Origin of the sequence: Streptomyces sp. NPDC048352 (assembly GCF_040651895.1) — a bacterium.
Taxonomy (GTDB): Bacteria; Actinomycetota; Actinomycetes; order Streptomycetales; family Streptomycetaceae; genus Streptomyces.
This window is the reverse complement of the sequence record NZ_JBEZKZ010000004.1, coordinates 1-55949: the sequence shown is the minus strand read 5'-3', so window position 1 is coordinate 55949 and position 55949 is coordinate 1. Positions and strand designations below refer to the sequence as shown.

Here is a 55949-nt window from a genome sequence, read left to right as displayed (position 1 = left end):
CGCGTCGGTGTACCGGGCGAGCAGCCGGTGCCCGGCGGGCAGCAGCGCCGTGTACCACCAGCCGTCCGGGGCGGCCTCCACGAGGGTGGAGGCGTCCGGCGCCGGTGTGGTCGACGGGGGCAGCGTCAGGCAGAGCGCGACGAGCCGGTCGTGGACCACCCGGCGGGCGCCGGCCGCGATGGCCAGGGCCGCTCGGCGGCCGGTGGCGTCGACCAGCCAGCGGCAGCGCACGGTGCGGCGCTCGCGGGGGCCGCGCAGCTCCACCGTCCAGGTGCCCTCGCCGGAGCGGCCGGCGGGACGGGCCGTGGTGCGTTCGACCACGTCGGTGCCGAGGAGGCGGGCGCGCTCGCGCAGCTCCCGGTCGAAGCGGCCGCGGTCCAGGTGCCAGCCGTGACCGTGCGGGTCGAGGATGCTGTCCTGGGCGGCGAGGTGGTCCGAGCCCCAGGCCGACAGGTTCGCGTAGCAGGGCAGGTGGTGGCGCACGTCGAGGACGTCCTGCGTGCCGAGGTCGCGGAGGAGGACCCGGGCGGCGGCCGGGAGCGCCTCCCCGAGGGGCGGCGGTCCCGTGGCGGCGTCGGCGAGCAGGACGGTCCGGCCGGCGCGGCGCAGGGCCAGGGCGGTGGCGGCGCCGGCCGGGCCGCCGCCGGCGACCACCACGTCGTACGCGGGCGCCGCCGCCCCCCGGTGACCGGTGGGGTCCGCCGTCACGAGGAGCCCTGAGGGCTGCCGGTGCCGTTGGCGGCGTCCTCCCCGAAGGGGTCGAGCTTGTCGACGTAGCCGACGGTGATGCTCTCGGGGGCGATGCCGAGGTCCTCGGCGAGGTCGGTCCGCGCCGTGTCCCGGGTGGTGTCGCTGGCGGTCTGGGGTACGTGAAGGGTGACCAGGTTCCGCTCGTCCGGCACCCCCTCGAGGTTGAAGCCGGGCACGGACTCGACCTGGAAGCGCGGCGGGTACCGGTTGTCGCCGACGGTGTAGCGGCGGGTCTCCACGACGCCGAAGCGGTGCCACTCCGCGGCGGCCTGCTTCAACTGCTCCTTGTAGGTGCCGCGCAGGCCCCGCAGCCAGGAGGCCCGGTTGGCGAACGCCGCCGCGCGCTCGTCCTCCGAGGGTGTGAGGCCGCCCTCCTTGTTGACGATCCGGAAGTCGCGCTCGGTCAGCACGTGGTTGGGCACCCGGGCGGGCCAGAAGGTCGGCAGGTGGGGGTCGTACCGGGCGCCCAGGCCGGCGGTGGACTCGTAGCCCGAGCGGCAGCTGGCGGTGTCCGTCTGCCAGGGGATGGCCATCCACCGGGTCAGGCCGCCCGGGCCCTGGGCGTGCAGGGGGCCGTCGGCGGCCAGCGCCTTCTCGGGAGTGAGCTCCTCGCCGTAGTCGGGCTCCGCCTGCCCCTCGGGGCGGTGCAGGATGCGGAACGGTTCGGCGAACATCGCCGCGTGCCGGATCGGCCAGGTCACCTCGCAGCCGGGGTGGAAGGCGTCGGCGAGGCAGAAGTCGAGGGCGGCGCGGTCCAGGAGCCCGGGCTGCTCTGCCAGGGGCGCCTCCTCCAAGCGGCGCGGGACGCCGGGCCCGGGGGTGTCGACGAAGTCGCCCTTGGACCACCTGAGCAGCATGTCCATCTGGAGGGACGACAAGGTCATGTACTGCCGTGGTGACTTGGGGCGGCTCGCCATGCCGTCGCCGTAGAACCACGGCCAGGTCATCGGCGCCAGCCCGTCCCGCTCGTAGTCGCGCATGGCGGTGTACACCTGGCGGCGCAGCTCGCGGTAGGTGGTGCCGGGCTCGGAGAGGCGGCGCTGCAGTTCGGTGGTGGTGAAGTCCTGCGGGCCGTCGCAGCCGAAGTGGGTGGCGAAGCCCTTGTTGACCCACTGCAGGTGGCTGAAACGCTCCAGAAGGGGCGCGATGTCACGTTTGAAGGAAACCTGGGCGGGCCGGGGCAGTTGGCCCGTGCCGACGAAGACGTCGAGGAGCAGGTCGTAGACGGTGCGTACGGTCTTGATGTCCGGTGCGTAGTTGGGCGGGCCCACCACGACCCAGGCGGGCTTCACCTCGATGGGGCGGCCGCCCAGGGTGACGGTGGCGGTGACCGGGCCGTCCGAGATGTCGTCGTACCAGCCGTCGTTGTTGCCGAACGAGTGCAGTGGCTCGTTGTTCTTCGCGGCGGACCGGCCGGAGCCGCCGAGCACCACGAGCCTGCCGCTCTCGTCGGTGTGCATCCGGCCCAGCGGGACGGCGATGCCCTGGAAGGTGCCGCCGGTGAACTCCACGCTCTGGCCGGTGCCGGCGCGCAGGGTCTTGCGGCCGGGGTCGATGACGAGGCTCCTGCGGTCGATGCCCTTGTTGCGCCTCGGCGTGCTGCGGCCCTGCATGTCGGGGATGTCGAGGGCGAGGCTGAACTCGTACCAGGCGGCCTTCTGGTTCGCGACGTGGACGCCCCACTCGATGGAGGCGTTGTCGTTCGTGAGTTCGCGTACGACCTTGCCGGTGCTGTCGTAGCCGTAGAGGCGGAAGCGGGCGGCCTGGCGCTTGAAGGCGCCGGTTTCGTCCTTGAGGGAGCCGGCCGGCATCGGGTCCGGTTCCGGTGTCTCGGGGCCGTAGTACCAGCCGTCGTCGCGGGTGCTGTTGCCCACCCGGGCCACTCCGATCGCGGGGTGGATCTTCGCGTAGGCGATGTCGTCACTCATGGTGGTTGCGGGTTCCTTCCGAGAGAGCACAGGCCGCAGGGGCGTGCTGCCGCTCCTGCGGGTCGGCGGACGGTCAGGAAGACGGAGTCGGTCTCCCTGTTCGCGAGGAGCCCGGGGAACGGGCTCGTCCGGGCGGTGGTGGGACGGTCGGCCACGAAGCCGGTGCCCGGCGCTCGTGGCGTTGTCCTGATCGGTCCTGGGCGGCGCCCAGGCGATCTCGATCGGTGACGGGGTCGGTGGGCATGCCCTTTCCGGGGCCTGCTCGTTGACCATGTAGTAGCGGTCCCCCGCCCGCCCCGGTACCGCCACGGGCCCTCCTCTGACCCAGTCGGGTGACCCGTTCACCGGGGAAACGATCAAGCCGCACGGCCATCTGGCCAAGCGCACGATCGGGGCGCACGAAAGCGCAACGCACCCGCCCCGCCACTGACAGGCGGACGCCGGCTTGTCACCAGCGCGTCAGTGCCGTGCCGCGATCCTGCTCAGGTGAGACCGGCAGCGACGCACCAGTCCCGGGGGCTCGCGTAACCCCGCACATCCTTGGGAGGCGAACGGGTGGATTACACGGCGTCGTCACATGGCGGATCCGGCAGCCGGGCAGGGCTGCGGGTGCCGCCGGCGCCGGCCCAGACCGCCTGCCGGTTGGCGGCCGCCCCGCAGATCCCGCGGGACTCCTTCGCGCCGTCCGTCACCGACCAGGCAGGAGCCACCGCATGAGCGAGGAACCCACCGGGGCCCGCCCGGCACCAGGGATGCCGGAGGAAGACGGCCTGCTCGCAGAGGCCCGGCGCCTGCTGCCCGACGTCATCGGCCTGCGCAGGGCCCTGCACCGCGAACCGGAACGCGGCCGGCACCTGCCCCGCACCCAGGAACGGGTACTCGAGGCACTCCAGGGCCTTCCCCTGCACGTCACCACGGGCACACGCCTCAGCTCGGTGACAGCCGTCCTCGAGGGCACACGTCCCGGCCGCACGGTGCTGCTGCGCGCCGACATGGACGCGCTGCCCCTGCACGAGAACACCGGTCTGGGCTTCGCCTCCCGCATCCCGGGCGCCATGCATGCGTGCGGTCACGATCTGCACACCGCGATGCTCGTCGGCGCCGCCCACCTCCTCTCGGCGCGACGGGAGGAACTCGCGGGACGGGTGGTGTTCATGTTCCAGCCCGCCGAGGAGAGCGACGGCGGCGCCGCCGACATGATCGAGGAGGGCGTCCTGACCACCCCCGACGGGCAGGGCGTGGACGCAGCCTTCGCCCTGCACGTCACCACCCGCTTCAGAGCCGGCACCCTTCACCTGCGGCCGGGCCCCATGTTCGCGGCGTCCGACCGGATCCACCTCACCGTGCGCGGCCGGGGCGGCCACGCCTCGGCGCCCCATCTGGCACTGGACCCCATCCCGGTGGCCTGCGAGATCGTCCAAGCGCTGCAAGGTTTCGTCACCCGGACGGTGAACGTCTTCGACCCGGCCGTGGTCACCATCGCCCGCATCGAAGCGGGCACCACCACCAACATCATCCCGGCGACCGCCGAACTGCACGGCACCTTCCGGACCTTGACCCCCGACACCCGCCGCCGGGTACGCGCGGGCATCGAACGGGTGGCCCGCCATGTCTGCGCCGCGCACGGCGCCGAGGCCGCCGTCGAGCTGTACGAGGGCTATCCGCCGCTGCACAATGATCCGGTGTTCACCGCCGCCGTGGGTCAGGCCGTTGCCGCACGGCTGAGGCAGGGCATCGTCCACGCCCTCGCCGAGCCGGTGATGGGGGCCGAGGACTTCGCCTACGTCCTCGAACGCGTCCCCGGCGCCATGGCCTTCCTCGGCGCCGGCCCGCCCCCACCGCCGAGCCGGAACCTCCCGGACATGCACTCCGACCGGGTCGTCTTCGACGAGGACGCCATGATCACCGGCATCGCCGCTCACGCAGCCGTCGCCCTCCACCACACCAGCACACCAGGCGGGTGAAGCCACCAGACGCCCGGCGGAACCATGCCGCCGGAGGAGCTTCCCCCCCCCGCACTCGCACGACCACAGGAGGACGCCTTGATCACCGCGCACCACTGGATCGACGCCCTCGGCCTGAAAGCCCACGTGGAAGGCGGCTACTTCCGTCGGACCTTCCAGGCGGACCACCGCCCGCGCACCAAGACCCCAGCCGGTGAACGCTACACGCTGACCTCCATCCACTACCTGCTCACCCACTGGTCGCCCGTCGGGCACTGGCACCTGAACCGGTCCGACATCCTGCACTTCCACCACCACGGCGAACCCATCACCTATCACCTGCTCCACCCCGACGGCCGCTACACCAGCGTCGTTCTCGGACAGGACACCGGCCAAGGACAGGTGCTCACCTTGGCCGTGCTCGGAGGGGTCTGGAAGGCCTCCCACCTCACCTCCGGAGACCACGCCCTGATCAGTGAAGCCGTCGCGCCCGGATTCGACTACGCCGACATGACCCTCGGCCGACCCGACGAGCTCGTGACGCGCTTCCCCGCGCACGCCGACCTCATCCACCGCTACTGCCGGCCGACCCACGGGTAGCTTCGGTTTTCCCGTGCGTCTTCCGGCGGGAACGGCGGCTGGAGCCGGTGTCGTGATGCCTCACCCGGCGAAGCCCCGTTCGCGGGCTGAGGCCGACCGTCCGCGCCGACCGGCGCCGTCAGCCGTACTGCACGTACATAGCGGCTCTGGTCTCGGACGCGCGGCCGGCCGACGTCAGGACGGCAACGCAATTGCACCGACTACGCACGTCCCCGCGCAGTGACCATGTGTCAGACGCGACCCTGGGCGTCTGCTGGCGGGGCTGCGCGCGGCGCCATGCCGGCGGCGTGCCTGTTCCGCCTCGGCGCGGGGAGGGTGGCGGACAGTGCCCGATGTGTGCCACGCTGCGTGGACAACCAGCCTGGTCTGGTAGGAGGCCCCGCGCCGCCCTTGAGGGTCATGTCGTGACCGGGGCGCGGTACGGGTTGTCTTGCTCGACTGCACGCGGCCCCATGCCGCCTGCTCGACGCCCCCTTCAGCGGGGGCCTGATGGGCTCGACCCCGATCAAGGGGTGGACCATGAACGACTTCACCGTGGTAACCCGCCAGCACCGCTACCACACCCACACCCTGATCACCGTTATTGGCGACATGGATGTCCAGACCCGTCCCGAACTCGAGAAGGTCACCCGCGCGGCAGCCGCGATTCCGCTGGACGGCCAGACGCTGGAGCTGGACCTGTCGGGCGTCTCCTTCATGGATTCCAGCGGCCTCAAACTCCTGCTTGTGCTCCGTCGACGCCTTGAGGCAACCGGCGGACACCTCACCGTCACCGGCCTGCAGCACCAACCCACGGCCCTCCTCTTGCTGACGGGCACCCACGCCCTCCTCACCGGCGACCCCCTCATCAGCGGCGCGTGCAGTACATCCGCCTCAGCCCGTGCGCTCGATCAGCCCTGACACCGCTGCGACGGCTCGGCCGCCACTCGCTCAGCCATCCCTCCGAGTGGTACGTCCTCATCGGAACGGGCCCGGACCACGGGCTCGACCTGATCGAGGCGCGGCCGACGTACGGCTGGCACACCGGAACGGCGGGCGGGATTCCGGCAGGGCGTGGGGGAGCGCGGTGTCGATGCCTCCGGGCCGCACCCGGCGTACGACGGGTCTCCACCAGCGGCTTCGACCCCTTCGGGCTCGGTCGCCCGCCACACGATCCACGCGTGAGGCGGTTCACCACCTACCGGGAGCCGGCGACGCGCCACCGCCGCCGGCTCGCACGGCTTACGGCTGCCGGTGCTCCGGCGCCGCGGTCATCCGGTAGCGAGCCAGCTCGCCGCCGTCCTCGGCGTGCGTGGTCTCGAACCTTTCGAAGCCGGCCTTCTCCAGGACGCGGACGGAGGCCGGGTTCGACAGTTCGACGCCGGCGACCACGCTCTTCACACCGGGCGCCGAGAGGGCGAACGCGGCGAGCGCCGTGGCGGCCTCGGTGGCATAGCCGCGGCCTTGGCGGGAGGCGACGACGCCGTACCCCAGCTCGAGCACTCCCTCGGAGGGCGGCCAGAACAGGCCGATCGAACCCACCACGACGCCGGTGCACCGTTCGATGATCAGCCGGTGCCCGTACGCGCCGAGCCAGTCCGGATTGCCGCCGAGGAGCTGCGCGATGACGCAGTCGCCGTCGGCGGGAAAGTCGGCGGCCCAGTCGGCCGGCCGGTGCTCGGCCTCGCCGCCGGCGTGGGCATCTGCCGCGGCAAGGACAGCAGTGACGGCCTCGGCCGTCCACGCGGCCAGTACCAGGCGCTCGGTGGTGAGCTCGGTGAGGTCGTTCGAGAGTGCGAAACGCACGGTTGTCTCCAGATCGTTCGGAACGACCGGACCGCGTCGCGTCAGCGCGCGGACCGGAAAAGGGCATGCCGAGGAAGGCCGGTGACGGCCATATTCATCAACCTCCCTGATCCGGAACCGTGTTCGCGCGCAGCAAGCACGCCATCGCGACCGTAGCAGTAGCCCTCGGACGCGACACCGACCGGGGAAGCTGCGCGACCGGCGACCGTCTGAGCATGCGGCGACGTCGCCGTCAGCGATCTCGGCGATCTCGGCCTGCGGGCCGTGCGGAACAGTCGTGTCCGTCGCCGGGCAGGCTCATGACGTTCAGCACGGGTTCCTCGCCCTGGGGGATCTCGAAGGTGAAGTTCGCCCCTGACGGGATCGCCACGAGCGAGCACTGGTCGCCGAAAGTCAACGGCGGATAGGGCTCCCAGGAGCAACCGGCCTTGTCCAAGGCAGAAACGACGTCGGCGTGCCTGAGCCCTGCCGGGAAGGCACCCGTCCGCCCGACGGCCGATGGGGGGAGTTCGACGACCTCACGCCAGGTCTGGACGCAGACGAGGGAAACCTTCCGGCAGCGGCAGACACTCAGCTCAAGGTCTCCGTAGGCGAAGAGCCGCGGCCACTTTCTGTTCCGGCTCGTTGTTCCGATGTCCCACGGCTCGCCGAGTGCTGCGGTCACATCGTTCCAGTCGGCTCCGCTGAACACCGGGCCCAGCCGACCTGTCTTCGCCATGCTGGTCAGGACATCGAGTATCTCCACGAGGAGGAGCCTGACAGGGGCGCTGACCAGCAGTCCAGCGATTTCCGAGGGCAGGTGGCCGCGGCCGCCCACGCCCCGTCGAGGTGCGGATGCGGAGCACGGCGGCGGACGCTGTGGACTCGGCCCGGCAGGGGGCCGAGTACCTGGCCGCCACCCGTCCTGGGCACCGCAGGGCGGGCGGCGCGTTCGCCTCGGCGCGGGGGGGCCGCGACGTCCTGGACGTCACGCTGGTACGCCCGGACCCGGTGGCGGAGGTGAGCGCGAACCGGCCCATTGACCAGGTTGTTTCCGCTCCGCTTCCAGCGAATCCGCCCTGCCCGATTTCACGGCGCCCTCAGCCCGGTTTCACCCCGGGCTCAGCAGGGCGCGCAGGCGGCCCGGAGGGCGGCCGGTCGTGCGGCGCAGGACCCGGGTGAAGTGGGACTGGTCGCTGAAGCCCAGCTCCTGGGCGAGCCCGGCGAGGTCACGCTCCCCCTCGGCGAGCCGGTCGAGGGCGCGGGCGAGCCGGAGCCGGTCCCGGTAGCCGCTGAGGGGCGTGCCGGTCTCCGTACGGAACACCCGGCTGAGGTGGTGCGGTGAGCAGCCGACCGCCGCGGCGAGTGCGTCCAGGCCCTGGTTGACGTCGGCTCCGAGGGCGGCGCGGGCGTCGTCGGCCAAGCGGCGGCGGGCCTGGGCGGTGCGCGGCCGGCCGCTCGCCACCCGGTCCGGCGCCAAGTGGCCGAGCACCCGGGCGGCGACCGAGGCGGTCCGCTCGGCGAGCTCGAAGGCGTCGGCGCCCGCGCGGGCGCGGGTGAGCAACAGGCGGTGGCACAGCGCGAGTTCTGGCGTGGTGAACACGAGGCCCTCCGGGACTTCCGGGTCACCGCCGAGGAGCGCCGCGACCCCCGGCTCGGACAGGACGATCTCGGTGTAGACGTCGTCACCGCGCGGGTGGGCGAACTGCTGCTCGGCGCCGAGCCGTTCCACGTACACGGTGGCGGGGTCGAGGAGCTGTTCCCGCCCGCGGACCCGTCCTCTGACCAGCCCGCGCCGCACCATGACCAGGCCGAAGACCGTCGCCTCCCGCGCGGGCGTCCAGCCGCGCGGCGGGCAGCCGCACTGCACGTCGGCGAGGAGGACGTCGTCGGTGCGGAGGAGGACGCGGCGCTCCACGGGCATGTCCGGCATCCTCCTGGCTGGTTCTCCGCCTTGGCGGCGGAGGCGCGAAGTGAGCATGAACGTACAAGCGGCGCGATGCCACCGCCCGGCAGTCTCTCGTGCGTGCCGGCCTACGGGAAGGCCGGCCGGGAAGGGGACAGCGGATGAGCGGGCTGAGCAGGCGGGAGCTGGCGAGGGGCGCCGTGGGGGCCGTCGCCCTGACGGCATGGGGCCCCGCCCTGGCGGGCCGGGCGTACGCCGCGGGGGACGGAACTTCGGGCGACGGCACGGCCGGCGGTACGGCGGACGGGGCTGGACAGCGGCGGGTGGTCGCGCGGCAGGCCGGGCCGTTCGAGGTGCTGGCGCTGCTCGACGCGCACGGCCCGTTTCCCGGGCGGACCCGCGACCACTTCACCGGCGCCGCCGAGCGCGACTGGGAGCGGGCGGAACGGCTCGACCCTGCGGCGTTCGGCCCGGACGGCACCTGGGATCTGGACTTCCGCTGCTACGCCGTCCGGCGGCCGGGCGGGCGTGTCACGCTGGTCGACACGGGGATCGGGCCCGTCGGCAGCCCCACCTCGAGATGGGCGCCCGTGCCGGGCCGGCTGCCGAGGGTGCTGACGGAGGCGGGCATCGGCGTCGCGGACGTGGACTCGGTCGTGCTGACGCATCTGCACAGCGACCATTACGGGTGGGTGGTGGGGCCGGACGGGACGCCGCTGTTCCCGGGGGCCCGCCACGTCGTCCAGCACGCCGAGGTGGCGTCCCTCGATCCGGGCGACACGTCCCTGTCGTACGTGGTGGAGCCGCTGCGGGCGGCGGGGCTCCTCCAGGAGGTCGACGGACGCACCCGGCTCGTGGGCGACGGGCGCGGGCGGGGCCGCACGGTCACCCTCGTCCCGACGCCGGGCCACACGGCCGGGCACCAGTCGGTCCTCGTGGAGGGCGGCAGCCGGCGGGTCATGGTCACCGGGGACGTCCTCGTGCACGCCGTGCAGTGGGCGAACCCGGCGGTGGCCTACCGCTTCGAGCACGATCCGGCGGCCGCCCGGGACACCCGGGAGCGGCTGCTGGCCGAGGCGCGTCGCCACCGTTCGCTCCTGGCAACCGCCCACCTCAACCGCCCCTTCATACCGGCCGGTTAGTCCCTCCCGGGCCCGGGAGGGGACGGAGCGGGACCATTCCTGACCGGTCGTCCAGTCGCCCTCCCGCTGCCGCAGGCGCAGCCGCCCGAGTAGATAGAGCACGGTTCTGCCACGCACTCGGCATCGGCAGGGTGCTTTCGGCATACGACCCCGCGCGCGTGCTCCTGGCGCGATCAACGGGGCCGACCGACCGACCCCCCACCGGGCGCCACCCGGGCGCCTCGCCGGGCGGGCGGTCGGAGTGCGGCCCCGGCGCAGCCGCCGATGGCCGGACCGCGTCCCCGGGCCCGGGCCGCCTGCCCCGGGCCGGACCCGACCGGATAGCCGACATCCATTGAATGTTTGGTTTTTGCGATGCGGCGGCAACCCTTCGGGCCCCGGCGGCAACCCCACAGCGATCACTCCCCTCTTCACGGAACGGAACCGCCCATGAGTTCGATCCGCCGCACGGCCCGTCACCGCAGACAGCGAAAGGTCCTGGCCATCGGGGTGCCGTTGACCCTGGCCGTATCCGGAGTGGTGGCCTACGGGTCCGCGTTCGGGCTGGGTGACAAGGCCGCGGCCGCGGAGCCCTCCGCCTGGGCAAGCGCCGCCGCCGACGGGTTCGCCTCGGTCGACGCGCTCGGGCAGAACGGCACGTACGGCGGCCGGGAGGGCAGGACCGTCACCGTCAAGTCGCTCGCCGACCTCGAGAAGTACGCCACGGCCCCCGAGCCCTACGTCATCGTCGTGGCCGGCACGATCGACATGGCGCCCGTCGGCAAGGAGATCAAGGTCGCCTCGCACAAGACGATCATCGGCTCCGGCACCCTGGGGCACATCGTCGGCGGCGGCTTCTTCCTCGGCCAGGGCGTCCACAACGTGATCATCCGGAATCTGACGATCAGGGACTCCTACCAGGGCGTCTGGAACGACAAGGAGCACGACTTCGACGCCATCCAGATGGACGGCGCCCACCACGTGTGGATCGACCACAACGACCTGCGCCACACCGCCGACGGACTGATCGACGTCCGCAAGGACAGCACGTACGTGACGGTGTCCTGGAACAGGCTGAGCAACGCCAACAAGGCCTTCGGCATCGGATGGACCGACAACGTCGTCACCGACATCACGATCCATCACAACTGGATCCGCGAGACGGAGCAGCGCAACCCGTCCACCGACAACGCCGCCCACGCACACCTCTACAACAACTTCATGGAAGACACCCCGGGCACCGCCGTCAAGTCCGCCTACGGCAACTACGCGCGGGGCAGGACGCGGATGCTGCTGGAGAACTCCTACTTCCAGGGCATGACCAACCCGGTGATCAGGGACTCCACCGCCGCCCTCGTCCAGCGCGGCAACGTCTTCTCCGGCACGAGCGGACGCAACGAGAGCGGCGGAGGTGCGGCCTTCGACGCCAAGGCGTACTACCGCTACACCCTGGACGCCGCCGACAAGGTTCCCGCGCTGGTGAAGTCCGGGTCCGGGCCGAAGAGTTCCCTGGGGACGGCGCCCGCCACGGCCGCCGCGCCCGCCGCCGCGGCCGCTACGACGCTCACCGTCGCCCAGGACGGCAGCGGCCGGTACAAGACGGTCCAGGCCGCGGTGGACGCCGTACCCGCCGGCAACGCCTCCCGCGTGGTCATCTCGGTGAAGCCGGGCACGTACCGCGAGACGGTGAACGTGCCGGCGGACAAGCCGCACGTCACCATCCAGGGTTCGGGCCCGAGCCGCAAGGACACGGTGATCGTGTACGGAAACGCGGCCGGCCTGCGCAAGCCCGACGGTTCGGGTACGTACGGCACTCCGGGCAGCGCCACGGTCGCCATCCGGTCCGACGACTCCCAGCTCCGCAACCTCACCGTCTCCAACGACTTCGACGAGGCCGCGAACCAGGCCGTGGACGGCCACCAGGCGGTCGCCCTGCTCACAGCCGCGGACCGGATCGTGCTGGACGGAGTCATCGTCACCGGCGACCAGGACACCCTGGAGCTGGAGACCGCGGCCAAGGACAAGCCCGGCCGCGTCTACGTCACCAACTCCTACATCGTCGGCAACGTCGACTTCATCTTCGGCCGCGCCACCGCGGTGATCGACCAGTCGGTCATCACCCTCAAGAAGCGCTGGAACGGCACCTCGGCCGGGTACATCACCGCCCCGAGCACCCCGGCGGGCCACAAGGGCATCCTCGTCAACCGCTCCACCGTCAACGGTGACGTGGCCGCGTCCTCCTTCCATCTCGGCCGGAACTGGCACCCGGGCGGCGACGTCACCGTCGACCCGCAGGCCACCTTCCGCAACTCCACCCTCAGCGCCGCGATCAAGCGCGCGCCCTGGGCCGACATGGGCGGTTTCTCCTGGAAGGACGACCGCTTCGCCGAGTACATGAACGTCGGCCCGGGTGCCGGACCCAAGAGCACCGACCGGCCGCACCTGAGCGATGCCCAGGCCGCGTCCCAGGAGGTCTCGGACTGGCTGGGCGGCTGGACCCCGTAGCAGGGGGAGGGGAGGGGGCCCGGAAGCGACGCCACCGCGTGGCTCCCGGGCCCCGGGACCCCGTCAGCCCGTCGCGCCCGCCGCCGGGCGGAAGGTGCCGGTGACGGTGTGCCGCTGTCCCGTCGCCGAGGCGGCCGTCGCCGTGTAGGCATCGCCGGCCAGGGGCCGCGCACCCGGGGCGTGGTTGTACTGGACGGCGAAGACGTGCTGCCCCGCGGGGACGGTCCGGCCCGGCTTGAGGGTCCACCGGTAGAGGAGGGCGCCGCCCTCGTCGGTGGTGGTCAGCGCGAAGTCGCCCTCAGGCAGGGTCCGCCAGGCGCCGGTGGACCCCACGCCTCCCGTCTGGGCGACGCGGACCTCCAGCGTCAGCGCCGCCAGGGACGCACCGGTGCGGAGGGTGACGGTGCTCTGGGACCAGTAGGGATTGGGCTGAGGGTCGACGGCACCGTCGGAGCGCAGCGGCCCGTCCTGGGTACCCGGCGATGCGGACGGCGCGGCAGGGGCGGATGGGGCGGGAGGGGGCGCCGGCGCCGGTGCCGTAGGGGTCGTGGCGGCTGCCCGGCCCGTGCCCTCCGTGGGAAAGGCGGGGGCGAGCACGTATCCGCCCACCACGAGCGCCGCCGTGGAGGCAAGGGTGGCGAGGGTGACGCGCGGCCAGGACAGGGGCCGGTCCGCACGCCGGTCGGGCACCGTGCGGGACGTGCCGAGCCGGACCCGCTCCAGCATCCCGTCCCGGTCGGGCGCGTGGTCCGCCGCCGCGTCCCGGAGCCGGCGCTTCAGGTCCTCCATCAGTTCCTCGTTCCGGTCAGTTCCTCGGCGGCCTGCGCACCGAGGAGGCGCTGCAGCTCGGCCATCGCCTTGGAGGTCTGGCTCTTCACCGTACCGACGGACGTCCCGAGCGCGAGGGCGGTGTCCTTCTCCGACAGGTCCAGCGCGTGGCGCAGCACGACGCACGCGCGCTTGCGGAACGGCAGGCGCGCCAGCGCCCGGCGCACGTCCATCACCGCGTCCACATCGGGATGCTGCGCGCGGCCCGGAAGGGCCGACCAGAACAGGTGGACGCGGCGCCGCTCGCGGGTGAGGGCACGGATGCGGGCCCGGGCCATGTTGGTGACCACACCGCGGGCGTACGCCACCGGATGGTCGGCGCGCTGCACCCGGTCCCAGCGGTGCCAGAGCGCGACGAAGGCGTCGGCGGCCAGGTCGTCGGCGGTGTCCGCCTCACCGGTGAGCAGGTAGGCGAGGCGGGCCAGCTCGGCATGGTGCCGCTCAAAGAAGTCGTGGAACTCCGCGTACGCGTCGTCGAAGGCCATTGCGAGTCTCCGTCAGGTCTGACCGTGCTCCCGCCCGAGTCAGTGCCGGTGTTCGTGCCCGCCGGTCGGAGGGACGGTGAGCATACCAACCGGCCGGTCAGCACGGTCCCGGTGGGGCGGAGCGGTCGCTGCGCCGTCTGCGGATCACCGGGGTGCCCGGGCGGGGCGAGCGCGCCCGCCCGGGCACCGGCCTGCTGGATCACTTCAGGACGCCCGCGCCGGCACTGCGGGCAAGGGACGCGGGCAGTCCCGCGGCGGACGGTTCCAGCCCCTTGGAGAGTGCGGGCTTCCAGCTCGCCGTGGACTTGATCTTCTTCTTGTTCGCGGCGTTGTAGGCGGCGACGAGGTCGGTGACCGAGCCGTTGACCATGTTCCCGCTGCCCGCGAACGCGCCCGTACCGTCACCCGACAGGAGCTGCGAGGCCTTGCGGTCGGAGGAGAGCGTCCAGTGGTTGTTCTGCGCCACGATCTGGGCGCCGGCCCGCGCGTTCACGCTGTAGCTGTGGGTGTAGCCGTTGCGCGGGGTGGTGTCGAAGTGGTTGTTGTAGAGGTGGATCTGACCGACCCGGGCGAGCGGTGCGCGCTGCACGATGCCCTGGAAGACGTTGTGGTGGAGCGTGACCCGGAGCTTCGTGTCCTTGTCGCTGCTGCCGATGAGCATGGTCTTGTCGTGGTCGGCGAACCGGTTGTACGAGACGGTGACCAGGTCCGATGCGTTGGTGATGTCGAGGGCCCCGTCGTGGACCTGGTACTCGCGGCCGAAGTAGCGGGGGTTCGAGGCGTCGTAGCGGGGGCCGTCGGTGAACGAGTTGTGGTCGGCCCACACATGGGTCGCACCCCGCAGGGTGACGGCGTCGTACGCGGAGTTCCAGTTGCCCTCGGAGCCGTCCGTGGGGTCCCACTGGGGGAAGCAGTCGCGGGTGTCGGCGAAGGTCAGGTTGCGGATGATGACGTTGTCCGCCTTCTGCACCAGGAGACTGCCCCCGTTGATGCCCGCGTCGGTGCCGGGCACGCCGATGACGGTGGTGTTCGACGGCACGGCGAGACCCACCCGCTCGGCCTGCTTCGCCTGCGCCGCCGCCCGTGCGGACTCCTGCGCGCCGGACGGCACCTTGGACCGCCCCCATACCGCGGGGTCGTAGGCCTTGAGGTAGGCGGCGAGGGTGTACCCGGTCCCCTTCGCATAGTCGGCGCAGGTCAGCGGACGCCCCTGGTCGTCGGTGTTGGCGTCGATCCGGCCCTTCACCCGGATGATCCTCGGGGCGCCGGACGGGCCCGCGCGGAGCGCCTTGACCAGTTCGGCCCGTGTGGTGACGGTGACGTCGTGCTCGGCGTCGGCGGCCTGCCCGCCGGTGGTGCCGGAGCCGCTCGACGCCCAGCCGTCCTGGGAGGCCAGGCGGTCGTGCGCGAGATCGACGGCGCCGGCGTCGGCGCGCGCGGCGAACGGTAGGACGCCGAGTCCCGCTGCGGTGACGAGTCCCGTGGTGACCAGGACGAGACGGCGGCGGGCGGGGAGACGACGGTGGGAGGAAGTCGGCATCGGTAGGCGGTCCTTGTACGGAGAGGGAGCGGAGTTCTGCTCTTGCACCGCTCAGTTGCCGCCGCCCCCACCGGGGTTGCCGGGAATAGCGAGGAAGTCGTGCGATGTACGTCACAAGTCCGTGGCCGCACAAGAAACCGGCGGCCGGGATCCGCAAAAACGATCGGGCCGGGCCGCGCGCTGAGTGGAGGGATGTGGGTCCCGAGGTCTCCGTGACCGACGCGGCGCACCTGGCGGAGGCGTAGGACGCGGGGGGCGTCGGCGTGGACGGCGGCGACCAGGGCCAAGGCGGTCCGTGATCCGGCGGAGTGGCTGCCGCCGTCGCCGGAGGCACTGTGCCGGTACGGCACGGAGTCGACCGCGACGAAACTGCGCTGGCGTCTGGCTGGGCGGGTCGGCGGGTCTACCGGAAGGGCTCGGCGGCGCAGGTGCCGTCGAGCAGGCCCGTGTCGGTGAGCTGCCCTACCCGGGCCGGAGCCCCGTCCTCGCGGGCCGGGGGATCGGCAACGTCACCGATCCGGGCGCCGCCCCCAGCCGGGGCCGCTGCTACGCCAGCGGCTTCCACGCGACCGAGGCCGACGCCATCGCCGGCGTGACCGCTGCCTGACTCATCGGACAGGGCCTAGTACCAACGCTGGTTTTCGCCCCAGTGGCAGTCCCACTGGGTGGCCGGGGCACCGTTGTCGGTGCGCCAGCCGCCGATCTCCAGGCACTTGCCGCTGTTCACGTTGACCAGGGCCACCGTGTAGTCGCTCGTGGCGCGCAGCTGCCACAGCTGGTTGGCGCCGCCGTGGCAGTCCCACTGGTCGATGGCCGCGCCGTTGGCGGTGGACCAGCCCTTGACTTCGAGGCACTTGCCGCTTTGGGCGTTGTAGATGAGCCTGGCGTTTCCGCGAGGGGCCCCGTACCACTGCTGGTTGGCGCCGCCATGGCAGTCCCACTGGTTGACCCCGGCGCCGTTGGCGGTGGACCAGCCGCTCACTTCCAGGCACAGCCTGCTGTTGAGGTTGAGCAGCAGGTCCCACTTGGACAGGTCCACGGCGGCGGCCGGGGAGGCGGGCAGGGCGACGGAGATGAGCACGGCGCCGACGGCTGCGCCCAGGGCACGGCGGACGGACTTGATGATGTTCAGGCGCACGAAGAAATCCCCCCATAGGGCCGGTCACGGCCGCACGAAATCGACGCTGACCATACTTGATCTTGACCCTGTCACCAAGGCGTCTCATGCCTCGGTCGTTGCTGACTACGCCGACTCCGAGCGGGCGACGGCGCTGTTGGCGAGCACCCCCAGCCTGGCCCCGCTCGCGGCCCGCACGGCCGACGCTGCCCGCGGCCCGGATGCCGAAGCGGGGTGCGCGGCAGCCGGTCCCGCCCGGAGAACTCGTGCGCTGCATGGTCGGCCAGATCCTGCGCGCCCTGACCACCCAGGTCGGCAGCCGTTTCCCGGCACCCCGCTCTATCTTCTGGCACTCCTGAAGTGGTGCGGGCAGAGTGGGCGGCATGACAGACAGTTCCGGCCCTGTTCCTGCGGACGTAGATGATCGCCCGGCGGTAGAGCACATCCTCGGCCGTCCCCTGAGCCGGGCATGGCCGACGGGTGCACTGGCACCAGGCAGCCGGGTCACGGTCCTCCGCGACCAGGACTGGGACGGGCCTTGGCAGGTCGAGTTCGCCGGAACGATCGATGCCATGGGCGCACCCGAACCCAACCAACACGCCCAGTCGCTCAGCGGCGAGCTGCGGTACTGGGTGATCTTCGATGCGCCGCAGTACGACTGCGACGGGGCCGGCCCCTATCGCAAGGCCCAGATCTGGGGTCGGTACCTCCGGGCCGATGCAGAGCCCGAAGAGTAAGAGCGGCGCGGAGGGGGCGGTGATCTCCCCGGTGGACTTGACGCTGGGGCCCGAGCATCGGCGTGGGCATGGAGCGATGTACGGCGGCCTGAATCACGGCCGGATCGACGTCGGCCGACTGCGGACCGTACTGGCTGCGCTGTCGCTGTCGCTGCCGCGGTTCGACGGCGGGCGCCTGGTGCCGGCGGTCGGTGTGCCGCCGTGGCTTCGCTCGCACGCGCCACGCTCGGCGGACCCGTCTGTTCTGCCACGCCTACGGCCGCGCGAACTCCTTCGAGGCGATGAGCACCTCTCAGGTACGGCGGTTCCGTGAGTCCGCCTGGGGGCGATAGATCCCGCGCGCAGCTGCAAATGTGAAGCCCCGGCAGGTACGTTCTGGCGGGGCTTCAGCGCGGTTGATCGAGCTTGACAGGTGCTGCCCCTGATGCTCGTTCCCGGCGTCCGACGCATTCAGCCGGCCCGACGACTGCCCCGGCGGCGGCGCGGTCCCTCGGACCTCCCAGGCGCGCTGAAGACGCGGTGCGCTTCTGCTGCATGGCTGGTCAGCAGCTGTGCGGCGCGCGGGGATTCCAAGGCGCCGTCCACCGCCGAGCACCAACGCGGGTGCTGCACAGCTCGGCGGGCCAGGCGCCTTACGTTCTCACTGTCAACGCCGTTGGACAGCTCTGCCCTGTCCAGAAGAGGAACCGATATCTCGCAGACACCTGCGCGCCATGAGGTCGCCGCACCCGCTACCGGCGCTCTCGTCGTCCCGCTCGCCCCCGCGTTCGCCGACGCGGCCACGATGACGTTCTCCCAGCCCTACGTGCGGACGATCGTGGCGTCCGCAGGGTCAGTGCGGCGAGCAGGGTGAGACGGCCCCGGCCGGTACCCATGGCGAGCCCGGCGTGGCCGGACCCGAGGGCGACCCCGGCCAGAACGGGGCGCCGGGCGGGACCGGCCTCAAGGGAGAAACGGCCCCGCCGGTCGGCGAGGCGAACGAGGCGAACGCGGCGAGCCCGGCACGGCCGCCCAGGCCGGACCGCAGGGCCCCAAGGGCGAACGCGGCGAGCCCGGCCCGCGCGGCGAGAAGGGCGACAAGGACGACAAGGGCGGCAAGGGGGAGAAGGGCGACCCGGGCACCTCGTGCGGGAAGTGCGGCCACGGCCACCACCACAAGTCCAAGGCCAAGGTCGTCTCCCACGGCCCGCTGCCCCTTCACAGCGGCCCGCACCGCAACAACAAGACCATCGGGCACATCAAGCCCGGCAGGTCGTCCCCATCACCTGCAAGGTGAAGGGCGAGCTCGTCGGCGACAACCAGCTCTGGTACCGCCTCGCAGACGGGCGCGGCTGTATCGCCGCCCGCTACGCCAAGAACCTGGGCGACGTCCCGTTCTGCGGCTGACCCCCAGAAGCCGCGGCGCGCCCCGGGTCCCGAGCCGGGCGCGGGCCGCTCCATGCCCGGGGTGGCCTTCCCTACCGGTGTCCCGCCCAGGTGCTCAACACCGCCCCGCCCCCCAGCCGTGCGAGTTGCGGTAGCCGGTGGCCAGACGGGCAATCAATCCGGACGAGCCCACAGCGGAGCAGGCTCGGAACCGGCGGCGAGGGAGACGTGAGCGGTCCATGTCCAGGGCTCTTGCGGAGGATCCCAGTTCACCTCGACGTCGGTGTCGTGAAAGTCGCGCGCGAGTTCCGTCACCATCTGGGCCGCCGCGGTTCGCGCGTCCTGTGGGTCGGTGTTGATCGGCACGTACAGACGCCCGCAGAGCATGCCGCCTTCCATGGTGAGGACGCCATGGCGCCAGCCCTCCGACGTCGCCAACAGCACGATCCCCTTCGGGATGCCCCAGTCGGGCCGCTTCTTCTTGCGTCTCACCATGCGGCAATCCAACATCGTCGGGGTCGTGGTGACGGGGTCGGGTGGCAGCCCTCCGCCGTGAAGCAAGGCCGATAGGGCATCCAGGCCGCTCAGGTCCCCCTGAGCAACTTCGCGCCCCGGTCTCCCGCCGGCTCCGCCGCCCGCGCCCGCGCCCGACCGGAGAGCCTCCAGGCCCCGGGCGGCGTGAGGTCGAACCGTCGAACCGTCGAACCGCACGGCAGGCTGGGCGGTGCCCGGGGCCGGGGAACCGGCCTACCTGCGCAGCCGTCGGTAACGGATGTGACTGAAGTGAAGCCCGTGCTGTCTGCCGACCACCGCGAACTGATCTCCGACCTGTCGGGGATCGTCAGCGACTACCCCTCCGTGGATCCCGAACCGACCCTCGCCGCCCTCGCCGACGACGCGGCGCGCGCGTTCGGCCGCAACGCCACCCCGGAGGGCCGCAGAGAGCGGACGGGGTACACGATCCTGCTCCATGCCACCTGCTGGTACGCCTCCGCACGCGTCGTCAGCAAATCCCTGTTCGCGTCGTACACAGGGGCCCTGGAGGGACTCGTCGCGCAGCTGGACCGGACCTCCTGCGCCTGCCCGGCCGCCGCCCACCCCGCCGACCTGGACTCCGAATACGAGGTCGAGGCCGGGGTGAGCATGCTGACCGAGGCCGGCCGGGCCGTATTCACCGAGGACTACGGTCTTGACGAGGACGAACTGGCGGCATTCGACTGCGAGGCGTTCCTCGCGGACCTCGCCGACGAGGCCCTGAGCCGCTTGCGCGACGCGCACCGAGAGCTCTTCGGCCGCATCGACGTCTCCCACCTGGACACGCAGTTCCTCCTGGACGACGGCGGCATCGACGTCGTCGGCATGCAGGGGGCGCTCAGCCGCAGCTGGGAGGACAACACCGGTCCGGTCGCCCTGTGGTGCGCCCGGCGTTGGCTCACCGGGCAGGTGCGGGAGGAGGAGCGCATCGGCGTGTTCCTGTGCCTGTGGATGGGCATAGCCCAGTCGTACGGGGGGCTGCCGCCCTCGTACGCGCGCGATCTGGCCGCCGCGCTCGCCACCATCGAACTGGACGTCTCCTGCGAGCACCCGCGACACCCCTGGTCGACCGCCGACTCCACCGTCCAGTCCCGGTACCGTGCCGTGGTCCACCTGTCCGCGCCGGAAGACCATCCCGACACCCCCGTGCCGGCCGAGTTGTCGGCCCGCGAGCTGTGGGAGTGCCCGGTGCACTACGCCCGGTTGGCGCGGGAGGCGCTGAAGAACCTCGAGGGCTGGCGCACCATGCGCGGCGGCGACGACGAGGACTGGGCGGACTGATCGGCCCCGCGGGAACCCCGGCCGACGGCACGACTGCAGGAGCGGCTCACTGCGGGCAGCGCCCGGCTGCGGCCGGGCGTAGGCGCGGGCCCCGGCCGGGGTTGGTCGTAGCCGTGATCACGCAGTGGAGTCCCGTGGCGGGGCCGCTGTGACGTCCGGCGGAACCGCTGTGACGTCCACCTGCCCCGCCGGGGCCGTACCGGGGACAGCTGCCACGGCCTCCGACTCGTCGCCCCCGGTCTTGCCCCCGGTCTCGGTCTCGGTGCCGCGATGGCCGATGACCGTATTGGCGACGGCGATCAACGGTACGGCCACCACGGCCCCTCCGATGCCGGCGACCAGCCCACCGGCGGCGACACCCAGAACGACCGCCAAGGGGTGGACCCGGACGGCGCGTCCGAGGATGAACGGCTGGAGGACATGTCCCTCGATCTGCTGCACGAGGAGAACGACGAGGAGCGTCATGAACGCCGTGAAGACGCCCTGGGTGACGAGGCCGACGACCACCGCGAGAGCTCCCGAGACGACGGCCCCGACCAGTGGCACGAACGAAGCCAGGAAGATCACCACGCCGATGGGCACGGCGAGCGGCACGCCCAGCAGGTAGATGCCGACGCCGATGAAGAGCGCGTCGATCAGGGCCACGACGATCGTTCCCCGCACGTAGGCCGTGAGCGTCCGCCAGGCCCGGGGTCCGGCTTCGGCGACCCCGGGACGGACATCGGCCGGTGCGAGCCTGAGCGTCCATTGCCAGATGCGCCGGCCGTCGTACAGCAGGAACAGGGTGGAGAACATCGCCAGCAGCATTCCGGTGAGCACCTCGGCCAGCACGGTCACCCCCTGCAGACCGGTCGAGGTGATCTGGCTCGTGTTCGTGCCGATCGTGTCACTGAGGTTCTTGGCGACCTCGTTGATCTGATGCTCGGTCACATGCAGCGGACTCTCCAGGAGCCACCGCTTGAGTTCCTCGATGCCTTCTTGAAGGCGCCCTGACAAGGTGTCGAGGTTGTCCAAGACCTGCCACACGACGAACCAACCGACCAGGCCCAGAACGGCGAAGCCGCACAGAGCCGTGACCGCGGTGGCAAGCCCTTGCGCCAGCCCCAGGCGGCGGAGCCGGGAGACAGTGGGCTGGAGCAGCGCCGTGATCAGCAAGGCGACGACGAAGGCGAGAACGACCAGACGCAGCGAGCTGATGACCCGCATGAGCACCCACACGGCGGCGGCGAAGACGAGGAACCGCCAGCCGGCCTCCGCCGCCACCCGCATTCCCCACGGAACGGCCCTGGCCGGATCAAGGGCCCGCCGGTGCGCTGCTCGCGCCAGCCGGGCCCGCTCGAGCTCCGCCTCCATCTCGGCGTCATGCCGCGCCTGGGCCTGCGCCCGGCGCTCGCCGAACGCGATAGCGCCGGCCTTCATACGACGGACCACCCTGTGGATTCCGGGCATCCGGAACCTCCCTCTCTCTCGCCGCCCTTCTGCCCCCTTTCCCAGCGATCAGCCAGACCAGGCAGCCGCCGGCCGCCGCAGGGCGACAACAGGCGGGTCACCACGGTCATCTTCCGGCCGTGGTCGTGCCAGGGAATCCCTTCGCGCAGCGGTGCCTGCACGGACCGCTTGATCAGGTCGCAGTGTTCCAGGCTGTAGGCCCCTACCCACCCCTGCCGGGTCTCGGTCTACGCGCGCGGCCGCGTCCAGGCCTGCCGGCCAGGCCGCAATCCACCCTGCACCGGCGTCCGACCGCCGGGCTGAACAGCGTGATGTGGGGCCCCTGGGCCGCGACGACCCAAGACGTGATCTCAAAGTGCTGGTCCAGCCGCAGTCGGCGCGGTTAGCGTCGGCCTGCTGCCTGCATCAACACCCGGGGACCCATGCCTGCCCACGCATCCAGACCGACCACCGCCCTGACGGCCACCGTCCTCGGCATCTGCCTGGTCCCGGGAAGTGGCGCGCCGGCGGGACACGCCTCCGGCTCGGCCGCCGCCCCGGCGTCGGCGGGCAGGACGCCGGTGGCGCCTCTGACGGTGGCCCAGCTCAAGGACGCGGCCCTGGTGGACGCCGACGTCCCCCAGGTGAAGACCGGCATGGACATGCAGGGGGCGAGCCAGGAGCCCGGCAAGTTCCCTCCGACCACCCGGCCCGCACCGACCGGCGTCGGGTGATTCCGGCCGAGCTGCACGAGACGGCCGGGCCCGCACCGCACACCCAGGAAGACACATCTGCATGAGAGCCGAACACCTGCGCCGCGTACTGGTACCGGTCGCCCTGCTGGGGCTGGCCGTGACGGCGTGCGGGGACCAGACGAACGCCGCGCAGCGGGAACGCCGCCACCCGTACGCCGCCGTCGACGAGCTGCCGGAGGCCCTGGCGCCGGACGGGACCACGATCGTCGTGGGGGACCCGCGACGGATGCCGGTCCACCTCTACGAGGACATGCGGTGCACCGTCTGCAAGGAGGTCGAGGTGACAGGTGCAGGCGCCTCGCTCCTGGACATGACGCTGGGCAGGGAAGTGCGGACCGAGTACACCCTGTCCTCCGCCCTGGACGGCCCACTGGGCGGCACCGGCTCGAAGAAGGCCGCCAACGCCCTGCGCGCCGCGCTGGAGCAGGGCAAGTTCGCCGAGTACCGGGCCGTTCTCCTCCGCGACCAACCGCAGGAGAACGGCGACGGCTACACCGACGCGCTCCTGCTGGAGACGGCGTCACGAGTGGAGGGCCTGCGCGGGCCGGCGTTCGACTCCGCGGTCAAGGAGATGAAGTACGCGGACTTCGTGGACGCGTCCCAGCATGCGTACGAGGCCGCCGGTTCACCCGTGCTGCCCGCGGCCGACATCAACGGCAAACGATTGCCGGACACCCAGTCGGACGTCCTCCTCACCAAGGACTTTCTCCCGGTCTGGATATCCGGCTACCGCTGACCTCCCCCCACGGCCGGAGGCAGAACCGCCACGGACGGGGTGATCGGTAGAGCTGGTGGGCGGTCAGGGCCGCGGGTGTTCCGAGGGCGTCAAGGTGCGGGCTTCCCGGGGTGTATTCGAGCAGGACGCCGTCTTCGGGCCTGCTGGGTGCCTCAAGGAAGAGGACGAGGGCGTATGGGTAGGTGTCGGTGTGGCCGCCGTGGTGTCGCCCTCCTGGTGGAGGATGTTGAGGACGTGGCGTTCCACCGGGTCCGGTACGGGAGCCACGGCCTGGCCGGTGAGCCGGCCCAACAGTGAGACGAGTTCCCCGTCGGCGTACAGGCGGGGGACCAGTTGCGACTCCTCGGCGACACCCGGCCGCCCAGGGTGGTCATGTGGCGCGGAGAGTCGTCCATGCAGGCCATGGAGAAGTCCCGGCGCAGCGCGACGCTCTCGAGCCGTGCTGCCTCCTGGCGCAGGAGCGCCGGCCCCTCGGCGGTGAGGAGGCCGGCGAGCGGCACATAACCGGTCTGCTCCAGCCGCGCGGGCGCCCGGTCCGGCGCGCGGTCCCGTTCACCGTCCCGTGGACGAGGAGTGCCGGCGTACCGGCCTCTGACGGGCCGGCTGCGGGACCGTGCCGCTGGGCTGGCTGCGTTCGAACGGGTGGCCCTGCTCCCCGTCCGAAGGGGACGGGGAGCAGGGCCACCGGGAATCCTGTGGACCTCCCGCGGAGGGCCGGCTACTTGGGCATGAGGACGCTGTCGATGATGTACACGTTGGCGTTGGCGGTCTTGACGTCGCCGCAGACCACCTTCGCGGTGTCGTTGACCTTGTAGGACTCGCCGGAGCCGCTGGTGGTGACCATGCCCTTCTGCAGGGTCTCGAAGCTGCCGTTCTGCAGCTGCGCGGGGGTGATCTTCTGGCCGACGACGTGGTAGGTGAGGATCTTCGTCAGGGTTGCCTTGTCGGCGAGGACCTTGTCGAGGTCGGCCTTCGGGATCTTCGCGAAGGCGTCGTTGGTCGGGGCGAAGACCGTGATGTCCTTCGCGTTGTTGAGGGTGTCGACGAGGCCGGCCTTCTTGACGGCCGTCACGAGGGTCGACAGGGCGGGGTTGTTGGACGCGGCGGTCGCGACGGGGTCCTTGGCCATGCCGTCGAAGGAGCCGGCGCCCTCCCTGGGCACGCCCGCGCAGGCCGGGCCGAAGGGCTGGTCGCCGGTCATGGAGTCGCCCGCGGGGGTGCTCTCGCCGGTCTTGGCGGCGTCCTCGGAGGCCGCGGCGGGGGCGCCCTCGGTGTCGCTGCCGGAGTCGGAGCACGCGGCCAGGGAGAAGGGCAGCAGGGCTGCGGCGGCGACGGCGATCGCGGTGCGGCGGATCTTCATGCTGTTCATGACGGGTTGCTCCTTGAGGGGCTGTCGGTCTGTTCGTAAGGGTGTTGGCGTGGCTGGTCGTGCTGCCCGAGACGTGGCCTGGCGGCCGTTCGGGAGGTTCGGGAGGTCTAGGGGACGGTGACGAAGACGCTGTGCCGGCCGCTCGCTCCGTCGGGGATGGTGCGGGTGCGCTGTTCGGTCTGCACCGCGCCGGTACCGTCGGTGGCGCGGACGGCGATCGTGTGGCCGCCGGGGGTGGCGCTCCAGCGGTAGGACCACTGGCGCCAGGTGTCGATGCCGGCCTCGGCGGCGAGGTCGGCGTCCTGCCAGGGCCCGTCGTCGACCTGGATCTCGACGCGGGTGATGCCGCGGCGCTGGGCCCAGGCCACTCCGGCGACGGTGACGGGTCCGGCGGTGGGGCGGGCGAAGGGCCGGGGGGTGTCGATGCGGGCCTGCGTCTTGATCGGCGCCAGACGGGCCCACTTCCGCTTCACCCAGTAGGGGTCGTAGGCGTCGAAGGTGGTGAGTTCGATGTCCTCGATCCACTTGCAGGCGGACACGTAGCCGTAGAGGCCGGGGACGAGCATCCGGACCGGGAAGCCGTGCTCGAAGGGCAGGGGCCGGCCGTTCATGCCGACGGCGAGCATCGCGTCGCGGCCGTCCATCACGTCCTCGACCGGGGAACCGAGCGTCATCCCGTCCACCGAGCGGGCCACGAGCTGGTCCGCCTCGCCCCGCTGGGAGGGCGGCCTGACCCCGGCTTCCCTGAGGAGTTCGGCGAGGGGGACGCCGAGCCAGCGGGCGTTGCCGATGTAGGGGCCGCCGACCTCGTTGGAGACACAGGTGAGAGTGATGTCGCGTTCGATCAGGGGGCGGGCCAGGAGCTGGTCGAGGGTGTAGGCGCGCGGCCGGGTGACCCCACGGCCGTGGATGCGCAGCCGCCAGGCGCCGGCGTCCACCTTGGGAACGGTCAGGACGGTGTCGACGCGGTAGAAGTCGGGGTTGGGGGTGGTGAAGGCCGTGATGCCGGGCGCTTTGAGCTGGACGCCGGCCGGGACGGCGGGAGCCGGGGAGGCGGGCTCGGGCAGGACCAGGTCGTCGCGGGAGGCGAGCGCGCCCTGGCCTTGCCGGCCGGTGAAGAACCGGCCCAGTGCGCCGGCCGAGGCCGCCGCTACGGCGGTCACACCGGCGGCCGTCAGAAATCCGCGTCGGCTCCACCCGCCGGTGGCTTCCTCGCTGCCCGCACCGGACGGGCCGGCAGGCCGAGGAGCGGCCCTGGATGCCAGGACGTACAGGGTGAGGGCTCCCGCGACCGCCCCGGCGATCGAGGGCAGTACGTCGCCGATGCCGGTGGAGTCGGGCCGGCTCAGGGACGCTGCGGCGCCGACGAGCCCGAACAGCAACACCCCTGCGGCGCCGGCCCGCCGGTGAGACACGGCGAGGATCCCCAGGGCGGCGGCGACGAGGGCGAGAATCGCCAGGATCCCCAGCTGGAGGACGGTCTTGTCGTCTTCTCCGAAGGTGCGGATCGCGAAGTCCTTCACCGCGGCGGGCGTCCGGTCGATCACCGCGCCGCCGACCACGGTCACGGGCCCGGCCGCGGGCCGCACCAGTCCGGCGACCAGCTCGGCGACACCCAGGGCCGCGAAGGCGGCCAGGAGCCCGGCCGGGGCGCCCTGTGCGGCGCGGACGAGTTTGCTGCGGAAGCTGCTCACACCCGGCATTCGGCGGCGCCCGTCCGGCGGATTGGTATGAAGCCCCGAAAGAGTGAAACCGAATGCCCGTGCGGGTGTCAGGGCGCTGCGCGCGGGGCGGCGGAGCCAGATGGCAGGCGACTGCCATGGCCCGTGCGGTGTCCGGTTGTCCGGTGAGTTCTCTTGCGGTGTCGGGCCGCCGGCAGGAGGGCGTGGCCGGTGCTCGCGCCGATGACCAGGATGAACACGGATGCCCTGGCGCTGGCCGTCGAGCGGCAGCCGGCCCAAGCGGGCCGGCGCGTACCGGACGGCGCACGCTACTGCCAGGCCCAGGACGGAGCTCGCGATGACCAGCAGCGGCATCAGCAGGCTGCGGTAGCCCAGCAGGATCATCAGGACGCCGCCCGGAGCGACGGCGGGCAGCCGCGGGGCCCGCAAGGCTGCCATGCGGGCGGTGACCTGGCGGCCCGCCCGGGCGGACTCCGTCCCGCCCGGCAGCCGCACCTCGTGGGGAGATTCGGCGCCCGCATCCAGCCCGGGACGGAGGCTGCGGCCGCATGTCACCCGGCCGGAGTAATGTGCCGGTTATACCCCTGATGCAATCCATGAGGCGATTCGTCCCGAAACCTTCACGTGAGGCTCCCGGCGGGGCCGCACAGCACACCGAATCCACGATCGACCGGATCGAAGGAGGTGAGCGCGATGACCGCATCCCTGCGCGCGCGGAGGCTGCTGGCCGCGGCGGCGTCGGCCGGGGTGCTGGCCGGCGGGTCCGTGCTGGGCGCCTCCGCCACGGCGAGCGCGACGCCGACACCGTCAGCGGTTGCCTCGGTGGTAGCCGACGACCGGGACCACCGGCACGACCAGTGGGACCGTCATGAGCGGTGCAACTGGGTGAACGGCCACTGGGCCAAGAAGTGGGTCAAGGGCCACTCCGAATGGAAGTGGCACCAGGGCACCTGGCACAAGGGCTACTGGGACCACCACGGGAAGTGGCACGACGGATGGTGGGAGAAGGGCCACTGGAAGCAGCACTGGGTGCCCGGCCACTACGTCGGCCACTGGGTTCCCGGCCACTGGAACTGCCACCACAAGTGGTGACCGCCGGCAGGTCGCCATGGGGTTCCGGAATCACCGCAAGAGGGCCTCGCGCTCATCGTCCGCGAACTGGTCGCCGATGCGGTATGCGGTCTGCACGCGAGGGGACCCCACACCCAGACGGTCGGCACGGCCGGGGACGGCTCCACCGGGATGCTGCGGGTGGCTGTGCCGACAGCCACCCGCAGCCGACCTGCCCGGTACGGCTTGGCCCACAGCGCGTCCCCAGGCCGGGCGTGCGCCCCGTGCCGGGGCAGGTCACCGGTTCGCGCTCCCCGTTGTGACGGCGTCGAACCGGGGCTCTTTCCGCGTGCGGGTCAGGCGTTGATGCAGGTGTTGCCGAAGGACGGGTTCAGCAGCCCGATGATGCTCAGGGTGTTGCCGCAGGCGTTGATCGGGATGTGGATGGGCACCTGGATGAGGTTGCCCGAGCCGACACCCGGCGAGTACGCGGCCACCCCCTGGGCGCCCGCGTCGGCGGAAGCCACCGAGGCGCCTCCCGCGACCAGCGCGCCGGCCGCCAGAGCCACGGCGAGACCTCGTCGTACACGAACCATGTCTTGAACCTCCACTGCGGATGTCCGGCCACGCGGAAGTCCCGCGCGGCCGATGGGAAAGCCTCGCGAATGCCTTCGGGCTCCCTCACACCCCGTCTTCGCCGCCGTCCGACCCCCGGCTTGCCCCCAGCCCCCGACTTCCCTCCAACGGGTCAACCGAAGGTGATGCGGGTGACGAAGCCCCATCCCGTCCGCCGGCCGTCCGCTACGAAGACCAGGCGACACCCGCACACACCGCCAAGGCGGACCGCCCCTCGGAGACGGTCCGGCCCCGCCCGAGCGACGACGCGAGGACCGGCGGTCGTACGCGACCGGGCGCAGCCCGAGGCTCCGGAGGGGAGGCGAGGAACGCCGAGCCGGCCCCTCCACACCGGCTCGACGACCGCGTGGAGCACTAGAAGCGGGGGTGCCGCTTCGACCCGGAGCACGTCTCGTTCCTGAGGGGTGGTCGAGGGAGGGGAAGGCGGCCGCCGCCACACCACCGACCGCTCTCGCCACCCGGCCTGCACCGCGCCCCCCGCCCCGTCGGTGCCCCGCCCCGCCCTCAGACGGTGATCGCGATCTTCCCCCGCGCCCCGCCCTCCGTCAGCAGGGCCAAGGCCTGCGGGACCTGGTCCAGGGGGAACACCGATCCCACACTCGGCAAGACCCGGCCGGCGTCGACGAGGGAGGCGAGTTTGTCCAGGTCGGCCCGGTTCTGGCGGCTCGCGAGCATGGTCAGCCGCTGCCGCGTGAAGGGTGACAGCGCGAGCGCCCGGAACTGCCGGCCCATGCCGGTCCAGGCCCCGCAGTCCTCGCCGCCCGCGATGACCAGAGTGCCGCGCGGGGTCAGGATCCGGCGCAGCCGTGCCACCGGATTGGCGCCCGCGAGGTCCACCACCAGGTCGTAGCGGTGATCGTCGGCGGTGACGTCCTCGCGGGTGTAATCGCGTACGTGGTCCGCGCCCAGCGAGCGCACCAGGTCCGCCTTGGCCGGTCCGCACACCGCGGTGACCTCGGCCCCGAACGCCTTGGCCAACTGCACCGCGTACGTTCCCACGCCGCCCGAGGCCCCGGTGACGAGCACCCGCTGCCCGGCCCGGACCCGTCCCGCGTCGCGCAGCGCCTGGAGCGCGGTCACCCCCGACACCGCGAGCACGGCCGCCTCCTCGAACCCCAGCCGGGCCGGCTTGGGCGCGATCCGGTCGGCGCGGGCCACCGCGTACTCGGCGAAGGACCCGTGCGCCGTGCCGAACACCGGGTCGCCGACGGCGCATCCCGTCACCCCGGGTCCGAGCGCGGCCACGGTGCCCGCCACGTCCAGGCCCGCTGCCGGATCCCGCGGCCGCCGCAGGCCCAGAGCCGCCCGCACCGCGTACGGGTAGCCCGCCGTCAGGTGCCAGGTACCCCGGTCGACCCCAGCCGCCCGCACCCGCAACAGCACCCGGCCGGCCCCCGGCACCGGCCGGGGCACCCGCTCGGTCCTCAGCATCTCGGGGCCTCCGTACCCCCGCTGAAGGACCGCCACCATCGTCGCCGCACCATCCACCGCCGCCCACCGCCTTCCTCGCCGACGAGTGCCGTACTAAGTACGACTTACTTAGTACGGTACAGTGGCCCCTGCGGCCAAGGACGTCAAGGCGGGAGGCGCAGGTGCCCCAGCAGGTTCCCCTCAGCCGGGCCCGGGTTCTGGCGGAAGCGGTCGCTCTCGCCGACGAGGAGGGCGTGGCCGGGCTGACGATCAGGGCTCTCGCCCAGCGGCTCGGCGTGAAGCCGATGTCGCTCTACCACCACGTCCGGCACAAGGAGGCGATCCTCGACGGCATCGTCGACGCCGTCTTCGCCGAGATCGAGCTGCCCGCCGACGGCCCGGACTGGCGCTCGGCCCTGAGCCGGCGCGCGCACAGCGCCCGCGAGGTCCTGGGCCGCCACCCGTGGGCCACCGCGGTGATGGAGTCACGTGCCCACCCCGGTCCGGCGACACTGCGTCACCACGACGCCGTCCTGGGCGTCCTGCGGCGGGCCGGCTTCCCGTACGCGCTCGCCGCGCACGCGTACTCGCTGCTGGACAGCTACGTCTACGGCTTCGCCCTGACCGAGGCGGCGCTGCCATTCGCCCCGCGGGACGTGGAGATCGCCGTCGGTGACTTCCTCGCAGCCTTTCCGGCCGGCGAGTACCCGAACCTCGCCGATTTCGCCCAGCACCACGTCCTCCGGCCCGGGTACGAGTACGGCGCCGAGTTCGGCTACGGCCTGGACCTCATTCTGGACGGCCTCGCGGCCCGCCTCACTGCTGCCACGGAAGCGCAGGCGTAGACGGCGGCCGGCCGAGCGGGTGACCCGCTCGCCGCGCGCTCCTCCACGGCCGGCGCCAGGCGGCGGTTGTCTTGAAGCACAGGACCACGCCGAGCCGGGCAGGCACGCGTTCCTGCGGGGGAGTGGCGGTCCCAAAGGGGCGGCGGGCGCGACTCCACAGCCTCGCCGGAGCGGTTCGAAGCAGCCCTCGTACAGCGCGTGGAGGAGCCCGGCCCGGCCACCGAGGGCGCGGAAGAGGGTGTCCGTGCCGACGCGGCCGACGCCGCGATGTCGGTCGTCGTCAGCTCCTCGCGGCTCTCGGAACGGGCGAAGAGGGCGTCGGCCGCCTCCATTACCGCCTGCCGGCCGGGGGCCGCGTCCCTGCGGGGACAACCCGACGGCGCGTAACGGCGGGGACAACCCCACTTTCCGGCTGACGAAGTGTTTTCTGCCAGGCCGTGTTGCTTCCCGCGCCATGTGCTGCCACGACTGTGCACCACCCGCTCGGTCCGGCCGCTCGCGACCCCCATAGGGTGCACTCGACCGACAGGGCGGGTGGGGCGAGAGCTCCCGAAGAAAGGGTGAGGCCGTGGGCGGCGTGGCATCGAACGGTGGGTCCTGGCAGCTCGGCGACCGGGAGGGCGGCATACTGGCCGCCCGTTGGTGGCAATGGGCCCTCTCCGCCCCCGACGACCGGAGCCCGGTCGCCGACACGACCGGCGAGTACGCCGGCTGGCAGCAGCCCGACGACCTGTGGTTCCTCGCCGGCACCTACGGCGGCCAGGTGGTCCGCCGCTGCGAGGTGCCCGCCGACCGGCCGCTGTTCTTCCCGGTGATCAACATCCAGCACACGAAGCAGCACTCCCGCAAGCCACTGAAGCTCGACGTGGCCCATGCGAAGGCCTTCCTCAACGGCGTCCCCCTCGACCTGCGCGAATTCACCGCGCCGCCCTTCCCCGTGGGGCTGCGCATGCACCTCGCGTGGGGCATCTGGGCCGGCCTGGCACCTCTACTGCCCGGCCAGTACGTCCTGGAGATCAAGGGCAGCACGACGGGCGGCTTCTGGGTCGACACGACGTACCACCTCACGGCCGTCCGCGCGTGACCACCCGGACGCCGGCACTCGGTCGACGGCTCGGCGGGCTGGACGACGGCACCGTACGAGGGTCCGAGAGGATCCCCCGGGGCACACCGAATCGCAAGGACCCCACCTGTCGATTCCTGCGAACCACACGGCTCCGACTTCGGTGCGACTACCGGACCCGATCACCAGGCGTTCGTCGCCATCGGCGATCTGCTGCGGCAGTTCCGGGCCCCTCCGGCGGCACCGCTACCCGATGAGGACGACCCGCACTCAGGCCGGCGGGACGTCGGGGGTGTAGTCCGACTCGTCCTCGTTCACGGTACGGGCCGGACGCTCGAAGAGCCCGACCACCGTGCGCCAGGGGGCTGCGCCGAGGGCCACGGCGCATGCCTGTCCGTCAGAGCGACGACCACGTCCGGCAGGGGCCGGGAGCGCAGCGCCCGGGCGAAGGCGGACCGCAGTTCCGTACCGCCGCAGCCGAACAGTTCGAGGTTCTCGGCGCGGCACAGCGGTACGGCCACCCCCGCCACCGCGTCACAGCAGATCACCGACACCAGGTCGCAGCGCGCTGCCCAGCTCCGTGTTGCTCACCGACCCCGAGGTGTCGATCACCACGCACATTCGGGGCGGCATCCGGCGCAGGCTCGGCAGCACGACGCCGGGGACACCGGCCGAACGCCGCACGGGCGCCGGTAGCTGTCCTCGCCCGCCCCGGCGCGCCCGCCTCCGCCCGGACCGCCGCACCCAGCTGCTGCCGCCACGGCTGAGGGGGTGGAACGCCTCGTCCGCCCACCTGCGCCACCCTTCGGGAGCATTCCCCGGCCGCCCGGTGATCGCCTCGGACACCCGGAACCGCACGGCGTCCCGCTGCTGCCGGCTCAGCGCGTGGACCCCCTCGGCGCCCAACTCCCAGGGCAGCGCATGCCCGTCCGCACCACTGCCGCAGTCCAGCCACGCCAGCCGCAGCGCCAGCCTGCCCCAACGTCAAAGGATCGAGGTCAGTGAAGGTCGTGATCCGTGCTCCGGCACGCTGTCCCGGTGGATGCTCACGTCGGCACTCAAGTACCTCGGCAGCGACTGACTGTTCCGGCCTCGGCGGTCGCGGCTCTGGAGCAGGCCGTCCCCGGCCTCGCCCTCCTTCGCCGTACGGCTTCAGCCGGCATCGCCTGGGCAACGGTCGAGGAGCGCCTGACCACGGAGCTGCCTTCCGACTACAAGCTGCTTGCCGACAGCTACCCGTCCTTGGCTTTCGGGGACTTCCTTTGCGTCGGCTTCCCGAACCCCAGGCAAGAAAAGTCCTGGTCAGAGGACTCCGAGGATCTTGAGATCCTCGCTGAGTGGTGTGCGTACGCAGAGATGGCCGTCCCTTCGAACCAGGGCGACCACTTCCTCTGGAACGTCGCCGGCGACGAGGGCGCGGCCGAGGACGTCGCCGTCGCAGCGGACACGGCGTCCGCCTTGGGCGTCGGGCGGGTAGACGACCACGCGCGCGGCCGCCGGCTGGTCATTCGAACACTCCGAGGATGGTGTCGGGGCGGCAGGCCGGGCAGACCTGTACGCCATCGGCCAGGGCGAGAACTCGACGGTGGCGGGCTTGCAGCGGCTGCGCGTGTTCCCGCAGCTGCCGGCGCGCACCACGCAGCTGGCCGGCCCGTGCCGATCCCGTACGCGATCAGCCACTCGGCGGCGCAGGCCTTCGCGCACCCTCCACCACCGCGTCCTGCTCCTCGGCGGCCATCCAGCCGCGGGTGCGGCCTGAAGCTGGAGGCGTTCGAGGAAGCGCATGAGGCCCAGCCGTGGGCTGTCGACCGGGGGCGGGGCGGACATCGCTGCTTCCCGCAGTGCGCCGCCGCGCTGCCCTGCACGCAAGCCACAGGGGGAGGCGAGGCGCCCACCGCGTAACGGCAGGTGGGAGCGCGGCAGCGCGAACAGCGGCCCGGCGCGCCCGGGGGTTGGGAGCGGGGGCGGACGGATGGCGTGGAGGTGCGGGGACGTGGTGTTGCGGCCGCCGGTCGTGCCGATACTGGCGCAGGCCGCCGAGACGATCCCAGCCCTGCTCCGGACCGGCCCGGGTTTGGCCTACGAGCTGACGTACGACGGCCACCGGCTGCTCGTTTTCATCCCATCCGCACCGGGTGGGCGGGTGCTGCTCCAGACCCGCCGCGACGCATCTGGTCCAGGACGCGTTCCCCGACCTGGTGGCCGCCGCCGTCTTCTCAGCTGCCCGGCGGCCAGGTCCTCGATAGCGAAGTGCTCGCCTGAGACGTGGAGGCCAGCGCCCTGTCCTTCGAGGGCTTGCAGCGCCGGGCCGTCGCCCGCGCTCGCAACGCCGGAGCCCCCACCGCCCGCTGCCCGCCCTCTACGTCGCCTTCGACGTCGGGATCAGCCGGGGATCGGCTGCCCATCGGGCACGGTTCAGCGCATGACGCCCAAGCCGGGACAGTTCTTTGCCGCGGACCGGAGGGCACGCGACTCCGGGAAATATCCGATGGGTGCACAAATAAAACTGCAAGGAATGTGAAGACTTCTTCCTGCATTCGTCCCGGCCTTGTCAAGGGAATTCAGGTTTGTTGACGCTCAAGGATCTCTCGAAATAAGTTCCTCTTGTGCTGGTAATACGGCTGGCGCACTCATCCACGAAGGGAAGACGATGGCTCGAATGTGGGTCAAAAGGCATGGGTAACTACCCTGGCTGTTACAGCCCTTACGGCAATGTCCGTTGCCGTGGCCGGTCCGGCGGCAGCCGTGGAGACGGGTACTACGCCTTCCCGGTCCGACTGCTCCTGGGCTCCCTGGGACTGGGACGACTGTGTGATCGACGTCGTCACGTAACGTCCGCTCCGCCATGCGGTTGCCGGAGAGGCTTGAGGACATCTCCGGCAACTACATCGCCGGTTCTGTGTCATCAGCTATGGGGAACCGGGTCGGCGCCGCTGCCCGCGCGGGCACCGACCGGCTTCGGCCCCGCGTGCCCCGCTCCTCATCGCTGGTATCGCCGGCGGCGCTACCCCAGACTGCGGGAAGGGCAGGCGCTCATTTCCGACGAGACCGTCCTCACCTGTGGCACGGCCGCCCTGAGCGTTGCCCTGATCGGCTGGCTCTGCGGCCACCATGACCGTAATAAAGCAGGCCGACGCCTGGCAGCCAAGGGATGGACAGACCATGTGAGGGCCGACGCTACTCAACGTACCGAACCGCCGAGCGAGCGCGCTTACCCCCAGAAGACCGGGCGCTCCGAGACGCGGTAGCGCTGAGGGCCGCCCAGAGCGCGCCTGGGCTCAGGGCGGCCAGGCCTTGCCCTCCATGACGGGCCGCCCGGTGACCGGACGGCCACGGCCGGGGTTTGCGCCACCGCGGGCGGCGGTGGAGTCGGTGGACGCGCAGGCCGTGCGGGCCGTGCGGGCCGGTCTGCCACGGGACCCGCTGTCCTCGTACGAGGCGGCGCAGCAGCTGGAGGCGGGTCTGGCTGGGTGGAAGGTCCCGGTGGGTGCCGCGGCGGTACGGGTTTCTGGCGGGTGCCGCCGCTGAGGTTCGCGGTCTGTCGATGCCCGCCCGTCCCGGGCGCGGACAGCCGCCTCGGGCGGTGCAAGCCTCCTGCCGCCAACCATTCCCGCGGACCGAACCCACGCCCTAGACTGCGACCGCTCCAAGACCTGGCGATCATCGGGAGGGCACGCGAGATGAACCGAGCACTGATCAGCGCATTCGGGGCCGTGGCGTTAGTCGTGGCCGGGGGGACTGTCGCCACCGCTTCCGACGGAGCTCCCCCGCGCACCACACACGGCCCTTGCCACTACACCCAGACTCCGGACGAGCCGCCGGCGCGCTCTGTCCCGCTGCCGCCTGACCCGCGGCGCACCCCCAGCCGTGGCACGGTCGATATGACGGTTCCGACCAGCCAGGGCCCGCTCCCGCTGCACTTGGACCGGGCCCAGGCGCCGTGCACGGTCCAGAGTTTCCTGCACCTCGCCCGGCACGGGTTCTACGACCGCACGGTGTGCCACCGTCTGACGGCGTATCCGACACTGAAGGTTCTGCAGTGTGGCGACCCGACCGGTACCGGCGAGGGTGGGCCCGGGTACAAGTACAAGGACGAGCTGCCGGTGGACCTGCCTCCGGCACCGACCGATCCGTCCGGCGCGCGCCGTCTCTACGGGCGCGGCCTGCTGGCGATGGCCAATGCCGGCCCGGACACGAACGGTTCTCAGTTCTTCGTCGTGTACGGCGACTCCGCGCTGCGACCGAACTACACGGTGTTCGGCACGGTCGGCGCCGACGGCCTGACGACACTCGACAAGGTCGCCGCCGGAGGCATCCAGCCGACCGCGGAGAACCCGGCACCGGTCGACGGCACACCCGTGTTGCGGACCGAGCTGTTCCGCGTCCGGCCGTCCTGACAGCAAAGACGCACCGCGGAGTGGCCACGCCCTCGATGGGCATGCCGTACGCCTGTGGCCACCCCAGGCGGACTACGCCGCCCGGATGAAGCGTCTGGGTGCGGAAGCGCAGGACTCCGGACCTTCTGCCCGGACTGCGCCGAAGCACCCAAGGCCCAACCAGTGGACTCGCTACGGTTCCACCCATGGACATGCGACCCGCGTACGGGTGAGGTGCGAGCATGCCGCATGAGCAGCTTCCTCCCCACCCTCACCGAACGCCGATCGCCGCGGGTCACCTTCATCTCCGCTGCGGACCGCTGGGTGGCCGGGGCCGGGGCCGAGGCCGAGCTGCGGGCCCAGGGCGGGATCGTTCTGCGGCTGGATCGTGAGGAGCTGCGGTCGCGGACAGCGAGATCGGCGAGTTGCAGGCTCCCGAGCGGGGACGGGATCAGTGAGGAGCGACCCACTGAGCGGCGCGGGCGCCGTCGCAGACGGCTGGCACACCGCGGTGAGGTCGGCCTGTGTGGCCTCGACGCCCGCGTTCGGCCGCCGGAGGCCGTCAGTCGGCCGAGGGCGGGGTGGTGACGCGACGCGGTCACATATTTTGCGGACGATGCGCAACCGATCCGCCATCCTGCATGTCACATCATGCAGGAGCGACCAACTCCAATGAGCCGCAGGGGGAAACAAATGCGATTCACCCGTTCCGTCCTCACCACCTCCGCATGCGCCGCCCTGGCCCTGGGGGCCAGCACCGCCCTGGCGGCGCCCGCCACCGCCGCGCCCAACACCACGCCGCAGAAGGTATGCGGAAGCGCCTACAAGACCGTGAACTCGGCCGCCATCGGTTCGCTGGGCACCGTCTACCTGACCTACAACGCCTCGAACGGCAAGAACTGCGTCGCGACGATCCGCAACAACCCGGGCGCAGCCGTGGACATGGCGCTGTGGATCGAAGTCCCCGAGACCTGGGAGCGGGGCGAGGACTACGGTCGGTACACGTCGTACGCGGGCCCGGCCTACGTGTACGGCAAGGGCCACTGCGTCGACTGGGGCGGAGGCATCAGCAACGTGCACGTGCAGGTGTACAACTCCAACTGCGGCGCGCGCAAGGAGCACCGGGTCACCGAGGTCCGCTGACCCGACCCCTGCTGACCGCGACGCTCCGTGTCGTTGCGCGGTCGTCGCGGGGCAGGACCTACGACGCGACCACCACACCGAAACCGCCGTGGTCCGGCTCGCCCTGGCAGACTTGCCCAGTTCTGCCGGGGCGAGGGCGTCCGGCCTCCGGTGGCCGGCCGCCACGCGAGCCGAGCTTCCGGCGGTCGCGCCCGCTGGCCCTGCTGGTCACCCCGGGGTCAGTGGGGCAATGCACCCCAGTTCACCGAAGCCCTCGCCCGGGTCCGCGTCGCCCGGCCCGGCGGACGCCCCCGCACCAGGCCGGACCACGTCAGCGGCGACAAGGCAGACAGACTCACGCTCCGCGAATGATCCGCCGGACACCCCCCAGGTGGCCGGGGGCCCGGGCGACTGGCGGTCGCCGCCGCGGTCACGTCGCGGAGATGGATCCGCCTCGTCCGCCTCCGTGTCCATCGCCGAGAAGGCATGCTCGTACGCCTCATCAACTACGAGCGTCGCCGGGTCCGCGACCCTCTCTTCGTCAGCCGGCAGAGCGAGCACCGTGGGCAGATCGGCGCGCGTCGCGGGGCGCAGGGTGAAAGCAGTCACGTGGACGGGTCCAGGGGCAGCCGGCATGGCACCGACCACAACCGGACCCTCATCGGGACCTACCACCCCGCCCCTGATCACGACTCCGCACAGGCTGGCCGCCTTGCCCTTGCCGGTCCGGCACGGGGAGCCCGTAGGGGCGGCGCAGGTGGACAACGGGCATTCGTGCAGCCCTCCTTAGGATCGGGGCATGGCGATTGAAGAGCGCATACGGTGGGACGGCGTCACCAGCCGCGACGTGTACCCCGAGGACGTCCTGACCCGGCGGGACCTACTGGCCGACGCAGCCCGTGACGGCGACTGGCCGCAGGTGTTCGAGCAGTTGGCGCAGAATCCCGACTGGGTCAACGCGACCAGGGTGGGCGGCTCCAGCTGGTTCACCCCGCTGCACCAGGCGGCCTGGCACGGAGCAGAGGCCGCTGCAGCCGTGCTCGTCGGCTGCGGAGCCTGGCGTACCCTGCCGACCGCGGCGGGGGAGCGAGCCCTGGACATCGCCCTGGCCCGCGGCCACAAGAAGGTGGCGGGCCTGCTCCAGCCCGTGGTGCACCACCCCGTGCCGTCCGCGACGCTGAACGCGCTGGAAGGCCGGCTGCACGCGCTCATCCGCGCGGACAGTCACGGCCTCGCGGACCAGTACCGCCTGAGGTTGCCGACGCTGGCCGTCCTGACCGAACTCGCCGAGGCGCAGATGTACTTCCCCGTTCCCGGCATGTACGGCGGCTTCCGCTACCGGCTGGACGGCGACAGCCTCGTCACCGAGAGTTCCAGCCGCGTCGCCGGCGGCTCGGGCCGACATCACCGCATCACCGTCCGGTCGACCGAGCTGGTCGCCGAGGGGGTCGACTGACCCGACCGGTCCGTGCCCGCCCGTACCCACACGCCGGCGAGTCGGTGGCCCGACTCGCCAAGCGCGATGGCCCACTCAGACGGCCGGCTGTGGGCACCTCCCTCGACCGTGGACGGGGCGGCGGTCGCGGGTCCGTGGCCGGTTTGTGCTGCTGCCGTGGTTGTACGGACCGGCGGGGCGGCCTCATGCCTTGGTTGCACGGTCCGGCGGACCGGGGCGAAAGGTGGAGGTGGGGGATCAACCCGTCGGGCGACGAGCGGACGCCGGAACGGCACGTAGCGTTCCTGCCTGTCGCCCCCGGCGCCCGGGACGGGAGCGGCACCTTCCTGCAAGGGAGGGACCCGCTCTGTCGTTGGGTGGGTCCCGGTCGATGTGCGTTGAAGGGGAGAATCATGATCAACACCAGGAAGTCCGCTGTGCTGCTGTCCGGTGGTGCTCTGGCCGCCGCCGTCCTGATGGGTACGGCCGGTGTCGCCTCGGCGGCCCCGGCGGGAGCCGGGGCGCCCGTGGCGGCGGCCGCGACGGACTCCGGCTGGTACTGCGGCTGGGAGGAGGGCACGCCGTACACCGACCGGGGCGACCGCGGTGACAAGGTGCGCGAGGTGCAGTGCCTCCTGAGGGACGTCTGGCACTTCGACATCGGCAAGTACGGGGTCGACGGCGACTTCGGCAAGGCCACCGAGGACGCGGTAAAGGCGTTCCAGCGCAGCCGGGGGCTCGCCGCCGACGGCAAGGTCGGCCCCAACACCTGGCGCAAGCTCCGGGGTCAGTGACAACGGCCTGTCGGTTGGTGAGCTGATACGACGGGGGATCACCGATCGGTGCCGGCCCGCCCTGGCGGGCCGGCACCACCGACGGCGGTGCCGGCCGGGCGTACGTCGCGCAGCGCGGCGGACGTCCCGGCCACGGCGCTACGGGGTGTCCGCACAGTAGCGCCGGCTGCCCGAAGGGCGGGCCCTGCGGTGCCAGGCGTCGCAGGGCAGGCGGGACTTGCGGACACCCCTAGGACGAGGACCGTTCCGTCTGCTCCCGGCCGGGGGACAGCAGGCCGCTCTCGTAGGCGACGACCACGGCCTGTGCGCGGCTCTGCAGGCCGAGTTTGGACATGACGCGGTTGAGGTGGGTCTTGACGGTGGCGATGCTCACCACCAGCCGCTGGGCGATCTGCTCGTTGGTGAGGCCCTGCCCCACGAGGTGCAGCACCTCCGTTTCGCGTTCCGTGAGGTCCCCGAGACTGGCGGGCTGTGCCCGCGGAGCCTCTGGCCGGTGGGCGAAGGTTTCGACGAGCCGACGGGTGACGGTGGGGGCGAACAGCATCTCGCCTTCGGCGATCAGGGCGACAGCTGCCAGGAGCCGCTCGGGCGGGGTGTCCTTGAGGAGGAATCCGCTGGCGCCGGCCCGCAGGGCCGCGTACACGTACTCGTCGAGATCGAACACCGTGAGCATGACGATCTTCGGCTTGGGGTGGGGTGCCTGGTCGAGGATGTACTCAAGGGCGGCGATGCCGCTCATGCCCGGCAGCCGGATGTCCATCAGGATCACGTCCGGCCGCAGGGAAGCGGCGAGTTCGATCGCCTCTTCACCGGTTGCCGCCTGCCCCACGGCCTCTAAGCCTGGTGTCGCCGCGGCGAGCGCTGCCAGCCCGGCCCGGATGAGGACCTGGTCGTCCACGATGAGCAGCCGTGTCATCGCTGCCGTCTCCCCCCGTGTGTGCGGGGGATGGTCACGTGCCCCCGGTTGTGTCCAGCGGGGCCAGCGGGATGGTGAAGGAGACCTCGAACCCTCCCTCGGCTGTCGGCCCCGCCCGCAGTGACCCGCCGTAGAGTCTCGCCCGTTCCCGCATGCCGGGCAACCCGAGCCCACTCGACGGCAGACCGGCGGCGGGCGCGCTGCCACCCCGGCTGGTCACCTCGCAGCTCAGCAGGTCGGCGTGGAAGACGAGGTTCAGGCGGACCCGGGCGCCATGGCCGGCGTGCTTCACGCTGTTGGTCAGCGCCTCCTGGATGATGCGGTACGCGCACAGCTCCACCCCTGACGGCAGCGGGCGCTGGTGTCCCGAAACCGTCCAGGTGACGTCCAGGCCGGAGGCGCGGGCCCGCTCCACCAGCTCGTCCAGTGCGTCCAGACCCGGCGCCGCCCGGTACAGCGCGTCCTTGTCGGCGGTCTCGGTACCGGTGCGCAGTACGCCGAGCAGGCCGCGCATCTCCTCCATCGCCTGCCGACTGCTGGAGCCGATGGACGCCAGAGCCTGCCGGGCCGCTGCGGGGTCGGAGGTGAACACGAACTCGGCCAGGCCCGCCTGGACAGCGAGCGCGGAGAGGTGGTGGGCCACGACGTCGTGGAGTTCGCGGGCGATGCGCAGTCTCTCCTCTGCGATGGCGTGCCGAGCACGAAGTTCCTGCTCGCGCCGCAATTGCGCCGTGAGCTCGGCGAGTTGGATGTTGCGCTGCGCCAGGCGGCGGCTGCCGGAGGCCCACAACCAGACGACTGCGACCCCGATGGCGGCCTGCGCCAGGGACAGTTCCACCGACAGACGGGCTCTCAGCCCGGCCGCCGCCCATACGCCGGCGGTCACCGCCGCCGCCCACGCCGACCGCCGGGCCGCACTGCGCACGATCACCGTGTAGCAGGCCAGCAACGGGGCCCACAGGTTCGTCGACGGCTGGAAACCGGCCGCCGTGTACGCGGCCAGTGCGCCGCACGAGACGCCGAACGCCACCCACGGTGCCCGCCCGCGCAGCGCCAGGGGGAGGTTCACGGCCAGGCTGAGGGCGATGGCGAGAGGGCCGAAGGGCGGCCAGCCCTCGCTCTGGTATTGGGCGGCGTGGGCCTGCCGTCCGTAGACGACCGTCACGGTCGCCATGACACACGCGAGCAGGGTGTCGGTCACCAGCGGGTCGACGTGTATCCGGCGTCTGCCTGACTGCATCCCCGCAGCGTAGAGGCGCTCGCCCGGGACGTCGTCCACCCCAGGGTTGACCGCGCGGACGGCGCGGGGCGGGCGCCGCGGACCTCGCTGGAGGCGGCGGCCCCGACTCGCGTGACGAGATTTTGGGTCCTGGTCGACGGCGTCGACGACCGGGGTGACGGCGGCAGGCTGGTTGGCTGTCTGCAGGTGACCTACATCCCGGGGCTGGGCAAGGACCGGGCCGACCGAGCCCTGATCGAGGCGGTGCGACCTCGCCCGCAGCCCCGGTGCCGGGCTCGCGCCGCACACGCCGGCGTTTCGGGGCAGGCGGGCCTGCCTCCGAGGACCGGACTGTCGACCCCAGGGGGTGGCGGCGGTGCCGCCGGGCCCGATGAGCGCGGTGCCCCGCGCGGTGCAGGCGGCGCCGAGGACGCGACCGCCGCGATGACCGACCCGGTGCCGAACCGGCATCACCGCCGCGCGGGACATCACCTCTGACGCCGTCCGCACCCGGCCTGCGGGACCGGCCGTGATCCGCCGGGTATCGCTAGAGCCAGCCGCGCTTCGTGGCGTTCACGCCGGCCTGGAATCTGCTGGCGGCGTCCAGTCTCTCCATCAGGCTCGACATCATGCGGCTGACGGTGCGGGCCGAGATGCCGAGGTTGCGGGCCGCGGCCTCGTCGGTGTCGCCTGCGGCGACCATGGCCAGCAGGGCCTGTTCGATCGGGGTGCAGCCGTTGTCGTTGGCGGGGGGCTGTTCGCCGAAGGAGGTGCCCGCCGACCAGCACAGCTCGAACAGGGCGCACAGGGCGGTGATGACGCCGGCGCTGCGTACCTCGATGGCGCCTTTGCGGGGGTCCTGCGGGTCCAGGGGCAGGATCGCGGCCCGCCGGTCGACGATGATCATCTGGATGGGCACGGTGGGGACGGTGCGCATCTGGCCGCCGTGCTCGATGAGCCAGCGGGCGTAGGCGAGGGTGTCGGGGTCGTTGCGGAAGCTGTCGCGGCATACGGCCCGGATGCTCACGCCGCGTTGCAGGGCCGCCTCGTTGAGGGGGGTGGCGGCGTTGCGGGCGTCGGGGCGGTGGGCTCCGCCGGGGTTGAGGGACAGGCATTCGGTCTCGGTGGTCCGCTGGAGTTCCTCCAGCCGGATGCGGACGGCGTCGAGGCCTTCGAGTCGTGTGGCGCTGTCGGACGTGCGCGTGTCGAGGTGTTCGGCGGTGATCGCCGCGATCTCGGCGCGGGCGGTCTCCACTTGGGCCAGGCGGGTGGCGATGTCGGCTTCGGCGGAGGCCAGCAGGGTGGTGAGCCCGACTTCCGGGCTGACGGGGCGCAGTCTTCCTCCGCGCTGGTCGGAGGGCTTGAGGAGGGCGAGGGCGGCCAGTTCGTCGAAGGCGGCGCGGATCACCTTCTCCTGGAGTCCGGTGTCCGCCATCAGGTCGGTGATGCCGTGGTCGGGGTGGAGCAGGGTGGCCCTGTAGACGGTCTCGGCGTGGGGTGAGAGTCCGAGTAATTGCAGCATGCGGTCTGCCTTCGGTCAGTTCCTGGTCTGGGTGGGGGCGGAATCGGTCATGAGTGCAACCTCCCTCATGACCGGGCGGTGTTCAAGGCCGCGGGGGGTGGAGGTGGCGTCTCCCCGCCTGGCGTATTGGCGCCCGTCTGCGGCTAGTGACACCGCCACGGTTGTGGGACAGGCTTATGCCATCGAACGCAACACCCCACAGAACGGGGTGAACGCGACAAGCAAGGCAGAGAAGCTGATTCTGAAGGGTGGAGCCTCCATGTCCCGGGTCGCCGCAGTCCTGCTCGCATCCGCCGCTCTCGTCGTGGCCGTCGGAACCTCCGCAGCCGTCTCCCAGGAGGCCCCGGCCGCCGGGCGGACCTCCGCCAGTGACGGGTTCGGCTGGGGCAAGGGGCGGCAGGTCGTGGCCGACGACGGGTTCGGCTGGGGCGGTCCGCGCGGCAGCGCCGGCCTGCCGGTCATCTGACACGGACCCCTACCGGAGGCCGACGGTGCCGGTTCACACGAGGGCTCCATGTACATGATCACCATGCGGCTGGTCGCTTCCCACGGGACGTGTGCGGCGCCCGGTGACCTCAGGGAGCTCCTCACCGCCCACTTCGATCCCGCGGACCGGATCGAGCACCTGTGGACCCGCGCCGACGGAGACCGGATCGACCTGGTCCTGTTCGTCCTGGCCGCGTGCGAAGCCGACGCCCTGCTCACCGCCCGCGCCGCGTGCCTGCGGGCCGTCGCCCGCACGCCGCGGCTGGTGGCCTGGCGGCTGTCGGACACCGCGGACGCCGGTGACGCCGGTGGCGGCCGCGAGTACCGCTGACGGCACCGGACACCCGCCCGTCCGACGACCCGTCAGTGCGAGGGCCCGTCCGTGAGCGGCCCGCCCGCCGCTCTCCTCACACCCCCGGCCCGCGCGTCGGCCACCACCACGAAGGCAAGAGAGAGGAATCCACCATGCTCGAAACCGCTGACGCAGGGCCGCGTACGGCGCTCGACCGCACCACCGAACGCCGCCACATCGGTACCTTCCAGGTGCCCGACGACGTCACCTCGATGGAGTTCTGCCTGCCGGGAGCGCGGCTGGAGACCACGAACGTGACCGAGAGCGACGGCACGAACGGTGTCGTGCGGGTGACCCGCATCTCCAACGGGCCGGGCATCACCGACTACGTCACCCACGAGAAGGACTTCGCCTACTCCGCCTACGGCATCCACGTCGGCCAGGACGACCGGCTCACCTTCTTCGGCGAGGGCCAGCGCATCACCGTGCACCTGATCGACTGCCGTGAGGACTCGCCCCAACTCGGCGACGAGATCACCATCGAGATGGCCGTCTCGCCCTACCGGGTCCTGATCATCCCCAAGGGCGTCGCCCACACCCTCGACGGCCTGGGCGGAGTGGTGACCCGCGACGAGCCGGTCTGGTACGCAGACCAGAACCCCGACTGGGAACCGGACAACGACCTGGTCTCCTTCCTGCGCTCCTCGCAACAGGCTCCCGTGGTGCGCACCAACCGCCACGAACTGCCGGTCGCCGCGCACCTGCTGCTCTCCCGGATGTCGCAGCAGACCAACGCCCAGGACCACGGCGCCTACGCCGCCCGGTACCGCGTCTCCATCGGCGGCAGCACCACCTACGCGACGCTCAGGCCGGCGTGGCGGGCCGCGGAGACCGGCGCGGACGCCCACCCGTGGTCCTCCCGCAACAACTTCGTGCTGACGGGCCCGGAGTCCTTCACCGTCGTGCCCTCCACCGACAGCTGCACCTCCGACGTCCTCGAAGTGGACCTCGACGGCAGCCGCGCGGAAGAACCCGACGGGGCCGACAGCGGCACCGGCCGGTTCGTCCGCCACGCATACTCCCGCCGCCGCCTGACGTGGCTGGCGGGCAGCACGGACGCGCAGATCGAGGTGGTGACCGCGGACGGCGAGCACTGCGTGATCCGCCTCGGGGACCCCACGATCGGGGTCCGCGTCCCCCCTGGTACCTGGTACCGGCTCACCGGAAGCGGCCGTGTCTGGCTCCGCTCCGAGATGGAACTCCTGGACCTCGAACCCTGGGCCCTGGACCACCCTCTCGGCCGCGACGTCACCACCTCCGCCCTCTCCGGGGCCGTCACCAGCAGGCCCGAGCAGGACGGCGACCGCTACCTGCCCGGACCGGCTCTCCACGCGCTGGCGCGCATGGAGGCCAAGGCAATATCGCTCACCCGCTGAAATCCGACCGCAGGACCCACCGAAGGGAACTCATCATGTCGATCACCAGTGCCGAGACCGCCGCCTGGAAGACCGAGCTCGCCGCCATGTCCGGCGACGTCACCGACCCCGCCGCCCGCGCCGCGCTGGAGAGCCTGAGCTCCGCGCTGGAGCCGTACTTCGAGACCCCGGAGTACTTCCGCAGCATCCTCGGCAAGATCGCCTCGCGGATGATCGACGCCGACACCGAGGAGCAGATCACCTCGCGTTCCTTCGGTGACCTGGCGGAGTTCAAGGCGGCCCTGCCCGAGGGCGTCGTGGTCACCACCGTCTGATCGGCCGGCAGTCGTTGGGGGCGGGTGCACCGGTCCGGTGCACCCGCCCCAGGCACGTGCGACTGCTTCCCAACCCCGCTCCGCAGAGAGGAACGCCGTCCATGTCCGCCCTCCCCAAGCCGCACCTGATCATGACCAAGACCCGTACGACGGGTGAGGAATCCGGTCTCCCGGGAGCGCGGCACATCCGGTCCTCCCGCAACGACCGGCCGTACCACTACATGGTGCACAGCCCGCACTTCGCGTACGAGGAGTACGCGGTGCACCTCGGGCAGTACGACCGGCTGTCCTTCTACGGGCCGGCGGGCACCGGGCCCGTCACCGTCCACATGTACGACTGCCGGGAGGACTCGCCGGAGTACGACCGCAAACTGGTGATCGACGTCCCGGCGGACGGGTCGTGCGTGCTGGCCGTCCCGCCCGGCTACGCGCACTGGTTCGAACGGCTGGAGAACGTGACCACCCGCAACGACTACTCCCTGCACGCCCCGCAGGACCCCGCCTCGCAGTGGTCCCCGTTCGACGACAACACCACGTACTCCGTCGCCGACATGGACCGTGCCCGGCCGCGGGCCGTCGCCAACACCGTCGAGCTGCCGACGGCCGCCCAGTTCCTGATCTCCAAGGTGGTCTCCCGCAGCTGGCTCGGCGGCGCGACCGAGCAGGGCGTCGTGGCCTCCGCGGAGATCGGCGGCGAGTTGCACCGCTACTTCATCGACCGGGACCTCGCCGGGCAGCAGCCCGCCCTGCCCGTGTCCGAACTCGCCACCGTCACCGCCGGGGTCGGCTCCTACCAGTCCATCCGCGACGACTCGTACGGCATCGGCTCCAACGTCGAGAACGGGCTCGCCGACACCATGGTCCACGACCTTTCGGACTCCTGGCCGGGGTATTTCAGCGCACATCCGCACCTGACGCTGAAGCTGTCCCCGCTGCTGTACGACAATCCCGACATGGAACTGCAACTCATCGACCGCCGCACGGACTCACCCACCTTCGGGGCCTGCCAGGTCCTCCCGTTCCCGCGGGACCCGCGGGTCGTCCTGACGATCGAGCCGGGTGTGCTCATGCGGGCCCGGGGCAGCGGGACCCTCCACTACCGGGTGGAGTACGAGGTCCACGACTCGCGCGGCGCGGACCTGCCCGAGCTGTTCGTGCCCGTGCCCGCCGACGGGTTACCGCCGGCCTTCGACGCACCCGGTTCCGCTCTCGCGGGCGATGTCGTACGAGAGCTGGCATACCGGTGAGCGCGACCGAGGAGAAGCCGAGGACGGGCCGCGCCGTGCTGAACTCCGCGCCGCGGTGGCTGACGCTGCTCCTGGTGGTCTTCGCTGCGCTGGTGCTGTCGCGTTCCCTGAGCGAGGGCATCTACGACATCGCGTTCGCCAACCTGGCCCTGGACCTGTCCGGGCTGGTCAGCACGGTCGGCCTGGTGTACTGCGTGGGATACGGGGTGGAGGTCGTCGCCTCGGTCGCGGCCGGACCGCTGCTGGACCGGGGCAACCCGAGGGCCGTCCTGGTTGCGGCGTACCTCGTCAAGATCGGTGTGTTCGTCCTCATCGGCATCGGCTCCTCGTTCCTGTTGTCGCACCTGTGGGCGATCGTCGTCGCGGCGGCCACGGTGGACCTCGTCCACCACATCGGGGAGATGGCGCTGTTCGTGCTCCTGCCGCGGATCCTCGACGCCCAGACCCTCGTACGGGTCCAGGGCATCGGCGGGACCATCCGCTCGGCCTGCGAGCTGCTCTCGCCCGTCGTCGCGGGCCTGGTCATCGCACTGATGCCCGGGTCCCGGGCCCTTCTGGTCGCCGCGGGGCTGCAGGTGATCGCCCTCGCCGTGTTCGCCGCGTTCGTCGCCGTCGTGGCCCGCCGGCCACGGTCCGCGGACCCGGCGTCCGCCCCGGACCAGGGCCCGGGCGAGGAGGCCTCCCGGGCCGCGGCGCCGGAGGAACCGGAGGAGCCGGCCGTCCTGCCGTCGCGTCGCGTGGTGGCCAGGACGCTGGCCACCAGCCCGGCCTGGCGCCGCTTCCTGACCTTCCACGCCCTGACCGTGCTCGCCCTCTCCACCGTCATCCTCTCCCTGCTGTCCCTGATGAGGGAGACCTTCGAGATGTCGCCGGCCCGCGCCGGCTCCTTCCTGGCCTTCTCCACCATCGGGGCCGTCATCGGCGGCCTGGTCGTCGCCAAAGCCGGCCCGGACGGCATCTACTCCAGCCTGCGCTGGGCCACCGCTCTCGCGGGGGCCGGCACGCTGGCGGCGGCGCTGCTCGGCGGGACGCAGTGGATCCTCGCGGCCGCGCTGATCCTCTTCGGCCTGGGCTTCACCGTGTACCTCAGGTCCGCGGGCCTCCTGGTCCAGCTCCGGGCCCCCGCCGCGCTGCTCGGCACCTGGCACGGGCTCCTCGACGCCGTCATCCGCATCGTCAGCGCCGGGGCCATCCTCGCCACCGGGTTCCTCTTCGACCGCTTCGGGGGGAGGCCGGTCTACCTCTTCTTCGGTGCGCTCCTGCTGCTGACGGCGGCCCTGTGGTCGACCTTCGGCGCCCAGGACCGCCAGTCCCTCGGCAACACTGCCCTGCACCCCGCACCGGCCGCCACGGCCCCCTGACAACCGCCGGGCCCGGCCCCGGGACGGGGCGCGGGCCCGGCGGTCCTCACGCGTCCGGTGCCGGGGCGTTCCCGCGCGCGGCGGCCAGGGCGAGGTCTCCCGGCTGATCGCGCCCGCTACCGCGGCATCGCTCTGTCGTGCGAGTGCCCCGTGGAAGGGCGGCTGGCCCCGCCGCGAGGATGCTGGGACGCGGACCCTGGTGTACTGGGCCACCAAGGGCGCAGTACGGAGTCGGCGGTCAGGGTGCCGAGGGTCAGCAGGGCGATGCCGGAGCTGGCGCTGAGGGACGCCATGCACGCAGGGTGTTGCCGACGGCGCATCGGGACGCGGCCCCCTTCGACACGGCCGCCGCCCTGTCCGCCACCGAACTCCTGCACGCCGACCACCCCCTGGGCGACCGGCGACCGTCGGGCCGGTCGATGTGTGATCCAGATGGTGCGTTCGGTACGTGAGAGCTACGACGGGAACCAGACCGCGGGCCGGCTGCGGTGCCGACCGGGCCTGGGGGCGCCGGTGCGGTGCCGGCCGCGGGTGACCGCGGCGGCGGTGGGTCACCTCGCCCGCGCCGGCCTGCCGGTCCGCTGCGGCGGGGACGCCGAGTTTCCCGACGTCCACCCGCACCAGGTGGCCGCCCTCGGCCGCCGCCGGGACTGCCGGCCCCCGCCGCCGACACCGCCCGGCAGCAGCTGGACCCCGCGGCCGCCCACGCCGTACGCGCCTACGCCGCCCGCACCCGGGCCACCGCCGACCAGTTCGCAGGCGTCCTGGAGGACATCGCGGCGAACGGGCTGCCGCCAGTCGAGGAGTGCACCCCGTGGGAGAAGCTGCGCGAACAACACCTCGCCCGCCTCGCCCGCCAGCGCCCGGCCGTCGTCTGATGGCCCCGCAGCGCGGCCCGCGGCGTGCCCGGATCGCCTTCTCCGACTCCGCCGCCAAGCAGCTGAAGAAACATCACCAGCGAGGCGGAGATCCACGCCCTGGACCGCGCCCTGGTCGTCGTCTCCGTCGACCCCGACGTCGGCGAACCCATCCCCGGCGACGCCGCCGGTCCCCAGCTGCGCCATTACACCGACGACATCGAACGCGTCCGGCTCCTGTATTGGGTCACGGTGCTGCGCACCGTGGTCGTCGTCGCCTACATCGAGGTCTGACCCGAACTCGGGAGCGCCGGTGCCGACGCTCGTTCAGCACCTCTCCGGCCGCTGTGATCTCGGAGGGCTGTGCGGGGCGGCTGCTCAGCCGGTCAAACGGTGGGGGGCAGGGGGGGGCCGTCGACGTCCCATCGGCGTGGAGAGGGTCGTTCGTTGAGGCGGCATGCGCATCGGTCAGGGCGGTTGCCACGGCGTCCACGAGCCGGTCGGCAGCGTCGACGCGGCGCACCAGCACGACGCGGCTCGGCGGGTGGCCGTCGACCGGGACGAACGCGATGCCCGGACGCGCGTGCCTGCGCGCGGCCCCGGCCGGCAGCAGCCCGGTCACCCCGTCCCACACCACCGCGTGCAGGCATTCCTCAGCGGACGTAACTATCGGGCCCGGCGTGTCCTCATCGCCCGCGAGCCAGTATGCGCGCCACCGCGTGTCTGTTCCGGCCGGCAGTCGAAAGCGCGGCCGCCCCGCGAGCTCCCGCACGTGCAGTCGCGGCCGTGCGGCGAGCGGATCATCCGCGGGCAGCGCCGCCACCAAAGACTCTGTCCCCAGCGGCCGCACGGTCAGCCCCGCGGTGTCGAAAGGAAGCCGGGTCAGCGCCAGGTCGACCCGACGCTCCCGTAGCCCTCCCGTCGGATCGGTCATCGGCGCCTCGTATAGCCGGACACGCAGCCGGGGGCGGGTGCCGCGCAGCAAGGAGAGGGCGGCGGGACCGGCGTCCAGACCCGCGCCGGCCACGGTGCCCAGGACGACCTCGCGTACGGACTCCGCGGCGCGCACCAGTTCGCGGGCCCGCTCGGCCCGCGCCAGCAGATCACGCGCCTCCGGCAGAAGAACCTCTCCTGCCGCAGTCAGGCGCGCCCCCGTCGGGATCCGCTCGAACAGCCGGGACGCCAGGTCCGCCTCCAGGTCGCGAATCTTGCGGCTGAGGGGCAGCTGGGCGAGATGGAGCCGCGCGGCGGCCCGCCCGAAGTGGCCCTCCTCCGCAACCGCAACGAAGCAGCGCAACGCCTTCAAGTCCATGATCGGCCACGATACCGATAATGGAACCGCCCCTGCGGAACCGGTCTTGGACGCGGTGCGGGATCCGAGGTGAAGTGGAGCCGTCCCTGCGCATGACTTCTGTCGGTCGGCCCAGGACGATCTCGTTCCTCACCCATCGCCGGGCTCCCCGGCGTCCTCCCCTTCCGCAAGGGGCACCCATGTACGCGCACCCCGACGACCTTCACCGCGCCCACTCCGTCGGCGCCGCCGCCGCGCCTGAGTTCGCGGCCTGGCTCGCCCTGCAGAGCGCGGTCGACCGCGAGGACGGTGCCGTGCCGCGCCGCTACCGCGAGCTCATCTCCGTCGCGGTGGCCCTCGTAACCCAATGTGCCTATTGCCTCGACGTCCACACAGCGGCCGCCCGTCGGCACGGCGTCACCGCCGAGGAACTCGCCGCGACCGCCTTCGTCACCGCCTCGGTCCGTGCCGGCGGCACCCTCGCCCACGCCCTCCTCGCCGACCGCCTCTACGAACAGCACGGTCACCATGCCTCCTCTCCCACCCCGACCAGCGCGGTGACCCCGACCTGCTGACGGCTGCGCCGGGCTACAAGGCCGCGGGCGTCCGATCGGATGAAGCGGAGAGGGGTTGCCCCAACCGCCGTGTAGGCGGCCGCTAGAACAGTGCACGGCAGGGGGCACGGAACCTGGTGGCGCTCCGCATGCCCGCGCGCGTCACCCTCACCTGCCTCTCGCGTTTGCAGGCCGTTTGATGTTCTTGGGTTTTCATGTCCTGACCGTGGGCGTTCTGAGGCGGCTATCACGCTGCCGCAGGCCGTCCCGGCCAGCACTCTTCCCGCTGCCATCGCGACGTTCACCGTGAGCGCGAAGCAGGACTGCCGACCTGGACCCAACCGCCTGGACCGCTTCCATCCTGTTCCGAGAGCGAAGGGATCCTCCTGATCCGGGACAAGAAGAAGGTCGTCGGCCGGGCGGTCCTGGACATGACGGAGCAGTACGACCTGTCCGCGAAGAAGGCCGCATTCACTCAGCAGGTCACCTTCACGGTGAAGACCGCCGAGAACATGGCCAAGGGCGCCAGGCTCACCCTGTCCGCGTCGTGCAGCGGCACCTGCAAGGCGAGGGTGAAACTCCCCGCCCTGACGGTGGAAACCGGCAGGCAGACGACAGGCACAATCACCTACCGGGACTCCACGACCAAGCGGAAGACCACCACCGCCACAGACACCGTGACCGCAACCTCGCCCGTGGCCGCCCCGGGCAAGGCGACGTGGAAGTCTCCGACGCTGCGCTGCGACAAGGAGATCGGCGTCAACGCGGGCTGCGTGTTCCCTGCCGCGACCCCGACCCTCACCACGATGAGCCAGCTCCCGGCCATCGCCGCCAACATCCGCCGCGTCATGGACGCCGGACCCCACCACTACGGCTACCGCACCCGCGGCAACCTCCTGACCCGCACCACCGACCCCAAACTCGAGCGGGCCAACCGCAGCACCGCCAGCCCCTCCTCCCGCAAACGCCCCCCGGGCCAGTCCTGCGACGAGTACCCCTTCGCCCGCACCAACCAGGGCGCCTCAAAATCCCAGCGCCGCGGCTGGGGACGGGCCTGGGTCCCGACCTCCGAACAGAACAGCCAGGGCGGCTACCTCCGCCTTCTACCAGGCCCAGCGCGTCTTGAACGGCGACAAATTCTGGGTCGAGGTGACCTGATGCCCACACTCCAGCACCTCACCGCCACCGCACCCCTCTGGGCCAGCGACAGCCAGTAGTACCTCTATGGCACCGAATTCGACCCCACGGGATTCCTCTACACCGGCTTCAACGGACTCCTGGCACCCCTGTGCCCGGGTGCCGGCATCGGCGTTCCCGGCACGTTCGCCGTCATCCTCACCGGTCTCGAAACCGGCTACGTCACCGTCACCCAAGAACTCCACCCCACCAACCCGCCCGCACCCGCCCTGGACGACTGGGACGAGATCGTCGAAGCCAGCCTGGAACTCCCCGAAGGCGACGCCTGCGTCTTCGACGCCCACGACACGACACCGTTCCCTCCCTGTCCGCCTACACGGGCCGGCCCACCCGGATCCGCGTCCACGCCCGCGGCCGCGACGCCGCCCGCAAGGCGCCGGAACCCGACGACGAGCATCCCCTGGAGCAGCACCTCATCCAGCTCTGGCCTGCACCGGTCGCCGAACTCATCCCCCACAAGCTCAGCGACACCACCGGCAGGGCCTATCGCTGACCAGGCGAAGCGGCTGACGCCCTGGCTGTCGACGGCCGGAGCTCCTCCGGCCTCCTGGCCAGGACGGTGCCCTTGACGGCGTCGGACAGTACCCGCTGCCTGCCCGCAGATCCCGCGCCGCCGACCTGCCCCTGGCCCCGCCTCCGGCCCACGGCGCCTCTCCGCAAGGACGATCGGGAAACGGGGTCGACGGCAGGTCCGCCATGGATGCGTCGGGGCCCGAACCGGTACGCGGGCCACCCCCGCCGGCGCTGTACGGGAGTGCCCGCCTCCACCGCCTCTTATCGGCGAGCTGCCCCACGGACTCGGCCCGGGAGGTGGCAGCGGCCACCCGGTGACCGCGTCCGGGGGCGAAGCGCAGCGTGGACATGTGGAGGAGGGCGTACCCCGTCGGGGCGGCGTTCGGTACGTGAGAGCTACGACGGGAACCAGGCCGCGGGCCGGCTGCGGGTGCCGTTGGCGGCCTGGCGGTGGGTGGCCGGGACGGACCTGGTCCCGCAGGACGCCGCCGGCCCGGGGGCGTGTCCGCGGGCGGTGGTGGAGGCCGCCCACCCGGAGCAGGCCGCGCGGCCCTGCGGCAGCCGACCGGTGCCGGGGTGGCGGCGGACCGGCTGACAGAGGCCCCGGGGGCGCCGGTGCGGTGCCGGCCGCGGGTGACCGCGGCGGCGGTGGGTCACTTGGCCCGCGCCGGCCTGCTGGGTCCGGTGTGGGAGCGCGGGTGTTGTTGGCGGAGGCGGCGCGGATGGCTCGGGTGGGTCGGGCCGCGGTGGTGAACTGGCGCCGCCGGCACGCCGACTTCCCAGCTCCGGTCGGCGGCACGGACGTGCATCCGCAGTTCGACCGGTCGGCGGTGGTGGCTTAGCCGCATGCTCACGACAAGATCGGGATGCCGATGGCCACGCCGGCGGCCTCACTGGTCTTAGTCGGCGCCGGGGGCGGTACGTCCCGGTTCAGGCTCGACGGTCCATGGCTGGACCTGGCCGACGATGCCGAAGGGCAGGACGAGTTGTCGGGCTGGTCCACCGATGCGGACGCCGACGAGCTGGCCGCCCTGACGGCGGGGCGTTCGGGGCGTCGGTGGGCCGGCTGACGGCACCGGGAACGGTGCCGTTGGCGGTGCTGGGGGAGGTGCGGGTGGTCGAGCGGTTCCGGTCGGGATCGGGTGACCCTGGGGTGGCCGACTGTCCTGCGCGGTTCTGCCGCGGAGGGGGAGGCGGGCGAGGTGGTCCGGCACAGAGTGCCGACCGCCGGCTCGGGGGAGGGGTGCGCGTGCCGCCGGTACGACTGCGGGGGGCTGGTCCCGGCGTCGGTCCGCCGAACAGGGGACGCAGCCGACCCGGTGATGGAGTTGCAACCCGGCGGCGGGATCCGGCTTGCTGACCGTTCCAGCGGCGGAGGCCTGGCCCGGCTCCCGCCTCGGATACCGTGTTGCTCTACGGGGCGCCATAACGGATGTGACGCCCCCCACTGGAGGTAGTCAGCGTATGAGTTCAAAGCGCAGCAAGAATCCAGCCCTGCCCGTACTTGACGACGCATTCCGACTCGAGTCGGTCAAGGACGCCGAAGAGTCCACCCGTGACTTGGCTGCGCGGCTGGCCACCACCGAGCTGCGCCGCGTTTCCCACCCGGGCCGGGTCACCTGGGAGCCCACCGATCAGGCCGAGCCCGTACCGGTCCCGCCGACTGTGGTCGACGGTGACGGGGACCTGTGGCTGCGGGACCGGGGCACTGGCACCTGGACCATGCCCGAGTTCAACCCGAAGGAGTTCCCGGCCCGCTGTGGCGAGGTTCTGACGTGGAACCAGCTTGCCCGCGAGTTCGGCCCGCTGACCGCACTGGCCGACGACCGCCGCATCGGCGGCGGCCGGCGTCGCTGACCGCGCAGCCTTCTGGGATGACCGCTCCCCTAAAGCGCCCGTTACGGGTAGCTGGGAGCTCCAGCTCACCGCCGAGCTCGACATGGCGGCGAGCAGGTGAGCGTGGTGGTGGCGTGCGACAGCCTCGAGCAGCGTGGTGCGGGCCTGGCGCCACCCGATGTCCTCGGTGCTGCCGGCGTCGGTGAACCAGCCGGGTAGCACAGGGGGCCATCGGCGGCGCTGGCCAGCGTCCGCAGGCCAGCCGGGGAGGTGTGGGGGCTGCACCTGGTGGAGGCACCGATGCGCTGCAGCCATTTCGTCAAGGCCACGCTGGGCACCATGCTCGGCGAGATCAGGAACGCCCGGCACAAGTTCAGCAGCGTGATGTCCACGCCCGCCGGCGGCGACCCCGTCGCGCCGATTGAGTCGATGATGCGGGCCTTGTGGGAGGGGCAGACCTCGCGGCACGGCGGTCAGGCGCCCACCCGGCCGGAGACCCTGGATGCCGCCCGCGCTGCCGCCCACCTCGCTGCCGCGGTCGTGCAGTGGTTCGCCTCCGGGGCCCGTGACCCGCACCCGCTGACCTGCCGGATGGACCTTTAACCGCCGGCCCTGCACGTGGCCGCCGCCCGGGGGTGACCTCGCCGGGGCCCGGACATCGGGATCGTGCCCCGCCCGGACGGCACGGGGCTGGTTGGCATGCCGGTGTGGATGTGGAACAAGCCGGGCCCCACCCGCACCGGGCCAGCGACCGCCTCGGCGTCGGCGGGGTCGGTGACCGTCACCGCGACCGCGACGGTCCGCTGGGGCCCCTCTTTCGGATCAGCGGGCGGACCGCCTAAACCCCGCCCTACCCCTCGGCGGGTGCGCCCGGACCCCGGTCCGGGCGCACCCGCCCATGCATGTACCGGCCCGTGTCGCCCGACTATGCCGAAGCTTCGGTCCCGGCGCTGGGGGCGAACCCGCTCCCCTGCTCGGCGAACACCTTGATCGCGGCGCCCAGGAACTCCACCATCCCGGGGTGGTAGGAATCGTGGAACGCTCTCATGGCCTCGTCCTCGGCGTAGAAGAGGGACATGCCAACGTAAGCCTCCCTGGAGGGGGTGTAGAACCGGCAGACGATGTCGAAGTGTCTGCGGACGAGCTCCTGGATCTTCTGGTCTCCGGGCAGGGAACCGCCGTCCAGGAGAGGCGTCATCTCCCGGTACAGGACGTCCCAGTCCTGGTGGACCCGCTCTCTGTCCACATGTTCCCAGTCGTTGGTCCCGGCAAGGCTCTTCGCCTGCTCGCGGGCCAACGACCGGCGACACTCGTCCTCGTAACTGTTTCCCACGGCACCGGTTCCCAACGTTTCGTCACCTCTCTGGTGGATCCCGAGAGGTCGCCGACATGTCGACATTGACCGGCCATCGATGATCAACTGCCGGTCCAGGCCGTACGGTGACACACAGCCACCGGGTCGGCAAACCATTTCTTGGACCCTCCGGCGATCCGTCCCGGTCTGCCGACGGCGGAAAGGCGCAGCTCGAACGGCGAGCCGTCGGAGCGGGGCGTCCAGCCGCTCGAGGCGAGAGGAACCGCTGGGACTGGTCCGGCGACACCCCTTGACCTCTAGGGCCTGTGAGATGTCGTGATCAGCCGGCGGTCTTCAGGAGGACGTCGATCCAGATCAGTGTGGCGCGGAAGTCGAGGCCGACGGGCAGACAGGCCGCACCGTTTTCTAGCCCCGCGGCCCCCGGGTCGCTTCGGCACGGCGGAAGGCCTCGTCACAGGTCCGGCCGGAGCGGGTGGCCACCAGCGAGA

Annotated in this window: 49 protein-coding genes and 5 pseudogenes (1 of these 54 running past the window's edge); 32 read left to right on the top strand and 22 right to left on the bottom strand. The window is 71.9% G+C overall.

Annotation, left to right across the window (positions count from 1 at the left end):
- The 3 genes from AB0D45_RS03705 to AB0D45_RS03695 all read right to left on the bottom strand — a co-directional run.
- Positions 1-708 carry the 5' portion of a tryptophan 7-halogenase gene (locus AB0D45_RS03705; RefSeq protein WP_362455111.1) on the bottom strand. The gene continues 486 nt to the left of window position 1, outside the view, so the window shows 708 of its 1194 coding nt (coding positions 1-708); it begins with the start codon at positions 706-708; the stop codon falls past the left edge of the window.
- On the bottom strand, positions 705-2678 hold the full coding sequence (locus tag AB0D45_RS03700; RefSeq protein ID WP_362455110.1) for a LodA/GoxA family CTQ-dependent oxidase: 1974 nt from the start codon (positions 2676-2678) through the stop codon (positions 705-707). Before AB0D45_RS03700 ends, AB0D45_RS03705 begins: the two co-directional genes overlap by 4 nt.
- Positions 2679-3238: 560 nt before the next feature.
- The gene (locus tag AB0D45_RS03695) at positions 3239-3388 is read right to left on the bottom strand and encodes a hypothetical protein (protein ID WP_362455109.1); all 150 of its coding nucleotides are present in this window, start codon (positions 3386-3388) and stop codon (positions 3239-3241) included.
- 3 nt (positions 3389-3391) lie between these two features.
- On the opposite strand from AB0D45_RS03695, the gene AB0D45_RS03690 reads away from it, so the two are divergent.
- The 3 genes from AB0D45_RS03690 (at position 3392) to AB0D45_RS03680 (ending at position 6121) form a co-directional block, all read left to right on the top strand.
- The gene (locus AB0D45_RS03690; protein ID WP_362455108.1) at positions 3392-4642 is read left to right on the top strand and encodes a M20 family metallopeptidase; all 1251 of its coding nucleotides are present in this window, start codon (positions 3392-3394) and stop codon (positions 4640-4642) included.
- Positions 4643-4720: 78 nt separating this feature from the next.
- Positions 4721-5221 carry a cupin domain-containing protein gene (locus tag AB0D45_RS03685; RefSeq protein ID WP_362455107.1) on the top strand — a complete coding sequence of 167 codons (501 nt, stop codon included), beginning with the start codon at positions 4721-4723 and terminating at the stop codon, positions 5219-5221.
- Positions 5222-5740: 519 nt separating this feature from the next.
- Positions 5741-6121, top strand: a complete 381-nt coding sequence (locus tag AB0D45_RS03680) for an STAS domain-containing protein (RefSeq protein ID WP_362455106.1) — start codon at positions 5741-5743, stop codon at positions 6119-6121.
- 321 nt (positions 6122-6442) lie between these two features.
- Here AB0D45_RS03680 and AB0D45_RS03675 read toward each other — a convergent pair whose 3' ends face one another.
- From AB0D45_RS03675 to AB0D45_RS03665, 3 genes are all read right to left on the bottom strand, one after another.
- On the bottom strand, positions 6443-7006 hold the full coding sequence (locus AB0D45_RS03675; protein ID WP_362455105.1) for a GNAT family N-acetyltransferase: 564 nt from the start codon (positions 7004-7006) through the stop codon (positions 6443-6445).
- A 232-nt stretch (positions 7007-7238) separates the two neighbouring features.
- Positions 7239-7751 (bottom strand): hypothetical protein, encoded by a 513-nt coding sequence (locus tag AB0D45_RS03670; protein ID WP_362455104.1) that lies wholly within the window; start codon positions 7749-7751, stop codon positions 7239-7241.
- A gap of 345 nt (positions 7752-8096) precedes the next feature.
- The gene (locus AB0D45_RS03665; RefSeq protein ID WP_362455103.1) at positions 8097-8909 is read right to left on the bottom strand and encodes an AraC family transcriptional regulator; all 813 of its coding nucleotides are present in this window, start codon (positions 8907-8909) and stop codon (positions 8097-8099) included.
- Positions 8910-9052: 143 nt separating this feature from the next.
- On the opposite strand from AB0D45_RS03665, the gene AB0D45_RS03660 reads away from it, so the two are divergent.
- Positions 9053-10033, top strand: a complete 981-nt coding sequence (locus AB0D45_RS03660) for an MBL fold metallo-hydrolase (protein ID WP_362455102.1) — start codon at positions 9053-9055, stop codon at positions 10031-10033.
- 429 nt (positions 10034-10462) lie between these two features.
- A complete protein-coding gene (locus tag AB0D45_RS03655) occupies positions 10463-12517 on the top strand; it encodes a pectinesterase family protein (protein WP_362455101.1) in 2055 nt (684 codons plus the stop codon).
- A gap of 63 nt (positions 12518-12580) precedes the next feature.
- On the opposite strand, the gene AB0D45_RS03650 is transcribed toward AB0D45_RS03655, so the two are convergent.
- The 3 genes from AB0D45_RS03650 to AB0D45_RS03640 form a co-directional block, all read right to left on the bottom strand.
- Entirely contained in the window at positions 12581-13306 is a 726-nt protein-coding gene (locus tag AB0D45_RS03650; RefSeq protein ID WP_362455100.1) for a hypothetical protein, read from the bottom strand.
- A complete protein-coding gene (locus AB0D45_RS03645) occupies positions 13306-13830 on the bottom strand; it encodes a SigE family RNA polymerase sigma factor (RefSeq protein ID WP_362455099.1) in 525 nt (174 codons plus the stop codon). Before AB0D45_RS03645 ends, AB0D45_RS03650 begins: the two co-directional genes overlap by 1 nt.
- Before the next feature lie 199 nt (positions 13831-14029).
- On the bottom strand, positions 14030-15370 hold the full coding sequence (locus tag AB0D45_RS03640) for a polysaccharide lyase family 1 protein (protein WP_362455098.1): 1341 nt from the start codon (positions 15368-15370) through the stop codon (positions 14030-14032).
- A gap of 279 nt (positions 15371-15649) precedes the next feature.
- Here AB0D45_RS03640 and AB0D45_RS03635 point away from each other — a divergent pair.
- Positions 15650-15754: pseudogene (locus AB0D45_RS03635) on the top strand (HNH endonuclease); the annotation flags it as partial.
- Between the two features lie 238 nt (positions 15755-15992).
- Here the strand turns inward: AB0D45_RS03635 and AB0D45_RS03630 are convergent.
- Positions 15993-16508 carry an RICIN domain-containing protein gene (locus tag AB0D45_RS03630; protein WP_362455097.1) on the bottom strand — a complete coding sequence of 172 codons (516 nt, stop codon included), beginning with the start codon at positions 16506-16508 and terminating at the stop codon, positions 15993-15995.
- A 200-nt stretch (positions 16509-16708) separates the two neighbouring features.
- Here AB0D45_RS03630 and AB0D45_RS03625 point away from each other — a divergent pair, with 200 nt between their 5' ends.
- The 3 genes and pseudogenes from AB0D45_RS03625 to AB0D45_RS03615 form a co-directional block, all read left to right on the top strand.
- Positions 16709-16846: a hypothetical protein gene (locus AB0D45_RS03625; protein WP_362455096.1), complete on the top strand. Its 138-nt coding sequence runs from the start codon at positions 16709-16711 to the stop codon at positions 16844-16846.
- Positions 16847-16870: 24 nt separating this feature from the next.
- Positions 16871-17224, top strand: coding sequence for a ferrous iron transport protein A (locus AB0D45_RS03620; protein WP_362455095.1), 354 nt, complete (start codon positions 16871-16873; stop codon positions 17222-17224).
- A 10-nt stretch (positions 17225-17234) separates the two neighbouring features.
- A pseudogene (locus AB0D45_RS03615) lies at positions 17235-17496 on the top strand (transposase); the annotation flags it as partial.
- Positions 17497-18763: 1267 nt separating this feature from the next.
- On the opposite strand, the gene AB0D45_RS03610 reads toward AB0D45_RS03615, so the two are convergent.
- Positions 18764-19084, bottom strand: coding sequence for a hypothetical protein (locus AB0D45_RS03610; protein WP_362455094.1), 321 nt, complete (start codon positions 19082-19084; stop codon positions 18764-18766).
- A 297-nt stretch (positions 19085-19381) separates the two neighbouring features.
- On the opposite strand from AB0D45_RS03610, the gene AB0D45_RS03605 reads away from it, so the two are divergent.
- Positions 19382-20404, top strand: coding sequence for a hypothetical protein (locus AB0D45_RS03605; protein WP_362455093.1), 1023 nt, complete (start codon positions 19382-19384; stop codon positions 20402-20404).
- Between the two features lie 117 nt (positions 20405-20521).
- Here the strand turns inward: AB0D45_RS03605 and AB0D45_RS03600 are convergent, their stop codons facing one another.
- Entirely contained in the window at positions 20522-21823 is a 1302-nt protein-coding gene (locus AB0D45_RS03600; protein ID WP_362455092.1) for an AI-2E family transporter, read from the bottom strand.
- 452 nt (positions 21824-22275) lie between these two features.
- Here AB0D45_RS03600 and AB0D45_RS03595 point away from each other — a divergent pair, with 452 nt between their 5' ends.
- Together AB0D45_RS03595 and AB0D45_RS03590 are read left to right on the top strand one after the other, a co-directional pair.
- Positions 22276-22566, top strand: coding sequence for a hypothetical protein (locus AB0D45_RS03595; protein WP_362455091.1), 291 nt, complete (start codon positions 22276-22278; stop codon positions 22564-22566).
- A 61-nt stretch (positions 22567-22627) separates the two neighbouring features.
- Positions 22628-23323 carry a thioredoxin domain-containing protein gene (locus tag AB0D45_RS03590; protein WP_362455090.1) on the top strand — a complete coding sequence of 232 codons (696 nt, stop codon included), beginning with the start codon at positions 22628-22630 and terminating at the stop codon, positions 23321-23323.
- Between the two features lie 718 nt (positions 23324-24041).
- On the opposite strand, the gene AB0D45_RS03585 is transcribed toward AB0D45_RS03590, so the two are convergent.
- Complete coding sequence (locus tag AB0D45_RS03585) at positions 24042-24692, bottom strand: fasciclin domain-containing protein (protein ID WP_362455089.1); 651 nt, start codon at positions 24690-24692, stop codon at positions 24042-24044.
- A 107-nt stretch (positions 24693-24799) separates the two neighbouring features.
- The gene (locus AB0D45_RS03580; RefSeq protein ID WP_362455088.1) at positions 24800-26395 is read right to left on the bottom strand and encodes a molybdopterin-dependent oxidoreductase; all 1596 of its coding nucleotides are present in this window, start codon (positions 26393-26395) and stop codon (positions 24800-24802) included.
- A 672-nt stretch (positions 26396-27067) separates the two neighbouring features.
- Here AB0D45_RS03580 and AB0D45_RS03575 point away from each other — a divergent pair.
- Positions 27068-27466, top strand: a complete 399-nt coding sequence (locus AB0D45_RS03575; protein WP_362455087.1) for a hypothetical protein — start codon at positions 27068-27070, stop codon at positions 27464-27466.
- A 314-nt stretch (positions 27467-27780) separates the two neighbouring features.
- Here AB0D45_RS03575 and AB0D45_RS03570 read toward each other — a convergent pair whose 3' ends face one another.
- Together AB0D45_RS03570 and AB0D45_RS03565 are read right to left on the bottom strand one after the other, a co-directional pair.
- Positions 27781-28020 (bottom strand): chaplin, encoded by a 240-nt coding sequence (locus AB0D45_RS03570; RefSeq protein ID WP_362455086.1) that lies wholly within the window; start codon positions 28018-28020, stop codon positions 27781-27783.
- Positions 28021-28564: 544 nt separating this feature from the next.
- Positions 28565-29491, bottom strand: a complete 927-nt coding sequence (locus AB0D45_RS03565; RefSeq protein ID WP_362455085.1) for an NAD(P)-dependent alcohol dehydrogenase — start codon at positions 29489-29491, stop codon at positions 28565-28567.
- 161 nt (positions 29492-29652) lie between these two features.
- Here AB0D45_RS03565 and AB0D45_RS03560 point away from each other — a divergent pair, with 161 nt between their 5' ends.
- Both AB0D45_RS03560 and AB0D45_RS03555 read left to right on the top strand, forming a co-directional pair.
- Entirely contained in the window at positions 29653-30315 is a 663-nt protein-coding gene (locus tag AB0D45_RS03560) for a TetR/AcrR family transcriptional regulator (protein ID WP_362455084.1), read from the top strand.
- 577 nt (positions 30316-30892) lie between these two features.
- Positions 30893-31399 (top strand): hypothetical protein, encoded by a 507-nt coding sequence (locus AB0D45_RS03555; RefSeq protein WP_362455083.1) that lies wholly within the window; start codon positions 30893-30895, stop codon positions 31397-31399.
- Between the two features lie 249 nt (positions 31400-31648).
- On the opposite strand, the pseudogene AB0D45_RS03550 reads toward AB0D45_RS03555, so the two are convergent.
- Positions 31649-32344: pseudogene (locus AB0D45_RS03550) on the bottom strand (VWA-like domain-containing protein); the annotation flags it as partial.
- 2915 nt (positions 32345-35259) lie between these two features.
- Here AB0D45_RS03550 and AB0D45_RS03545 point away from each other — a divergent pair.
- The 5 genes and pseudogenes from AB0D45_RS03545 to AB0D45_RS03525 all read left to right on the top strand — a co-directional run bounded on the left by AB0D45_RS03545 (position 35260) and on the right by AB0D45_RS03525 (position 39105).
- Complete coding sequence (locus AB0D45_RS03545; RefSeq protein ID WP_362455082.1) at positions 35260-35775, top strand: peptidylprolyl isomerase; 516 nt, start codon at positions 35260-35262, stop codon at positions 35773-35775.
- 672 nt (positions 35776-36447) lie between these two features.
- Positions 36448-36897: a spore-associated protein gene (locus tag AB0D45_RS03540; protein ID WP_361600450.1), complete on the top strand. Its 450-nt coding sequence runs from the start codon at positions 36448-36450 to the stop codon at positions 36895-36897.
- A 188-nt stretch (positions 36898-37085) separates the two neighbouring features.
- Positions 37086-37224, top strand: a pseudogene (locus AB0D45_RS03535) (IS5/IS1182 family transposase); the annotation flags it as partial.
- A 451-nt stretch (positions 37225-37675) separates the two neighbouring features.
- Positions 37676-38332, top strand: coding sequence for an ankyrin repeat domain-containing protein (locus AB0D45_RS03530; protein WP_362455081.1), 657 nt, complete (start codon positions 37676-37678; stop codon positions 38330-38332).
- A 392-nt stretch (positions 38333-38724) separates the two neighbouring features.
- A complete protein-coding gene (locus AB0D45_RS03525) occupies positions 38725-39105 on the top strand; it encodes a peptidoglycan-binding domain-containing protein (RefSeq protein ID WP_362455080.1) in 381 nt (126 codons plus the stop codon).
- 229 nt (positions 39106-39334) lie between these two features.
- Here AB0D45_RS03525 and AB0D45_RS03520 read toward each other — a convergent pair whose 3' ends face one another.
- The 3 genes from AB0D45_RS03520 to AB0D45_RS03510 form a co-directional block, all read right to left on the bottom strand.
- Positions 39335-40021 carry a response regulator transcription factor gene (locus AB0D45_RS03520; protein ID WP_362455079.1) on the bottom strand — a complete coding sequence of 229 codons (687 nt, stop codon included), beginning with the start codon at positions 40019-40021 and terminating at the stop codon, positions 39335-39337.
- Between the two features lie 34 nt (positions 40022-40055).
- Complete coding sequence (locus AB0D45_RS03515) at positions 40056-41261, bottom strand: sensor histidine kinase (RefSeq protein ID WP_362455078.1); 1206 nt, start codon at positions 41259-41261, stop codon at positions 40056-40058.
- 526 nt (positions 41262-41787) lie between these two features.
- Positions 41788-42762, bottom strand: coding sequence for a helix-turn-helix transcriptional regulator (locus AB0D45_RS03510; protein WP_362455077.1), 975 nt, complete (start codon positions 42760-42762; stop codon positions 41788-41790).
- A gap of 259 nt (positions 42763-43021) precedes the next feature.
- On the opposite strand from AB0D45_RS03510, the gene AB0D45_RS03505 reads away from it, so the two are divergent.
- From AB0D45_RS03505 to AB0D45_RS03470, 8 genes and pseudogenes are all read left to right on the top strand, one after another.
- Positions 43022-43228: a hypothetical protein gene (locus tag AB0D45_RS03505; protein ID WP_362455076.1), complete on the top strand. Its 207-nt coding sequence runs from the start codon at positions 43022-43024 to the stop codon at positions 43226-43228.
- 48 nt (positions 43229-43276) lie between these two features.
- On the top strand, positions 43277-43579 hold the full coding sequence (locus AB0D45_RS03500; RefSeq protein WP_361600426.1) for a hypothetical protein: 303 nt from the start codon (positions 43277-43279) through the stop codon (positions 43577-43579).
- 134 nt (positions 43580-43713) lie between these two features.
- Entirely contained in the window at positions 43714-44976 is a 1263-nt protein-coding gene (locus tag AB0D45_RS03495; protein WP_362455075.1) for a hypothetical protein, read from the top strand.
- Between the two features lie 35 nt (positions 44977-45011).
- The gene (locus tag AB0D45_RS03490) at positions 45012-45290 is read left to right on the top strand and encodes a hypothetical protein (RefSeq protein ID WP_361600420.1); all 279 of its coding nucleotides are present in this window, start codon (positions 45012-45014) and stop codon (positions 45288-45290) included.
- 101 nt (positions 45291-45391) lie between these two features.
- Positions 45392-46537 (top strand): hypothetical protein, encoded by a 1146-nt coding sequence (locus AB0D45_RS03485; RefSeq protein WP_362455074.1) that lies wholly within the window; start codon positions 45392-45394, stop codon positions 46535-46537.
- Positions 46534-47898: an MFS transporter gene (locus AB0D45_RS03480; protein ID WP_362455073.1), complete on the top strand. Its 1365-nt coding sequence runs from the start codon at positions 46534-46536 to the stop codon at positions 47896-47898. Before AB0D45_RS03485 ends, AB0D45_RS03480 begins: the two co-directional genes overlap by 4 nt.
- Positions 47899-48548: 650 nt before the next feature.
- Complete coding sequence (locus AB0D45_RS03475) at positions 48549-48776, top strand: hypothetical protein (protein WP_362455237.1); 228 nt, start codon at positions 48549-48551, stop codon at positions 48774-48776.
- Positions 48776-49049 (top strand): annotated as a pseudogene (locus AB0D45_RS03470) (hypothetical protein). The gene AB0D45_RS03475 and the pseudogene AB0D45_RS03470 overlap by 1 nt, the downstream one beginning before the upstream one ends.
- Here the strand turns inward: AB0D45_RS03470 and AB0D45_RS03465 are convergent.
- A complete protein-coding gene (locus AB0D45_RS03465; protein WP_362455072.1) occupies positions 49003-50067 on the bottom strand; it encodes a LysR substrate-binding domain-containing protein in 1065 nt (354 codons plus the stop codon). The pseudogene AB0D45_RS03470 and the gene AB0D45_RS03465 sit on opposite strands and share 47 nt — an antisense overlap.
- 179 nt (positions 50068-50246) lie before the next feature.
- On the opposite strand from AB0D45_RS03465, the gene AB0D45_RS03460 reads away from it, so the two are divergent.
- The 4 genes from AB0D45_RS03460 to AB0D45_RS03445 all read left to right on the top strand — a co-directional run bounded on the left by AB0D45_RS03460 (position 50247) and on the right by AB0D45_RS03445 (position 54749).
- Positions 50247-50621, top strand: a complete 375-nt coding sequence (locus AB0D45_RS03460; protein WP_362455071.1) for a carboxymuconolactone decarboxylase family protein — start codon at positions 50247-50249, stop codon at positions 50619-50621.
- 410 nt (positions 50622-51031) lie between these two features.
- Complete coding sequence (locus AB0D45_RS03455) at positions 51032-51817, top strand: hypothetical protein (protein ID WP_362455070.1); 786 nt, start codon at positions 51032-51034, stop codon at positions 51815-51817.
- A 1957-nt stretch (positions 51818-53774) separates the two neighbouring features.
- Positions 53775-54167 (top strand): hypothetical protein, encoded by a 393-nt coding sequence (locus AB0D45_RS03450; protein WP_362455069.1) that lies wholly within the window; start codon positions 53775-53777, stop codon positions 54165-54167.
- Between the two features lie 279 nt (positions 54168-54446).
- Entirely contained in the window at positions 54447-54749 is a 303-nt protein-coding gene (locus AB0D45_RS03445; RefSeq protein WP_362455068.1) for a hypothetical protein, read from the top strand.
- A gap of 322 nt (positions 54750-55071) precedes the next feature.
- On the opposite strand, the gene AB0D45_RS03440 is transcribed toward AB0D45_RS03445, so the two are convergent.
- The gene (locus AB0D45_RS03440) at positions 55072-55479 is read right to left on the bottom strand and encodes a TipAS antibiotic-recognition domain-containing protein (protein WP_362455067.1); all 408 of its coding nucleotides are present in this window, start codon (positions 55477-55479) and stop codon (positions 55072-55074) included.
- Positions 55480-55949 lie beyond the last annotated feature (470 nt).

What these genes read in the sequence shown, in the direction of transcription:
- AB0D45_RS03700 (WP_362455110.1), bottom strand. Translation starts at nt 2,678, where the DNA reads ATGAGTGACGACATCGCCTACGCGAAGATCCACCCCGCGATCGGAGTG.
- AB0D45_RS03690 (WP_362455108.1), top strand. Translation starts at nt 3,392, where the DNA reads ATGAGCGAGGAACCCACCGGGGCCCGCCCGGCACCAGGGATGCCGGAG.
- AB0D45_RS03680 (WP_362455106.1), top strand. Translation starts at nt 5,741, where the DNA reads ATGAACGACTTCACCGTGGTAACCCGCCAGCACCGCTACCACACCCAC.
- AB0D45_RS03665 (WP_362455103.1), bottom strand. Translation starts at nt 8,909, where the DNA reads ATGCCCGTGGAGCGCCGCGTCCTCCTCCGCACCGACGACGTCCTCCTC.
- AB0D45_RS03660 (WP_362455102.1), top strand. Translation starts at nt 9,053, where the DNA reads ATGAGCGGGCTGAGCAGGCGGGAGCTGGCGAGGGGCGCCGTGGGGGCC.
- AB0D45_RS03655 (WP_362455101.1), top strand. Translation starts at nt 10,463, where the DNA reads ATGAGTTCGATCCGCCGCACGGCCCGTCACCGCAGACAGCGAAAGGTC.
- AB0D45_RS03650 (WP_362455100.1), bottom strand. Translation starts at nt 13,306, where the DNA reads ATGGAGGACCTGAAGCGCCGGCTCCGGGACGCGGCGGCGGACCACGCG.
- AB0D45_RS03645 (WP_362455099.1), bottom strand. Translation starts at nt 13,830, where the DNA reads ATGGCCTTCGACGACGCGTACGCGGAGTTCCACGACTTCTTTGAGCGG.
- AB0D45_RS03640 (WP_362455098.1), bottom strand. Translation starts at nt 15,370, where the DNA reads ATGCCGACTTCCTCCCACCGTCGTCTCCCCGCCCGCCGCCGTCTCGTC.
- AB0D45_RS03625 (WP_362455096.1), top strand. Translation starts at nt 16,709, where the DNA reads ATGCCGAAGCGGGGTGCGCGGCAGCCGGTCCCGCCCGGAGAACTCGTG.
- AB0D45_RS03620 (WP_362455095.1), top strand. Translation starts at nt 16,871, where the DNA reads ATGACAGACAGTTCCGGCCCTGTTCCTGCGGACGTAGATGATCGCCCG.
- AB0D45_RS03610 (WP_362455094.1), bottom strand. Translation starts at nt 19,084, where the DNA reads ATGGTGAGACGCAAGAAGAAGCGGCCCGACTGGGGCATCCCGAAGGGG.
- AB0D45_RS03600 (WP_362455092.1), bottom strand. Translation starts at nt 21,823, where the DNA reads ATGAAGGCCGGCGCTATCGCGTTCGGCGAGCGCCGGGCGCAGGCCCAG.
- AB0D45_RS03595 (WP_362455091.1), top strand. Translation starts at nt 22,276, where the DNA reads ATGCCTGCCCACGCATCCAGACCGACCACCGCCCTGACGGCCACCGTC.
- AB0D45_RS03590 (WP_362455090.1), top strand. Translation starts at nt 22,628, where the DNA reads ATGAGAGCCGAACACCTGCGCCGCGTACTGGTACCGGTCGCCCTGCTG.
- AB0D45_RS03585 (WP_362455089.1), bottom strand. Translation starts at nt 24,692, where the DNA reads ATGAACAGCATGAAGATCCGCCGCACCGCGATCGCCGTCGCCGCCGCA.
- AB0D45_RS03580 (WP_362455088.1), bottom strand. Translation starts at nt 26,395, where the DNA reads ATGCCGGGTGTGAGCAGCTTCCGCAGCAAACTCGTCCGCGCCGCACAG.
- AB0D45_RS03575 (WP_362455087.1), top strand. Translation starts at nt 27,068, where the DNA reads ATGACCGCATCCCTGCGCGCGCGGAGGCTGCTGGCCGCGGCGGCGTCG.
- AB0D45_RS03570 (WP_362455086.1), bottom strand. Translation starts at nt 28,020, where the DNA reads ATGGTTCGTGTACGACGAGGTCTCGCCGTGGCTCTGGCGGCCGGCGCG.
- AB0D45_RS03565 (WP_362455085.1), bottom strand. Translation starts at nt 29,491, where the DNA reads ATGCTGAGGACCGAGCGGGTGCCCCGGCCGGTGCCGGGGGCCGGCCGG.
- AB0D45_RS03545 (WP_362455082.1), top strand. Translation starts at nt 35,260, where the DNA reads ATGACGGTTCCGACCAGCCAGGGCCCGCTCCCGCTGCACTTGGACCGG.
- AB0D45_RS03540 (WP_361600450.1), top strand. Translation starts at nt 36,448, where the DNA reads ATGCGATTCACCCGTTCCGTCCTCACCACCTCCGCATGCGCCGCCCTG.
- AB0D45_RS03530 (WP_362455081.1), top strand. Translation starts at nt 37,676, where the DNA reads ATGGCGATTGAAGAGCGCATACGGTGGGACGGCGTCACCAGCCGCGAC.
- AB0D45_RS03525 (WP_362455080.1), top strand. Translation starts at nt 38,725, where the DNA reads ATGATCAACACCAGGAAGTCCGCTGTGCTGCTGTCCGGTGGTGCTCTG.
- AB0D45_RS03520 (WP_362455079.1), bottom strand. Translation starts at nt 40,021, where the DNA reads ATGACACGGCTGCTCATCGTGGACGACCAGGTCCTCATCCGGGCCGGG.
- AB0D45_RS03515 (WP_362455078.1), bottom strand. Translation starts at nt 41,261, where the DNA reads ATGCAGTCAGGCAGACGCCGGATACACGTCGACCCGCTGGTGACCGAC.
- AB0D45_RS03510 (WP_362455077.1), bottom strand. Translation starts at nt 42,762, where the DNA reads ATGCTGCAATTACTCGGACTCTCACCCCACGCCGAGACCGTCTACAGG.
- AB0D45_RS03505 (WP_362455076.1), top strand. Translation starts at nt 43,022, where the DNA reads ATGTCCCGGGTCGCCGCAGTCCTGCTCGCATCCGCCGCTCTCGTCGTG.
- AB0D45_RS03500 (WP_361600426.1), top strand. Translation starts at nt 43,277, where the DNA reads ATGTACATGATCACCATGCGGCTGGTCGCTTCCCACGGGACGTGTGCG.
- AB0D45_RS03495 (WP_362455075.1), top strand. Translation starts at nt 43,714, where the DNA reads ATGCTCGAAACCGCTGACGCAGGGCCGCGTACGGCGCTCGACCGCACC.
- AB0D45_RS03490 (WP_361600420.1), top strand. Translation starts at nt 45,012, where the DNA reads ATGTCGATCACCAGTGCCGAGACCGCCGCCTGGAAGACCGAGCTCGCC.
- AB0D45_RS03485 (WP_362455074.1), top strand. Translation starts at nt 45,392, where the DNA reads ATGTCCGCCCTCCCCAAGCCGCACCTGATCATGACCAAGACCCGTACG.
- AB0D45_RS03465 (WP_362455072.1), bottom strand. Translation starts at nt 50,067, where the DNA reads ATGGACTTGAAGGCGTTGCGCTGCTTCGTTGCGGTTGCGGAGGAGGGC.
- AB0D45_RS03460 (WP_362455071.1), top strand. Translation starts at nt 50,247, where the DNA reads ATGTACGCGCACCCCGACGACCTTCACCGCGCCCACTCCGTCGGCGCC.
- AB0D45_RS03455 (WP_362455070.1), top strand. Translation starts at nt 51,032, where the DNA reads ATGACGGAGCAGTACGACCTGTCCGCGAAGAAGGCCGCATTCACTCAG.
- AB0D45_RS03450 (WP_362455069.1), top strand. Translation starts at nt 53,775, where the DNA reads ATGAGTTCAAAGCGCAGCAAGAATCCAGCCCTGCCCGTACTTGACGAC.
- AB0D45_RS03445 (WP_362455068.1), top strand. Translation starts at nt 54,447, where the DNA reads ATGCGCTGCAGCCATTTCGTCAAGGCCACGCTGGGCACCATGCTCGGC.